Source organism: Nostoc sp. S13 (assembly GCF_029379315.1).
Taxonomy (GTDB): domain Bacteria; phylum Cyanobacteriota; class Cyanobacteriia; order Cyanobacteriales; family Nostocaceae; genus Nostoc.
This window is the reverse complement of sequence record NZ_JAQYWQ010000060.1, coordinates 1-41167: the sequence shown is the minus strand read 5'-3', so window position 1 is coordinate 41167 and position 41167 is coordinate 1. Positions and strand designations below refer to the sequence as shown.

Below are 41167 nucleotides of genomic sequence, written 5' to 3'. Positions count from 1 at the left end.
AAGGTATTTTCTCAAATCTAAACAACAGAATAATGCAATTGTCGGCTTTGAGGCTCTTTAGCTGATGACTAATTGTAACCACAAATACTGTTTGTAAATTAATTTCTCAGCGCAAGTAAATTGGCCAAATGTATGATATTCTTTATTTATAGGGAATCTAAATCGCTAAAGCACAAAGGATCTCCAAGCACTTGCGCTCTAGTGAAGAAGTCAAATCCCATAAGTTAACCAATGATTTGATGAACTGATGGTCTTGCTCCACAAGTCTCTGGAGGATTGGGGAAGTAGTTGATCGGTAGTAGTTCCAGAGTTCGGGGGGACTTTGGTCTACTTGCAGTTCATCAATCTCTTTTGGGATAAACCCTTTATTCTTTACAGATAGTTTTTTCTTAAATCCTTACAAAGAATTGAAGAATCGAAGTTTTGGCGAATGAAAGAATAGAACAAGCAATCGATAACTGTGTTTGCGATTCAAGCAACTGGATAAAACAAACTCAACTCAATATATATGTGGATGAAATACCCTGTCTTTAAAAGAAATCAAAACATGGTTAAGGGTGTTTTTCAATTTCCAATTCTTGTTAGTGAACAATAAGATACCCGATTTCTTGGAGAAGTCGGGTATCTCAGCCTTGAGATTTTTACAGATTAACAGGACTTACGCAAAACATAACGAAAGTAGCGGTGATTCATGAATTATCGCTATGCAAGAATAATATTTTTGGACATATCTTGTGTGAGTACTGATTAAATAGGAATGCTATGTTTTGGAAACGTAAAAGCCTAAAAAAATATGAAATATTTGACACGTTTACACCCTAACTTCAAAAAGCGAGTAAAGCATCAGGTTTAAAAAATCGTGAAATTGGGAAAATATTTGTCAATATTATTGACGAAGTATTTAAGATTTACACATTATTTAAGGATGTGATCTAAATGACTAAACCAAAAACAACCCGTAAATCTGTTCACGATCGCATCCTAAGTACAGCATCAGGCTTATTTTACCGAGAGGGAATTCGCAACGTCGGTATTGACAGAATCGTTGCGGAATCTGGCGTTGCTAAAATGTCGCTCTACAATAATTTTAAGTCAAAGGATGCATTGATTGAAGCGTGGCTGCGACAACAGGATGAACAATGGTGTGAATGGCTCAAAACAGCGATTGAGCAACGAGCTTCTAATCCATCCCAACAACTATTGGCAATATTTGATGCGTTACGGGAATGGTTTGAGGGCCCAGATTTCCGAGGTTGTGCATTCATTAATGCATCAGTGGAACTAGCCAATGCTGACCATCCTGGACATCGAGTGGCATTAGAGCATCAACAATCAATCTACCACTATATCAAGAGCCTGGCTCAAGCCGCAGAAGTTTCATCACCGGAACAGTTAGCCAGGCAACTGCTTCTTCTTGTGCAAGGTGCGATCGTGGTTGCGATGATGGAAGGAAGTTGGTCAACCGCTTCACAGGCAAAAAAAGTGGCGGCAATCTTAATCCAGACTGCATCAAAATCCAGTGCTACATGAAGTCTATTATATGATTTAATGTAAAAAATCACACTGCAACTAAGTTCGGAGCAGTCAGAGATGAGAATTCATTACTTACAACATGTGCCATTTGAAGGACTTGCTAGTATTGAACAGTGGTTGACAAAGAAAAATCATATTCTCTCTGCAACCAAGTTTTATAACGGTGATACTTTACCATCTGTTGATGACCTAGATTGGGTGATAGTAATGGGTGGACCGATGAATATTTACGAGGATGATAAATATCCTTGGTTGATTTGGGAAAAACATTTTATTCAAGAAGCAATCAATAAAAATAAAATAGTTATTGGCATTTGTCTTGGTTCGCAGATAATCGCTGATGTTTTAGGTTCCAAGGTTTACAAAGGTCAGGAAAAAGAAATAGGTTGGTATCCGATTAAAGTGACAATAGAAGCACAAAATTATCCTGTTTTTGCATCATTCCCTGCGTCTTTTACTGTGTTTCATTGGCATGGTGATACTTTTGACCTACCACGGGGTGCTGTACAACTAGCCTATAGTGAAGTATGTGCAAATCAAGCTTTCATTTATGCAGATAGAGTATTAGGTTTACAATTTCACCTAGAATCAACTCAAGACAGCGTTAGGCAAATTATTGAAAATTGCGCCTCTGAATTAGTTACAGGTAAATATATTCAGAAACCCGAAGAAATGCTTGCACGGGATGACGATTTTAGTAAAATAAACACTGCCATGTATAAAATTTTAGAGTATTTTGCTACTTTGACAAGATAAATTATTATTTATTACGTAATAAAGCTGCCCATATTTAAAGGAGCGATCGCCCTACCTGCCACTTCGTTTTTCTTACTTTCATGCCGTTGTAGAGACGCGAAATTTCGCGTCTCTACATTCTTTTTCGGAGATGTCTACTATACTGCGATCGCGTTAGCGCAGCCAACCATCGTTGTGAGTACTGCCAAGCTCCTGAAGTCGTTTTCAATTTTCCGTTTGAGGTGGAGCATATTATTCCAATTTCTCGGCAATGACTATCATCGTCCGACGCTAGTATTTAGAGAATTCGCTACACCTCTGAATTCGTGTGATGTTCGTAATAAGGACGAGCGATCACTTACAATAGCGATTTTGATCTAGTGTGTGTAGGCGTAGCCCGTCGTAGACATCGCCCAACTCATGAGCGGAATTGACCGAGATATCACCCCAGATCCCCGACTAAGCCTAATTGATCGCCATTTGCCTAATAGCTCTCAAGTCCAACGACTGCTGCACAGAGAAGGCAGAGCGCATGTATTTAATGATTACGAAACCCTAGAACGAGTCACACAAGCTATTATTGGAGGGGGAGAGCGAACTGGAATAGATGATGAAGACGACGATTACGAACGATATGGACTCTACTTTTCAGAGCCGATCGGTTACATAATTAAAGCAGATGGGAGCCAAATCCCACTTTACTACGGTGAGATCAAAATCGTAAAGACGACAGGTGAGTATCATGCAATCCCACGCACCAGGCCTCGCAGAACAAGCTAAAACCTGGAAATTTCTAGAACTCTGGGTTGATCCAGTTCTTTTTCCACCTAAGATTCTCATGTTAGTTGGCGATCAAGATGGCACTTGTCGTATTTTTAACCCTGCATCTGACTATAAACTTATAGTCACTCACTCTAATTATCAAGCTGCCCAAGAATGGCTTCTTGAAGATGAATATGAACGAGTTAAGGGGCTACTTTTGGCTGAAGAAGTTCTTTAATCGTGACAACTCTCCCGCTAACCGCAAGCAGTGTAGCGGGAGCATCTCAGATTCACAAACGATATTAGATATCTTTTATTGCAGGATTAAAATAGAGCCATCATTGGTAGGATACTCAATGCCCCTAAGTTAAGTTCTTTTGGTGCCCCAGCTAATTTAATTAGTTTGTTTAATAGAAGACTAGCTGCTATTAAAGGTATACACCAACCATTACTTAACCACATTAATACAATAAAGGTAGCTATAATTATTCCTTTATTTAAGAAATTAGGTACTAAGTTATGTACATTGATATACCAGATCATTATATTATTAAACATTAAGTATCCTATCAGTGAGAGTGAGAAAGAAGTAAGAATGATTCCGATACTTTCTAAATCATTGAAATCAATATTTAGGTTGCTTCTATTTGAAGTTACTGCACTTTTAGACCCTTTTATAGCTAATAAGATGGTTAAACCTAAAGCTGAAGATACTGCTGGAACTAACAGAACATATGTTACTCAGTGTAGCTGCAAAGTATGGCAAGAATAGCGATGAGTACAAAATGGCAGGAGGCGTTCGTCGAAGCGATCGCAAACGTCCGGTGCGTCAGCCTAAACAAGGGGCTGTTGCTTGATAAATTTGAGTTTTACCCCACCCTAATCCTCCCCGATGGATTAGGGAAGAAACTGGATTTCCTGTTTCCCACCAATGAACGGGGGATTAAGGGGGGTAATAATAGCAAAATAATATGACAAATAGCAAAAGTGAAAAAATGGGTAAAGTAACTACCACAATCACTATTACTAACCAAATTGACCAAACTCTCGCAGAAAGAGGATTTATTCCCACACAACAAATACGCTCAATTACTTTACATGATGTTTTAGTTGACACAGGTGCAACAAGGCTGTGCTTGCCTAAAAATATTATTCTTGATTTGGGATTGCCTCTGCAAGGAGAAGTAGATGTAAAAATAGCTACAGGAGTACAAAAAGCTCGGGTTTTTAAAATGTTAAATCTTTCAGTTGAGGGAAGAGAAGGGACATTCAATTGTATTGAATTACCAGAAGGTTCAGATCCGTTATTGGGATTAATACCTTTAGAAGATTTAGGATTAGAACCCAATTTACAAAATCAGAAATTGCGAGTTTTGCCAGTGGAAGGAAAAGATACTTATTTAATGGTTTTGTAGGTGAATTTGGGACACCACGAAGAAGCAGTTGCATCTTACGACTAAGCCTGTAAATCAACCATACTAGTAAAATTAAGTAATGCTTCGCTCAAATCTTTGATGTTTCAGTACATTAGACATCTTCAGAAATTAAATATGCGTTATCTAGAACCCTTATAAAGACGCGGAATTTCGCGTCTCTACATTCTTTTTCGGAGATGTCTATTAGAGTAACAGAGAGTAAGAGTTGAGAATAGCTGATTTTTAAATTCTGTATCTCAATTCAGCAACGCAATTTTTTCTAAACAAAATGTGCATCTGCCGCATTAAATGCTAGTTTAATCATTTGATGGGGATATACATTGCCGGATATATGATTCCGAGGCACTCTGGCGATTAAAGTTTGTTCTCCCACCTTAACCCAAATACTACAAATCCCAATACCATTTAAAACCCGTTCTATTAGCCCTTCAATAATTACTGACCAAGGTTTATGCAATATTGAAGAATTTACATCGTAAAGATTGAAAGTATCGCCAGATAAACAACATGAAGTAATTGGCTTGGTGATTTCCCCAGGATATAAAAACTCTATCCCGTTTGCAAATTTGATAAAACTTCCACGGTTACTGCGTTCTACTCGACACGGAATAATATTATCTATCCCTACCAGTCTGGCCAACTGCTCGTTAGCTGGTCGGCGGATGATGGTTTCCAATTTATCATCCTGTACAATATATCCGTCAAATAATGCGATCGCTCGATCAGCAAAATGCAATATATCTGTAAAATTATGACTGACTAATATGACTGCTGATCCCCTCGCTTGCGCCCATTGTCTAATTTTCTCGATCATCTGGGGACGTATTCCCACATCTAAAGAGGCAGAAGGTTCATCCAAAAGCAGTAATTCGGAATCAGCAACTAAACCGCAGGCAATACAAACCCGCTTTGCTTCACCACCAGAGAGAGAACGAGCTGACTGATTTGCCAGGTGTTCACAGCCAAAAGTTGCAAGTGCAGTATGTACCGTTTGCTTAATCTTGTGTGTTGGTGTTCCGCGAAACTTTAATACCTTGGCAACATTATTAAAAACAGTGTCATCCAGTAGTAATGTTTCCTGAAATACCAAAGCCGAACGACGACGCAACAATGTTTTATTGGTATTGCGAACATCCAGTCCAAATAATTGCATCTCACCACGGTAAGGTTGCAAAAGATTGATTGTTCTTAACAAAGTGCTTTTACCCGCGCCATTGGGGCCAAGTACAGCGATTAGTTCCCCTGGACGGACTGCAAAATTTTCAATTGACAGGATATTTTTACGTGTTTTGCTATCGACGCTCACCTGCCGCATCTTTAGGACATACTCATTAGTACTCATAGAATTTTCCTGTCATGCTGTAGGATAGTCAGCAATACGATCACAGTGTATGTGATGATCAGAAGAATGTATGCGATCGCCATTGCAACATCATAATTTCCTTTCCCTACTTCCAAAACTATCGCTGTAGTCAGGACTCTAGTCTGTCCTTTGATATTGCCGCCCACCATCATCGATGCACCAACTTCCGAGATGACGCGACCAAAACCAGCCATGATTGCAGCCATTAACCCTAACCGTGCTTCCTTGATTAGCAAGCAGTTGACTTGCCACTGTGTCGCCCCCATTGATAACAGTCGCCAGCGTAGTTTCGGATTAATACTGATAATTGCTGTAAAACTGAAGCCAGCTACAATTGGAAAAGCAATGATCGCTTCGGCTATAATCATCGCTGTGGGCGTGTACATCAAATCAAGATTTCCTAACGGGCCAGACCGCCACAAAAACACACTGACAAATAAACCAACTACAACTGGCGGTAATCCCATACCAAAGTTAATCAAACTAGTCAGAGTCTGCTTGCCGACGAAATCCACTAATGCTAGCCACAGTCCTAACGGTAGTCCCAGTAAAACGCTAATGGCTGTAGCTATTCCAGATACGAACAATGTCATCGTCATGACTTGGAAAACGTCACTATCGCCACTGGTTAATAGCTCAAGAGCTTTCACAGCCCCTTCGATGATTGTATTCACCTAAAAACCTCGCAAGAATGTGGAAGCCGCGCACCTTTAGGTCGCAGAGGAAACAAGACTCGGCTATTTAAAAATAGCCATCACCTGTGATATAACTTATCTTATGGAACAAGTACTGACACTAGTTTGCAAGCTTAACCACACTCCTGAACAAGTTGCCCAAATAGAGGCAACTTTGAAGGCGTTTGCGGATGCTTGCAACTATGCCAATCAGCAAGTTAAACCTCAAATAACAAGCAAGACAACCATTCAAAACATGGTCTATCAAGACTTGCGTTCGTTGTTTGGGTTGTCTGCTAATTTGGCTGTTAGGGCTTGTGCCAGAGTAGGGGCGAACCGCAAAACAGCAAAGCAGCAAAGTAAACCAGTCAAAGACTTTAAGCCTACTAGCGCCGACTACGACGCTAGAATTTTTGCATTTAGGGAGAAAGACTGGAGTGTTAGCCTGACTTTGCTGGATAGTAGGGAGCATATCAAGATTGATGTCGGCAATTACCAAAGAGGAAAGCTCAAAGGTAGTTCCCCGACATCGGCGCAGTTGTGTAAACATCGTAATAATTCTTACTACATTCATATTCAAATCAAAGATGAAGCACCCCAACCACTTAAACCAAACAACGTTATTGGTGTGGATTTTGGGCGTAGAGATATCGCCGTAACCAGTAACGGCGACAAATGGGACGGGAAACAAATCAATGATGTTAGAGACAAGTTCTCTAGGGTAAGGACTTCTCTCCAACATATTGCGTCGAAAGGCACAAGATCTACTCGCCGTCGAGCGAGACAGATTTTGCAACGGCTGTCGGGGCGTGAGAGAAGATTTCAGCAATGGCTCAACCATCAAATCAGCTACCGAATTATTCAGCAAGCGAAATCCACCAAAGCAATTGTTGCTATTGAAAACCTGACAGGGATTAGGGAGCGCACCAATCAGCAACCTAGAAACAAGGTTGAGCGCAGACGCTCTAATTCTTGGTCGTTTTATCAATTGCGGTACTTCCTTGAGTACAAGGGCATTAAGGAAGGAGTGGAAGTAGTTGCAGTGCCACCAGCCTACACTAGCCAAACCTGCCACCAGTGCTTGTACATTGGGTTGAGGTCGGATAAGCGTTTCAAGTGTGGTAACTGTTCTTGGCATGGTGACGCTGATTTGAATGGTGCAAAAATGATTTCTCTTTTGGGGCAGTCTGTAAGCCTGCCTGGAGGTTCGGGTTATTTGTGCTGTGAACTCAGTACCGATAGCTCAGGGCTACTGAAAGCCCGGTGTCTTTAGACCGGGGTAAGCTTACAAATACAAATCTCTTAAAAAATTGGGAAAGAATACTCAAATATGCAGTCAAGCAACCCTTAACGATCTGATGCTCAAGTTTTTCTAAAAGCCGTAATCTTTCTCTGTTTTACCTGCATCAACATAAAATAGCGGTTGTTTGAACTCTTTTTTCCCGTGGGCTGCAATCAGTGTCTGTCCTTCAGGAGATAAGACATAATTAATAAATGCTTTAGCTCCTGCACTGTTCACTTTGGGGAATTTCTGAGAATTTACTTCCATGACATGGTACAGATTTAACAGTTTCTTATCTCCTTGCACCAGTATTGGCAAAGACAGGTTTTTCTTTTGAAATATATAGGTTGCTCGATCTGCTAAGGTATATCCTAGTTTTTGATTAGCGACTTGCAAAGTTTGCGCCATTCCTGAACCTGTTTGCTGATACCAACTGCCTGATGGTGTGACTTTTGCCTGTTGCCATAAATCTTTTTCTAGTTTGTTAGTACCTGAGTCATCACCCCGCGATACAAACAATGCTTGATTTTTGGCAATCAGGGAGAATGCTTCTACAGCATTCTTTTTCCCTCGGATCTTTGCCTTGTCTGCATCTGGGCCAACAATTACAAAGTCATTGTGCATTACCAAGTGTCGATTAATTACTGCTCCACCTGCCAAAACTTTGCGTTCGGCTTTAGGTGAATTGACAAATAGCGCGTCAACCTCACCTTTTTGAGCCAGAGCCAAAGCTTGTCCGGTGCCGACTGCAACCTTTTTCAGTGTATATCCTGTTTTCTTTTCAATCGCCGGAACTAAATCATCTAACAGCCCACTGTCCTCAATGCTGGTTGTCATCGCCACAATCACATTTTTATTAGTTGACGACTGTGCAATAGCTGGCTTTTGCTTGACCAGTATATCACTAGCTTCACCACTCAGAATCACCAAGCAACACGCCAAACATGCAATGAAAATTCTCCGAATCATAGAACCTCTAAAAATATATGATTTACGCATTGACACAGTAATAAGCTGTTACACAAAATCATTAAAGATTTGCTACAACTTCCCCAGTCTTACTGATGTCATAACCACCGAGAATTTGTAATTGCGATCGCACTAGCCGATTTCCTAAGATATTGAGAAACTGCTGTACTGGTGATTCTTGCAAATATTCCTTAAAAATCACCAAATCGTATCGCGCACTATGAAGGGGAATAAATCCCAAACCAAAGGTAGCAGCTATAGATGCCGTACTGATACCTGCATCAGCGATTCCTGAAGCTACAGATAAAGCAACATCTTGATGGTTGTGAGCGATTTGGTCAAATCTTTTCATAGCCTCCAATGGCACTCCTTCTTCTTGCAGTTTCCGTTCTAAAAGCATCCGATTGCCAGAACCCACTTCATGGGTGACAACAGTTGCTCCAAATTCTACTAAGTCGGAAACTGTTTTAACTCCCATTGGGTTTCCTGGTGGGACTAATAATCCCTCTTGCCAAACTCCAAGGGTAATTAAAACTGCACTCCTACCAGCTAAAGCTTCTCGCACAAAGGGAATGTTATGTTCCTCAGTTTCGGGATCATATAAGTGCATCCCTGCAATGTGAACTTCACCTCGGCATAGACTACGCAATGCAGGCTTGCTATGAGTCAAACGATAATGAACTCGCAGTTGCGGATACCAGCGTTGAGTTGCTCTTGCTAAGAGGGAAAGCACAGGTGTACAACCAGCAATCACAACTGTGTTGTGCAATTTGTCCATATTATCCAGAAGCCGAACCAGGACTTTATTTGTACCTGTCTGGTTCTGTGCTTCACCCTCCACCTGAAGCTCGTTCTTTGCTAACACTGACGGTAATGGCAGTTTGCTTATATTGGGGAACCCGTCCACCCCTACAGGTGATGCTCCTACGGACGCTCGTTCGCCTTTGGCATCTCCCCTTGGGAGAAGACTCGCTACCGATTCGCTTGCGCTAACACCACTCCCGACAATGGCGTGGCTGACTGCAACTATCTCACCCTCCGGGTTCAGCAGTTTGTTTATGCCTCTTAACCCGTCCACCGCAACTACTTCACCATCAGATGGAATCATTTCGATGCAAAAAGCATCTCTGCCTAATAGGGGATAAGCTATCCATCGATCCCCAATCCGCGCTACAATAACTTGTGATTGCTGTAGGTTAGGGGACGAATCGGCAAGAATCGCCTCAATTTTCGGTAAATCCTCCTCTGTTAGCCAGAATAAGTCCTCAACTTGGCAACCAAGTGCCTTAGCTAAACGCAAAGAAATAGTAACAGAAGGCGCACATTGTCCCGTTTCCACAGCACCAATAGTCTGACGGGTTACGCCAGCTATATTAGCTAACTCTTGCTGACTCATCCCCAGACGATTCCTAATTGCCTTCAGGTTATTGCAAATATTCATATCCTGTTTTATGAAGCTGTATCTCTCCGTTAGAAAAAGCCGTAGCGGACATATCTCATTTAATCTGACTTGAAAAAGGGTGTAGGGGAAAGCCGATTTTCATAACTGATGGTGAAATTTTTCATGATTGACTGCCTAAGTAATAGCAAGGTTTTCTATAGGACTTCTATTTTATTTTTGAAAAAACTCAGTACACCTTTATTATTTCTTCACCGTTCCCTATCTCTATGAGTGATTCACCAAATAAAATCGGATTGCTATAGTGTGTGCCTTTTCTGCTGGAAGTCGTGTTAATGCTTTTGTAATTTTATATACATCTTGTCATAATACTTGCCAAATTTTTGTTTTTGCGGGAAGTCAAGTAATTTCTAGACTTTTTGTTAGTTTATTACTATTTTTTATCCCTTCGTAGCAAGCATATCATACACCTAGCCAAAATAATTGCTAAAATAATAAAAAGTTTCCCTGGTATTTTCTTATGAAAAGTGTATTTATAGCTACAGAATTTGTCCTGATTTTGTCGGAATGATGAAGGATTTTAAGCCGAAATATTTTCGTTCAACCTACCTGTGTCCATATGTCAACCATCAGATTTTTATTAGTGATGGCTCCGCTTGCCACAGCAAAAAGTCGGAGCGGCGGGCTACGCCAACGGCGGAAGCCGCCGCAGGCATCTGAAATTTTCAAGACAGGCATTGCATTTCAAAAATTGATTACTGAGCACATGCTACAGACTAAATACCTAGTTGTAGGTAAAGGACACATTGGTTTAGCGACAGCTGCCTATTTGAGTAATCAAGGACATACTGTTTACCTTTTCTCTCGCCGTTCTTCCATTGTTGCCCAGACAAAAACCATTCACTCAATTGGATCAGTTTGTCCCGGAAGTTATTTAGTTGCAGCTTGTTCTAATAACATTTATGAGTTGGCTGCACTAAATGGTGGTAAACTTCCACTCAACGTCCTGATCTGTTGTCGGGGTCAAGACATCGAACCCTACGCCAGGATTCTAGCTGAATATGTCAATCCTCAAATGAACGTTCTGGTTTTCTGTGCTAGTCGCTTTGCAGGTCGGGTTTTTTGTAAGGTACTCCAGAGACTGGGAATAGCTAAAGAACAGTTGCCTGCTGTGGGTGATGTCAACAATACTCCTTTCGTCAGTCGCGGTAATACGGAGGATAAAATTAGGATTAGCACACTTACCAACAAATTCTTTGTGGCGGCTCAGAACCGAAGTATGACAAATCGAATTGTGAGCGCTTACCAAGCTGTGTTTAGTAATTTATGGGCTGCTGCTTCGGTTTTAGAAATTAATCTTAATAAAGTTAATGACATTATCCACCTTCCCCTGCTTCTGGTTTCATTAGCTAGATGGGAATCTGGTGAGGATTACAATCTCTATGATAACCTTGGTTCGCGTACTGTTGGACTAATTGACCACCTCGATCGCGATCGTATGACAGTAGGTGAAGCACTGGGAGTCCTCAACTTAATTGATATCAAAAGCCACTATCAAATCGCATATGGAACCACCGGATCATCGCTTTATGAACATATGCAGCAGGTTGGAGCCTACTCCAATACGACGCTGTGTAACCCTCATCACCGCTATTTAGTTGAGGATCTGCCTTATGGCTGTTTTCCCCTACAAGTTTTAGCTCGCCTAACTGGAGTAGAAACACCATTTCTGGACAGTTGCATCACAATCGGAAATAAGTTCCTTGACATACCTCTAGAGTGGAACGCTGAGTTTCTGGAATTGGATCGGCATCAGCTTAGTCAACAACTTTAATGGTATTACCATCTTTAACTGCCCTGCTATTCCCCAAAGTTGAATTTGATTGAGATTTTGTGGCAGTCTATTAAATATAAACGTATTGATAAAATGCTTACTCTAGTTGGAAAACTTTTATCGCATATGTTGAAAAATTTCTTTGATAATTTGGAAAAAATTATATAATTAATTTTGTCTAACTACTTCAATCATCTGGGTTGTGACAATTATAAAATAGCTCTTAGTCAAGTGATTAAGGCAAGGAGATTATTGAGGAAATACAGCTATAAACTTATGAAATTTTCTCCTTAAAAATAAATTCTATCTACAATTTGCTATTTTATAAATCAGGATATAATTAATTTATTAATAAAATATTATCTTAGTTATATGTACGTTAATAAGTGGTTTATATTTATTATTAGAATGGTGCAATTTATTCGTTAGAGAGTTAGCTAATGACACAAACAACTCAATACGCACACTATATGCAGGCTGACCAACGCCCTAGTATCAAGGAGCCAATAGAACTATCACCTTTAGTAGGTAATTGGGTCAATACTAAATCGGATACTAATTATTTGGTGCGGGTGGTTCTGACTGAAAAAGATGGTCGCCTTGTGTTTCAGGGTTATGGAGCCAACGAACCCTCACCAATTGATTGGGGTGAGACTGAGGCAGTGGCTTACGCTGTCGGAAACTCACTTATAGCAGGAGGATTCCACGCTTTTTACAAGCTAGACGGCATTGAGACACATCTGGTGGCAAACCAAAAATTGGGAATCTTGGTAATTCAGTCCTATACCCGCTACGTAGATAGTAGTGGTCGAACTGATCATTTTGCTCGTGAGTTTTTTCATCGCTAGTAAGAAGAGGAAGATTTCAAGATGGAACGAAACGAAATTTACGGAAACCAGCCCAAAGACACCGTGATTGATTTCACGCCTTATTTAGGAACCTGGATAAACTCCAACACCAAGACTACATGGATCGAGAAATTTACCCTAACCAAGCATAATGAGCAAATTATTATGCACGCTTATGGTGCCGAGTCCCTCAAAGATTGGGGTGAAACTGAGGTGACACCGTTTGTAGATAATATTAATGAGAAGGCTTTCTGTGCAAGATACGATCACGATTCAGTGGAATCTTTGTTGGCAGCGAACATGAACAAAGATTTGTGGGTTATTGCTGCGTTTCACAAGTTCAAGGATGGCAGCCAACCTAATTTTCTGTGTCGGGAGTTTTACTATCGGCCGGACTAAGAGGAATAATAATCATTGTAGAGGGTAAGGAGTCAGGACTGCGATCGCAGTCCTGACTCCCGTTTTTGTAATAAGTTCAATTATATATAGTTCAAGTTTTTGAGTATCTAAACAATGCTCCGCAAAATTAAACTATATTATGGCACTCGACCTAACAGTTTCAGAGGTAACGGCGGAAACTTTTACAATGTGGCTCGAATCAAAAAAGGCTGAAGTCATTGTGGCTGTATAAGAATAGCGTATTCTAGCCTCAAAATTCAACATCCGAAAGAACAATAAAGACCTTGTTTTTTGCTCCTAGCTGTAATAGATAGTCGAAAAGTCTCACAGGAGCAATATAAAAAGTGGCTCACTAATAAGGCCGTGGCATACGGTATTGAGCCAAGAGCCTTCCTCGATCGTAGTTACTGCCCATGCTACAACTTGGCCTATTGCCCTGAATACAGAAATGGGACTCAGTACCATCAACCCAACGGTTCTTATGGTAGGAAAAAACCTGGGTCTAGATGGTTTCAGACTGATTCGAGAAATTATGCTCCCTGCTGCATTGCCTCACATCTTAACAGGCTTGAGAACTGCTTGGGCTTTTGGTTGGCGCACCGTGATTGCATCTGAGTTAGTGTTTAGTTCGGGGGGTGCTACTAGCGGTTTGGGATGGCAGATTAATAATAGTCGCAACTTTCTGCAAACTGATCGCGTATTTGCCGCATTAGTGGTAATTGCAATTTTGGGTTTAGCTGTCGATTATATTTTTCGATTAATTGAAATCAAAACAGTGCAAAAATGGGGTATGAAACGTAGTTAAACTATCACCGAACAAGGCAAAATAACTTTAAAAACAGTATTTGTAGTTAGAATTAGTCATTAGATAGAGAGTCTCAAAAACCAATAAATGCACTTTTTGTGTTGTTTTTATTTGAGCAATTATCGCCGATTTTTCAAAAAAAAACATCCATAATCAACGGAGAATTTAAATTATTCATCTCCTCATACACAGTTAGAATAGTCTGTCTATTACCATTACTAATAATAAAACTTTTAGTATAATAATTATAGCTTTAAATCTAGACAGAACTGTCTATTTGTAACTGCTTTTATGCTTAATATTGCAATATAAATTCACATATTTGTTATGATTTTTACTATTATTAATTACAGTTTTTGTTAGGATTCTTAAGTCAAGAAACTCAAATAATTTTTATTCTAAGAATACAAAGCCTCGAAGAATATTTATTGTGTCGCTTAACAAATTAAATGACCATTTGCCAAATTAGTCTCAACCTAAAGCTAAAAAACGATCATCTTTGCGTTCGTGCTGTTAGTAGCAAAAACTGTACTTGTTGAGATACATACGTGCTACTCGGATTAAAGATTTCGGCTATTGCTTATCTAGAGTACATTTTAGGCTAATAAATAAAGCTAACAAATAATTTGGCAAGGGACATTGCGCCTTGTAACTCCTAAATCTTGACTCTTTTGTATTAATCTTCAGTACGAGGAAAGCCATGAAAAATACTCAAGTAACAATCAACGAAACAGCTTGCAAACATAACCAAAAAAAATTGGGTGACAAGAAAAAACTAACTTGCACAAAACCACCACAACCAGGTGCAAACCAAGGGAATTGTCCTTTAGATGGAGCGATGGTTTCTGTGGGAGCTATTACTGATGTTGTTCATTTAGTACATGGTGCTGTTGCTTGTACTCATAATCCTTGGGCGACTCATGGTAGCCTCTCATCAGGCTCTCAATTATACCAAACTGGTTTTACTACTGATTTTGGTGAGAATAATGTCGTTTTTGGTGGTGAAAAGAAACTGTACAAAGCTATTCTCGATGTTGCTCAAGGCTATAATCCTGCGGCTATTTTTGTCTACGCTACTTGTATTACCGCTTTGATTGGTGATGATATTGATAGTGTCTGTAAAATGGCTGCACAGAAAATTGATATTCCGGTTGTCTATATAAATTCGCCTGGATTTCTTGGTAGTAAAAATTTAGGTAATCGCATCGGTAATGAGACTTTATTGAAATATGTAATCGGAACGGCAGAACCAGAATTTACTACCCCTTTCGATATCAATATTGTTGGTGAGTACAACGTTGCTGGTGATTTGTGGAATGTTTTACCACTATTCAAGAGATTGGGTATACGCGTTCTCTCCAAAATTACGGGTGATGCTCGCTATAAAGAAGTTTGCTATGCTCATCGTGCCAAGTTGAATGTAGTCATTTGCTCAAATGTAGTGCTGCCAATGGCGCAAACAATGAAAGAACTTTATGGAATTCCTTATATTGAAGAATCTTTCTTCGGTGTGGAAAACTTAAACCATTGCTTGCGAAATATTGCAGCAACATTAGGGGATAAATATCTTCAAGAACGTACAGAATCGTTGATAAGAGAAGAAAACGCAGCCCTAGATATTGCCCTAGCTCCCTACCGTGCCCAGTTGAAAGGCAAGCGGATTATTCTTTGTACTGGTGGTGTAAAAATTTGGTCGATTATTTTAGCCGCTAAAGATTTGGGAATGGAAGTGATTGCTACCACTAACGCCAAGACTACAGAAGAGGAGAAAGCCAAAATTAAACAATATCTTGGTCAAGATGGCATTGTTTTACACGAAGCAACACCGCAAGGATTACTACAAGTTTTAAAGGATACAAAAGCTGATGTGCTGATTACTGGAACTGGCAATAAATATACAGCACTCAAAGCACAAATTCCTTTTTTGGATGTTAACCATGAACGCCATCATGCCTACGCTGGTTATATAGGGCTGGTGGAACTGGCACGAGAATTGTATAAAGCCCTGTATAGTCCTGTGTGGGAGCAAGTCAGCAAACCTGCTCCTTGGGATGAAAAAATTAACCATGATGTCGCTTGAGAAATTATTTGTCAAGCTAAGACTAGCCCTTTCAAGGTGGGTAAAATTTTTGGATAATAATTCCTCTTTTCTCTGTGTTCTCTGCGCCCCTGTGGTTCAATAAATAACTTTTAAACCGCGTTACCTTGAAAGGGCTAGTCCTGTAAGCGACAGAATCACACGACCGATATTTTTTACCACAAATTGCCTCAATCTTTATGGTGTATTTTATATTATAAAACTTTTACTCCGTAAGGTCTTCTTGGCGAGTTGGGTGGGTGTTGAAATAGGCACGATCAAAGGATTGCCCCAGAATTTCCTGACCAATTGAAGACAAAACGCGATCGCAATTATCGTGTAATACGTAAAAGGATAAATCTCGCAATATTCGCTCCACGGGACTCGGTTTAATCAAGGAGCGAGATCCACAAGCATGTATGCAGTCGTTCACCGTTTCCAAAGCCAGTTGTTCAGTTATGTAACGGGCGCGATTGCCTGCTTGTTTTGCCCCTAAGACCTGGCCTGTTTCCCAAAGAGTGGCTACCTGCCGCAGCCATAAATGCATAGTATCTATATTAATTGCTGCCTTAGCAATTCGGTGTTGTACGTAGGGGTCGTGTCCTTTTTCCTGTTTGTTGATGTATGCTAAAGCATAATCGTAGGCTCCTTCAGCAGCTCCGAGAAAAGCAGCACCATACAGAGGTGTAAACCGCGTCTGCCACTCCTGTTGAATATACTGTCCTGGATAGCCAATCAAATTTTCTTTGGGAATGAAAGTACCTTCAAAGCGAACTAAGTAACTTACTGTACCTCTCATCCCAATTGGTTGCCACCAACTATCATCAAAGCTAATACTGGGGTCGGATAAGTTGCAGGCTAGTAACAACACTGATGTTGGTGCCCATTACGATGACGCGCTCCCCCAGGCCCTGCTGTATTCACCAAGAGAATTGCCCACTGTGCTTCTGGGGCACTGGTCGCGAATACCTTTGTACCATCAATGATATATCCCTCATCTACCACTTGAACACTTGTGCCAAAGCTGGCTTTTTGACCTGGAATCTGAGACTGGGGTTCTCCACTCCAAGCCGCCCATTTCTCGCCACGTTGGACAATACCCTCAAACCAGCACTTTTTCTGAGACTCATTAGCCATAGCCGCTAGTAAAACTTGGGCATTTGCATGTCCTTCCCAGCAACGGGCTAGGGATAAATCCACTTTTGCCAGTTCCTTAGTCATCATCCACAGGGTAAAGATATCGCTATCATGTCCTAACCCTAGACCACCGTATTCAGTTGGCACAACAGGTGCATTCAGACCTGCTTGAAAAAGGTCTTCAAAATCTTCTTTTGGGAAGCTAGCATTGTGGTCATAACCAGCGGCGCGAGAGGCGAACTTATCGCGTGCAAGTTGGCTAATGCGCTCAATCAGAGTTTGCTTATTGAGAGTTAGATTAAATATCATTTAATAGAGGTAATCGACTTGTTTTTAGTTGCTAATCTTATATCTTGCACTAGTTGATTTATGGCAATTTTTGGAAGTAGGTTATTTTAATGCGGTATGAAGAATAATTATGTTGGCAAATAAAAGTAGTATGGGAATAAGCATAAATAAAAACATAATTACATACTGTTTGCCTTTTCTCATGTAGAGTTGAGACTGACAACTCGAAAATTAACCATAAATAAAAATGATGTTACGCTTTTGCACACTTTATTCATTTATTATTAGTTGCTTCCAGTGGGTGCAAAATATAAGTAAATAAATCATTAATAACTCGATTAGCTGATAGATAGCTACCAGTGAGCCAATAAAAATCATCAACTACATAAACTTTACGTTGCCTAACTACATTAAGCTTTGACCACAGAGGTTCTGCCATGAGTTGATTGACAGCTATCTTTGACTGTGCAGGGTCTTTGAAGCCGTAGCGCACTATAAATAGGATATCACCATCTATCTGGGTAAGGACTTCTGGAGAGATATTGTAGCCAACGGGGTTGCCTGCTTTCTTTTTAGTTGCTTTAGCATCCAGATTTTGCCAAGGAGGACGCATTAGACCAGCATCCTCTATAATTACTCCAGAGAATGCACCTTTGGTTAACGGGTTAATCGTCTCTGGGATGAGGCGCACAACGGAAACTAAAGTTTTTTTGAGTCGGGAACCCATCTTTTGTTTGAATTCGCCTAAACGTATGTTGTAATCGTCCATCAAACGTTTTGCTGTCTCGGTTTTCCCCAGAGCTTTTGCTGCTGGCATAAACGGTTGTTTCCAGTCTCCATTGCTTTGCACCTTCAGCAAAACGGTGGGTGCAATGTGAGACCATAAACTGTAAGTATCCCGGTTGCGCGTCGTACCTAAGATCAAGTCCGGCTTGAGAGTTATAACCTTCTCCATGTTCGGCGGTGTCAGAACCGCACCAATGTTTTCAACGCCTGGGTGCTTATCCTCTAACCCTAGCCCTTGGAGAGTTTTAGCTGGATCTGGAGCGCCTATTAAGTTGACTCCTAGAGCTAGAGGTATTTCCACTAGCCACGGATCTATGACGACGACTCGTTGAGGATGGACGGGAACTTGAGTCTGACCCATTGCGTGTTTGACTACATGGACGGGCGGTGATGTTTGAGTTGAAGGAACGACGGCTATATTGCGGGTCGGTAATTGACGACTAAAGGAACTGCAAGCAGAAATCACCAACAGCGTGAGCAGCAGAAAAAAGCAGAACTTAGGCATATTGACAAAGTGAAGAAGATAGAGATTATGGTAGAGCGATCGCGTCTTGACTGTGCAAGAGGTTGTATTGCAATTAGGAGATAGCTCTACCTCAAAACCCGTGTGATCATTTCTTTTTTAGAGGTAAACACAAAGGAGTTCCTACTACTGGGTCTGGTATAATTCGACAAGCTAATCCAAACACCTCCTGCACCATTTCTTCTGTCATGACATCTGCTGGAGTTCCATGAGCCATAACAGCGCCATCACGTAAAGCTACTAGCTGATGAGCATAACGACACGCCTGATTCAAATCGTGCAACACCATGACAATTGTTCGCCCCTCAAGTTGATTCAAATCCCACAGCAACTCTAGTACTTCCACTTGATGAGCTAAATCTAAGAAAGTTGTCGGTTCATCCAATAGTAGAATCTGCGTATCTTGCGCTAAAGTCATGGCTATCCAAGCACGTTGCTTCTGTCCGCCAGAAAGTGTATCTACGGCTCTATGGGCTAATTCGTTGAGGTCTGTAGTTGTTAGTGCTTTGCGGACTTGACGTTCATCTTCAGTTGTCCAAGATTGCAGCCAACTTTTTTGATATGGATAACGACCTTGTGCTACCAAATCTCGCACAGTCAATCCTTCTGGTGCAACTGGCCCTTGAGGAAGAATACCGAGTTGTTGTGCAACTTTGGTCGTTGACTGTCGAAAAATATCAGCACCATTAAGATATACAGCACCAATATGAGGTTTGAGTAATCTGGCTAAACCTTGCAGTAGAGTAGATTTACCGCAGCCATTCGGGCCAACTAGAGCAGTAATTTGTCCAGTGGGAATTAACAGGTTAAGACCGGATATGATGGGTTTGCGATCGTAAGCCAGACTCAGATGTTGGGTTTCAAGGACTGTGTTGTCCATAAGACTTTCTGATTGCAAGGATAAGTGGTCTGAAAGTGCGTAGCTGCAAAGCGGCTGATGATGGCAGATCACACTGCCGCGTAGTGCCTTGTTACGAACGCTTTTGAATCCAACGAATGATTCTTGGCAGGGGAATGACCAAAATCCAATTGATCAAGCTAGTCAAAATGCTTGAGCAGAGCATCTTGTGAAAATCTGGTCATCAGAAACCAAATATTCCCCTAAAGTTAGCGATCGCCTTTCAGGATAGATATTTAGATCATATTACGATAATATTACCAATAATGTTGGTTATTTAGTCCTGCACTTGGTAAAAATACCTGACATCAGATTCTTCTTTCCTACTCATGTTTGCCGCCTTTGATACAGTAAATAGATAAAATAAGGCGTTCCTAAGGCAGCAGTTAGCAAACCACATGGCAATTCTATCGGAGAAAATAAAGTCCTACCCAAAAAATCTGCTGCTGCTACCAACAATCCTCCGATTAAGGCGGCAACTGGCAGTAAGTTTTTATGTATTGGCCCCACAAGTCTACGTGCCAAATGGGGAGCCATTAATCCAACGAAGCCAATTGTACCGGCGATCGCCACACTTGACCCAGCCAGCGCCACACTCACTAATAATAATTTGCTTCTTTGCCATGTGACTCGGCTACCGAGTCCTTTAGCTATTGCATCACCCAGTTGCAAAGTATCAAGTTCTCGTGTCAGCAGTAAAGCAAAGGGAAGGAAGATAACTATCCAAGGTAGCAGTTGCCAGACTTGCTCCCAACTTTTACCAGCCACACTACCCGCCAACCAGACTAATGCTCTAGTAACGTCGGTGATTTGACCGAAAGTCAACATTAATGTCGTGAAAGCTCCCATAATTGCTGCAAGTGCTACTCCTACTAAAACTAAACGCAGAGGTGATTTTTCTCCCGTGCCAGCTAGTAAGTAGATCAGACAGCCGACAACAAAAGCACCACCAAAGGCAGCTAGGGGCAAATACATAGTGGATACTGCCGGAAATAATACAATCAAAGTCACCGCCGCTAAGGCTGCACCGGCATTTACCCCAACGATGCCAGGGTCAGCTAAAGGATTACGTGTCAATCCTTGTAAAATTGCACCCGCAGTTCCCAAGCCGACTCCTACCAACCAGGAGATTAACACTCTCGGTAAACGCAGGGTAACAACAACAAAGGCAGATTCTGAGTCTTGAGTTGGTAAACCAAGAACAGCTTTCACTATATCTGCTGGCGGCACCGGATAAGCTCCCAAACTGAGGCTGATCCCCAAGACAGCGACGGTGAATAATAGCAATAGTAACAATACTCTAGTTACAGGCAAATTGCCGAGTATTGAATTTGGAATTTGGAATCTGGAATTTGGAATTGTTGTCATCCTCTGTTCACCCGCCAACGCACTAAATACAACAAAAAGGGCGCACCCAAAAGGGCTGTCATCACGCCAACAGGCAATTCTTGGGGTCTAATTAACCAACGCGCTGCTAAATCTGCCCATACTAGTAAACCTGCACCAAACACAGCTGCACAAGGCAATACCCAACGATAATCAACACCCATTAGTCCCCGCGCTAGATGGGGAACTACCAGACCGACAAAGCCTATAGGCCCTGCTAATGCGACAGCGCTCCCTGCCAATATTACAACGCTCGATGCTGTTGCCAACTTGATCCAACCTGTTTGCTGACCTAAGCTTGTGGCTACCGATTCTCCTAAACTGAGGACGTTGATTTGTCTACTCAAGGCAAAAGCTGTTAATAATCCTACTATCATCCAGGGCAACACAGTTAGAAATAGATTGAAGTCTCGTCCAGCCAGAGAACCTGCTAACCAGAAGCGGATTTCTTCAAGAGTGCGATCGCTTAAAATCAGTACGCCTGTGGTAATTGAAGATAGTAAGGCAGTTAAAGCTGCACCAGCAATAGTCAGATTCAATGGTGTTGAGCCTCCTTGTCCAAGAGAACCAAGGGAGTAAACAGTTAAGGCTGCTATTAAGGCTCCGAGAAATGCTACAAGGGTAATCAGGGCTGGTGAAGATGTACCCAAGCCAAAAACCACTGTCACCACTGCTAAGGCTGCACCTGCATTGCTCCCCAAGATTCCTGGTGCGGCTAAGGGATTTTGAGTCAGTCCTTGCATTAATGCCCCAGCTATAGCCAAACTAGCACCGACCATACTTGCAATTAGTGTACGCGGTAGGCGCATCGACCGGATAATTATGTGTTCGGTAGAGTCATCATAGTTAGTGAATGCAGTAAGTATTTTGGCAATGGGAATGTCAGCTGCACCGTAAGAAATGCTGGCGAAAATACCTAACAACACCACTAAGATACCTATACCTAAGCTGAAAATGCGAATGTAGTATTTTTCAGGGTGAGAAATATTTGTGTTCATGGATTTGTGACAAGAGTTAACTTCGGATCTCTGCTTTTCCTAACTTTTAAGCATAATTACTAATTTAGGACTTACGCAATAACTCTCTGAAAGCTTATTTCTTTGTGTCCTTTGCGTCCTTCTCTAACGAGACGCTGCGCGAATGCGGTTCGTTTTTTCATAATTTTGCGTAAGTTCTGTAATTGACAAAAGTAAGCTGATTTTAATTTCTCACGGATAACTAAAGACTCGTGCGATCAAGCCAAAAGTAATGAGGTTATGCTTTTGCAGGCTTTATTCCTTTACTCCTGGTTTCTTCTAGTGGGTGCAAAATGTAAGTAAATAAATCATCAAGAACTCGATTGGCTGATATAGGACTGATATTTGATTTTTGAAATATACGTAGGGTGCGTTACGCCAAAGGCTAACGCACCACCTCTGATTCCAGGTGCGTTACGCTACGCGATAACACACCCTACATATACTTAGATTTTTTCAAAAATCAAATCGGATTGCTATATATAACTACTACCTTGCCAATAAAATCAAACATCAAAATTTGGAAATAATCAATTTTTCAAGCGTGTCATTCCACATTGTGCTCTGTCACAACTCCCAACTTACTGTTCCCTCCACAATAAATGGGTCTTCAGGATAAACAAGGTTAATAGTTCGCGGGGTGAAGTACTGAACATCGGACAGATTCTTGAGGTTAAGCGCGAAGCTAAGGCGATTTATTCGATAGTAGACAGCAGCATCAAGGCGTAAATAACTGGGTACACTGAACGAGTTTGTCAGATCCCCCTGCCGTTCGCCGACATAGAACAAACCTAGTCCAAACCCTAACCCTTGCAAATTCCCCTTGGCAAAGGTGTAAGTCGTCCACAAACTCGCGCTATTCTCAGGGACGTTCACCAGTCGATTGCCAATGTATCGTTCGTCCTTTGTCACCTGTCCATCCGTGTAAGCATAGGAGGCAATCACATTCCAGCCTGGCAATATCTCCCCTGTGACATTGAGTTCAATACCTCGGCTCCGTTGTTCACCCGTTTGGATATTAAATGTGGGACGATTAGGGTTAGGATCAGGCGTCAAAACATTGGATAAAGTCAGTTGATACAAGGCAAAGGTTGAAGATAGCCTGCCGCTGAAGAAATCAGCCTTGACTCCCACTTCGTATTGAGTGCCAGTACTGGGTTGAAATAAACTACCCCCAAATGTGGTTCCAACATTTTGGGAGAAGGATTCACTGTAGCTGGCATAGAGTGAGACGGGTTGGATAGGTTTATAGACAAGACCTACACGAGGACTAAATGCAAAGTCTGATTGACTTTGATTGGCACTTGTATTTAAAAAGTTGGTAACTTTATTATCAACAAAATCTCCACGTCCGCCGAAAACCAAGTTAACGTTATTAGTAAGTGTGACTATATCTTGAACATAAAAGCCGAGCTGATCATTTTTAGTTTTTTGATTCATTCTAGAACGAAGACCACCGACAGGCTGACCATAGACGGGGTTGAACACATCTATAGAACCAATAACCCGCATTGTCTGATCGAACTGACTAATATCTCTGTACAAATCAAAGCCAGCAACTAATTCATGCTGAAGGCTGCCAGTTTTAAATTTGCCTACCACATGGTTGTCTAGAGCATACTCTTCATCGGCAGCAGGCGCTCCTATATAGTTTTGCTGTGTGCGATTTAGAGTCCGACCATCAAGTTGTAGAGAGCCAGAATTGGCACTATCTGTTCTATATCTTATAGACCTAACATGAAAAGCATTCACCAAAGACCAATTATCACTAAAGTGATGTTCAAAGTTATAGCCCAATAGAATGGAACGACGGTTGTTTCTGGCATCTTCATCTAATGTGTTAAGACTGAGCGGAATCTCTCCATTTGGGTTAGGCAAGACAGTTCCGACAGCAGGTAGCCCCGTTCTGGGATACTGCTGCTGGTCTCGAAACTCGCCTTCAAAACTCAGCTTCGTATTTTTACTTATTTGCCAACTCAGAGCGGGTGCAATTAGATAGCGCTGATTGTAAAAAAAGTCAACAAAACTTTCTGTGCTGATGTAAGAAGCATTTAAACGATAAAGGAGCGTTTTGTCAGAATTGAGAGGACCAGAGATATCTAAAGTTGGTTGATAGAAATTATAACTGCCAAAAGTCATACTGGTAGCGAAGTAAGGCTCACTCAGCGGCTGCTTCGTCACAAAGTTAATCGTGCCACCCGGATTGCCTTGACCGTAAAGGACAGAGGCTGGCCCCCTCAGAACCTCTAACCTTTCAATGTTGGCGAGTTGTGTTTGTCCTGATATAGCTCCTGCTGTATAGTCCTTAAGACCGTTGCGAAGGATGTTGCTCGTCTGAAAACCCCTAATGGTGAAGACATCACCATTGGTCGGCGAATTGAAAGCCTGGATAACACCGACGCTTCTTAAGGCATCAATAGCGTTAACGGCTCCTTGATCCTCCCAACTCTGCCGGGGAACCACCTGAATCGACTGAGGAATATCCTGTATCCGCCTATTAGTCCGAGTCCCCACAATCGCATCAGGAACCTGATATCTTGTGTCTGGAGTACCAGTTACTACTAGTTCTATTGGCTCTTGGTTGTCTTCAGGCGTAGTTATTGGCTGCCGTGCAGTAGAAGTTGTCGTACTCACCTTAAACACTAAACCTTCAGTCTGACTATCAAATAACTGTACCTGTGGCGCACCCTGCTTTCCCACAATTGTCAATCGTAAGGTGTTGTCAGCAGTATTTGTAACTATTACTTCAGTAATACCTGCTACTGGCTTTGCTTGTCGAAAACTCTCCCCACCGGCAAGCTGTAACTTAGCATTGGGAATATCTACAATGTAGGAGTTACCCTCTGTCTTTGGTGAAACTTGCAATTTCTGGGAGTTAGCCGTAACTAAAATTAACTCTATCCCCTGATCAGTGCTATTTACCTTCACGTTTGTAACTGATACTACATCTGTTTGCGGTTGACTTAGTTGAGCGATAAAGTTCTTTACTCTGTTGACCTTCAATACATATGATGTGCTGTTGAATGGAGGTTCTATAGAATTGAGTTGGCGAACTTCTGATATGAGTGTTTGCTCCCGCTTCGCTTTCGATTTTGTGACTAAAGCAGATTGAACAGAGGTTTTTCTGACTACCGATGCGTAGGCGTAGCCCGCCGCAGGCATCGCTTCTTTATTCACTAGGGACTGTGCAAGAGCTGGCTCTTGCTTGACTAAGTTACTACCAAAACCGACGCAAACACTCGTTACCAAACTTAGCAAACACCCATTGCACACACCCCGATGATTGATCATTCCACTTTCCTACCAATCTATGTGCCAATATTCTTTACCATCGCAAGTAAAATTTACATTGCGAAGTATAAGCAAGATTGAGTAGGAAATCAACCATTTATCTTGTTTTCCAGACAATTATGATGATGATAAAGATTATTGACAAGATGTTGACATCTGAGTTTTTACACAGTGTGGCGTTACTTTAGAGGAACTTGACGTCATAGAACAAATGTCCTGGTATGGCTTTAGATCGCTTGGTTTGAGTCGTTGTGACGTAGTTTAGAGATACTTGCTAGAATGCGATCGCAGTTGATCAAAGACTGCGATCGCAACAGGTTCGTGTGTCCACGATGGATTTAAGAATAGCAACTGTCAGCATCCAGGCAGCCCTAGATATTAAAGGAGGCTATTCTCCTGGCATTAGTAAGCGGTAAAGAAAGTTTTTACTTACTTGGTTTTGTCTAGCCATTTCGAGAAGGAGTATCTCTCCATTTTTGAGGAGGACGAAAAAGCATTGAGCATCGAGGTAATCCTCGTTGCGTAATCCTTCATCAGCTACTTTTGTTTCCTCTATCTCTTCATAGTTCAAGTAATGCTCTTTATCCTCAGCATCTATGACATTAAATACGATTGGCATTGGCTTTTAAGGTACAAGACTACATTGTCGAGCATAAATCGTATAGTTGCTTCAAGTCTGTTGGTTTAGTTGCAAAATACAACCCTCCTGGGATGTCCTAAGAGGGTTCGTAATTTCATTATTCCAAGGGCATCTAATGCGCCTTTGGTATTTTAATTAAGTTATTAATTAAGCAACTTGGAACAAATCAATACAACCAATTTCTCAGGTGCTTGGCACTCATGACTTAATCAATTGTGCGCGGACGAATGCTAATATGATTCGTAGATATAGCAATCCTATCTGATTTGTGAAAATTCGCAGTGTCCAGATCCCCGACTTCTTAAAGAAGTCGGGGATCTAATTTTTCACGAATGATTTAGGATTGCTATATGCTCTGCTATTAGAGATTATTCATGGTTTGGCAACGGCTCCTGTTTTATCAAACAGAATAAAGGTGCCATTCGCCAGAATTCACTTGGGTATTTTGTGCGACTGGTGGATGAATAAACGGCGTTTAAGACCCCCACAAAACAAGAAAATTTGGTGGTCAACTTTCGTAGTGGCGGGTCTGAATTCCCCACTGATTGCATTCTGACGAATCTATTCTGACGAATGTATTCTTCTTCAATATTTAATGCTGGAGCGATCGCACTTGATCAAGTTTTTATTAACACAAGTTAGCGTTTGAAGTTTCTCCAAGAGCAAAATGAAGAGTGTTGCACAACCAGCAGCCCAATAAGTGGCTAACAACAGAGTGTCATTGCCAGATATAAATCAGGACAAACAAAACAATCCAGATGACATCAACAAAGTGCCAGAAAATAGAAGTGGCATTTACACCAAAATGACCTGTATCGTAGTTATCAGGAATGAAAGAGCGACCAAAAACAAGTATCTGCAACAAAATGCCAGTAAGAACGTGCAAACCGTGGAAGCCTGTCAGTAAGTAGAACATTCCACCAAAAACACCTGTGGTAAAGCCAAAAGAAAGATGGCTCCACTCGATCGCTTGTCCAACTAAAAAGTAAGATCCCATTGCGATCGAAAGCATTAGAAACTGCCGAAATTTCAACAAGTCATGGCGTGCAAGGGCGCGTTCTGCCAAGTAGATAACAAAGCTACTAGAAACAAGAATTACCGTATTAATTGCCGGATCTCTAACTTCCAGTCCAGAAACACCAGCTGGTAGCCAGTCAGGATTTGCTGTTTTATAGACAATATATGCTGTAAAAAAACCGAGGAAAATGAAAGTCTCTGACAGCAAGAAGACAATGAAGCCAAACATCTTGCTGCCTTCTTCATCATGGGTATGCTCGTGTGAGGGATGATCTGATTCTTCTGAAATTATGGAACTGTCCATTGCTTGAAACTCCTATATATTTATCTCACGCAGAGGTACAGAGAAAGAAAAGAGAGCAAAGTAGTAGTTTGCGATCGCGTAATACCTGATCTCAAACTCTCTGTGTGAACCTCTGCGCTCCTACCCTACGGGAAGGCGTTTACGTAGCATCTCGTAGAGAAGTGCCTATGCGTTTAAAAATCAAATCAAACATTTGGACTGCTCTCTAATGCTCGGCCACTAATGGTTCAGATTTACCGTAGCCGTAGGGTTCACTTATAACAACTGGAATTTCCTCAAAATTCTCGACAGGAGGTGGTGAAGAAACTAACCACTCCAGTCCAATTGCTCGCCAAGGATTCTTCGGTGCTTGCTTGTCATGTATCCAAGAACCAATAATATTCAGAATGAAGGGCAAAGTGGATACACCTAGCAAAAATCCGCCGAGACTGGCGATAATATTCCAAAATTCATATTCTGGGGCATAAGAAGAAACTCGACGCAACATTCCCTGTAATCCTAATGGGTGCATTGGAAAAAAGTTGAGGTTAGTGCCAATGAATGCCAGCCAGAAGTGCAACTTGCCCAAGCCTTCGTAATACATACGTCCAGTCATCTTGGGGAACCAGAAGTAAATAGCAGCAAACATCCCCATCGTGACTGTGCCATATAGAACATAGTGGAAGTGACCCACTACATAATAGGTGTTGTTGACATGGACATCAACGGGAACAGAGGAAAGGGTGATGCCAGTGATACCTGCAAACACAAACAATATTAATGCACCAAAGGCAAATAGCATTGGTGTATCAAATCGCAGCTTGCCACCCCAAATCGTTGCAGTCCAGGCAAACACCTTAATGCCAGTGGGGACAGAAACGAACATTGTTGTCAGCATGAAAAACAGCCGCATCCAGCCTGGAGTACCACTGACGTATAAATGGTGTACCCAGACTATACCGCTAACTCCAGCGATCAGAAGAGATGAAATGGCGACAATTTTATAGCCAAACAGAGGTTTACGGGCAAAAACAGGGAATATCTCTGAAAAGACTCCAAAGACCGGCAGAATGATTACATAAACAGCAGGGTGTGAGTAGAACCAGAAAAAGTGCTGAAATAGAACCGGGTCGCCTCCCTTGGCGGGGTCAAAAAAGCTAGTTCCAACTGTTAAGTCGAGTAAAAGCATGACTGCACCTGCTGTTAAAACAGGTAGTCCAAACAGTTGGATAATCTGGGCACTGAATACATTCCAAACAAAGATGGGTGTACGGAAGGGTGTCATACCAGGTGCACGCATCTTCACAATCGTAGTGACAAAGTTAATCGCCCCCATAATTGAGGAAACACCTGATATTGCTACTGCTAGAAGCCAGATAACTTCACCATTGATTAAGTTTCCTGTCGGGTTTTGCAAGCTAACGGGAGGATATGACCACCAACCGGCTTGCGCTGGCCCACCGGGTACAAAGAAACTGCCCATCAATAAGATAGCAGCGATCGGTATCATCCAGAACGCAACAGCATTTAGTCTGGGAAACGCCATATCTCGCGCCCCAATCATCAGAGGTACAAGATAGTTAGCAAAACCTGTAAGTATGGGGAATGTCCATCCAAATAGCATCACAGTGCCGTGCATGGTGAACATTGCATTATAGACACTACGGTCAACGAGGTCTGATTCTGGGGTAATCAATTCCCCACGAATAATCATTGCAAATATGCCACCAACTAAAAAGAGAATGAAAGCGGTAACAATATACTGAATACCGATAACTTTGTGGTCTGTGCTAAAGCTAAAGTATTGCTTCCAGTTTACTCTCGGTTCCTGTTCAGGTGCATCACCTGTAATGTCTTCAACGGAAATATTTGTCATTGTCTTTTATCCTTTATTCTTTTTAATTTGTCATTTTTCCAAAACTAATGACCATTGTGGAGACGCGATTAATCGCGTCTCTACGACTAATTGCTGTAATTAACTACAGGGGCTTGTGCGGGTGCTACCGTAACCCAGCCTTTGATTAATTCTTTTGATTCTTGGGCATATTCAGAAGCTGCTTGATTATTTGCAGTACATGGTTTACGATTTGCTGCTTGGTGCAGCCACTTCTTATAATCTTCAGAGGACTCGACAACAACATTTGCCCGCATGGTTGCAAAGTAAGTACCGCTAAATTCGGAATCAGTCAATTGATATTTGCCAATACGGATGGGAGTGAATTCAAAGTCAATGTTGCGGTTGGGAATAATGTCTTGCTTGACTCGGAAAGCCGGAATATAAAAGCCGTGGAGAACATCCTCGGACTGCATAGCTAGACGAATGCGATGATTGACGGGTAAATGTAGTTCGGTGCTGGTGATTCCTGTTTTTGGATAGCGGAAAACCCAAGCCCATTGTTTGGCATTAACTTCAATGTCTTCAAATGGGATTACATTTGATGTGGCATCAGTTGATACAGTTGAGAAAGTCGGGGAGGCGGAAACTATCCTGGCATCCCCGTTAATTGGTGCAGCAGATGCTGATTTCATCAAGACTGGAATATGCATATGCATAGCTTCCATTGGGCCTTGAATCCCCATTTGCTCGTAGATTTGGTAGCTATAGGTGGCAATCCAAAACACTAGCAATACAGGAATTGCAGTCCAGACAATTTCTAGTGGGATATTTCCTTCAATCGGGGGGCCATCGCTGGTATCATATTGCTCTGCTCGATGGAAAATCGCTGAGTAGATGAGTGTTCCTGTGACTCCAAGGAAGATAAATGCTCCCAGCGTGATTAAAAAACTAAACAACTTATCGACGAGCTGCGATTCTGCTGCGGCTTGAGGTGGCATCCAGGAATACGTCCACTGCCCTATCAAAAGACTAACAGCAGCTAAGGCGATCGCGATCGCACTCAAGATCAAAATATTTCGGATTTTCATACCCATAAAAGTCATTGGTCAATAGAGACGCGATTAATCGCGTCTGTACAATGGTCATATTTATACAAAGGACAAATGACTAACATTGATTACTTCAGCAGTAAGTTGGGGTCTTTGCCTAAGCGCAACAACATATCAGCAGTATTGTGAACTCCAAACTCAGTAGCTAACTGCGCTCCTAGCGTACCGTGGATGAACATGATGAACATGATGAACAGTCCAGAAACTAAATAAGTCCACTGCACTTGTTGACTGTCATCTTGACGCCAAATATAGCGCTGAAATCCTCTCCAAATAGCCATCCCAAGAATCAGCGCTAGTAGAAAAACACCACCCATACCATGCCAAAGCATTGTTTCCATAGCTTCCAATCCCCAGGCACTCTTTACCCCAGTGAGTGGTTCTGCCAACATGATTTCGTAAAAACCTGCTGCTACCGTAAAAATTGTGATGAGTGCCGAACCTAGCATATTGTACCAGCCAGCATCAAAGAAGCTGGAACGAGTAGCAGGAACTGCTAAAAACTTGAAGATTGGTTGTTGTAAAGGGAAGAACGCACCAATCAAATCAAAGGTAATACCAAGGATAAACAAACCTATAGTGAGATGAACTAAATTTGGGTGAATGGGTATAGTGTAGGGCAACCCATTTGCTCCCATCTGAGTCTTTAATTGCTCAATAACTTCAGGGTTCATTACAGTAAGCCCTCCTTTATGGCTTCAACAACTGGTACAGTGTGCAGCCCATATACCCAAACCAATTCATCTCCGAAATACACTTGTACGCCTACCAAAACAGTCAAAAGTAGACTTGCTGCTAGGTAATAAACTGATATCTTTTCTGGAGTGCGGCAATGAATCACGTAACGCCAAGCTGTAATGGCTGCCAGAATTCCTGCAAGTGCCCAGCCAAGAATCATATGTAAATTAAGTACTCGTTCAGATGCGTTATAAGGTTCTGCTAAACCTGCTTCAAATTGACCAAAAATAACAGCGACAAAGATGGAGATTGTCGCGAAAAACATATTCCACCAACTCACCTCGAAAAGACGGTAGTTGCTAGTAAAGTATCCAATGACATCACACAAGAAGGCAAACAAAACCATCGCAATCACAAAATGCACAACGATAGGATGTATCGTATCAGGATACGGTAAATTATGGTTATTCAGAAGATTCTCAAGCATAGTATTCTACTCATGTATTAGTTAGTGCTTAACAAGCAATACTTCACAATCTTTTGATTTCTACAACAACTTAGATTGCACTTAAAATCCTTCTAAATAAAAACAGCAATTATGATGAGGAGAATTCTTTCACAGATTAGCTTGATTCTGATAGGTAAAAGCTCGCTGGAATGAATATAGAATAGTAAGTGATCGAAAAAAGTTTTACTCGTTAGTAAATGCTGACGAACGAGTTACTACTTTCCATCTGTGAAGTCAAACAATGTTATGAAATAGAAACACAAGGATATTAAATCTCCGCAATATCGCTTGGAATCTAATACACCTGACTAAATAGGCTTTGGACATTATTATGCCCTAAGCTCATAATGAGAATTGCTGATTTTGGAGTGTACTTTATTTTTTTGAAGAATTTTGTACTTTTGATTCTCCATATATAAAGAATATCATACATCTGGCAAAATTACTTGCGATCGCTAATTAATTTTCAAACAGTATTTGTGGTTACAATTAATCAGAAGTTAGATGAGTTTCAGCCAATAATTGCGTTTTTCCTGTTGTTTCGGGGTGAGGAATTTTGACCTGTTCAAGAAAACGAGATATCCAAGGCAAAGCCACCATAATTCCTGTTAAAACCAATAAAAATACAGCTATTCCAAAAATTTGGTCACGGGGAATTTCCAGAACACCACGTAAAATTACCTCTCTTAAAGCAGAAACAATAGTAATTTCCACTGCTGCGGTTACGGATGTCCTCTGTTGTTGTATATGATCAATTAACAGGCGGAACAACTCTACTAAAATCAAAATGAACAGGATATCAGATGTTACTTGCCGCAAATCCAAGGGATGTAAAAAGGAGAAGAACATATCTCCTAGTCGGATGAGCATTACACAGAATAAACCCAGGCAAAGAGAAATAATAATAAAGTCTTGGAAAAATTCTAGGTTACGTACAATTGTATTTCTTTGTAACCAGTTATTAAACTTTAAATTTATCCCTTTTAGCATGATATTTCCTAACAGGCTAGATTCATTTATCTCCATAACTGAAATAGTGCTGAGTATCTATGGTTGATTACTCAGCACGGGTTAAACCCTAGCTATCCGCTAACGGAACTGTATTCAATCCCCATTATTTAGCTATGGGGTTCCATTCAGCCCTATTAAACTATTTTGAATTGTTGGCATCATGAGGTACGGGTTCTGCGGTTTTCATCTTGGATGCTGCGGTTGTTAAGCTATTCGTAGCCTTGATGATCTCTTGTAAGGTTTCGTTAATCAGTTTTTCATCAGGGGGAGCTTCTAATAAGTAAGTTTCTATGAAAATCTCCACTCGATTCATAATTATTTTGGCTTGAGAGCGTAGTCTGTTGAGGTCTTTAGTAGACAAATTATTCATTGTTTGAAGCTCCTTTCTATTTCGCTGGTTAATTCTACATTTTTGGTCAGCAATTCTCATGACAAAAGCGATTCTGACAGTTCAGCTCTTTTTGGAGAGATAAAGCTTGCTGGAATACCCATTAAATAGTTCGCCTATTGACTGCTTAAATGCCTTCAAATTCCCCAAATTAGTACAAAGGTTTAAAGCAGGAGAATTGCTGGATCTGGAGAGTTAGCGGGTCTATTTATTTCTTAGGACTTACGCACTGAAATTATCTTTTAAGACTGAGATGCACCTTTTGAGTCTTTAGTGAAGCGGTAACAAGTCTTTTAGCGTCAGAAGCTTTGGTGCAAACATCAGAAGTTATTCTTTAGTTCCTACTGCGCGTAGCTTGCTCTCTACTAGGTGTACGATAGATGCTTAGAGTTCCTGTCTCTTCTGGCTGCTAACTCCTTTCATAGCAACTTTAAGCCAAAGTTGTTGAGAGTTTCACGTAAGTTTTTGCATCCTTTTAAATAGTCTAAGGTTGCGATGCGCTCGGCTGAGTTTTGCGACCAATCAACAGCAGCATTCATTTTTTGTTCAACATAGAATTCTTTCATGATATCGTTGTAGTGAGCGATCGCTTCATCTTGTTCTGCCAATTTATAGGTTTCCCGATGCAGTACAGCTGACTGGGGTAAACGCGGCTTAATAGCAGGTTGTACCTCAGGATTGGGATAACCCACACACAATCCAAATACGGGGAACACAAAAGGTGGCAAATTTAGTAGTGTTGCTACCTCTTGCGTGTTATTGCGGATTGCACCAATATATACTGTTCCCAAACCAACAGATTCAGCAGCTAGAGTGGCATTTTGCGCTGCCACCGAGGCATCGACTATTGCTTTAACCAACAGTTCTATGTAATCCAGAGCCACATGAGGTAGTCCGCGACTGTCAGCAATATGAGCCATACGACCTAAATCTGCTAACCAAACCAAAAATACAGGAGCCTGGTTAACCCATACTTGGTTATTAGACAGCTTGCATAATTCTGCTTTGCGCTCTGGCTCTTCAACCGCTACTACACTCCAAGTTTGCAAATTAGCTGAACTAGCAGCAGATTGAGCAGCTGCAACTAGCCATTCCAGGGTTCCTGGTGGTAACGGGTCAGATAGATAAGACCGAACTGAACGGTGAGATAGTAGTGTTTCTAGAGAGTCATTCCAGTCAATTTCGTAATTGAAGGGAATCTCACCGTAGCGCGATCGCAAGAGTTCTGTAGGATTAGTCATAGTCAACTTTTGAACCTGAATACTTTTTTACGATTTCAGAGGGATTACTAACGACAAGAAACAACGAGGAAAAGGAAGAATCAGAAAATCAGGACGCTGATTTTCTGACAAAAGTAGAGAGAAAATACTTGACCGTGCCAATTTGAGATTTTGCGAAAAGTTTGATCGGAGGTTTCCTCCGATCAAAGCTTTTCAAGACGGATTTTGGATTAAAAAAGTTTTTTGGCCAAGTACCCTTGTGGTCTCTTTTAATCCAAAATTGCAAATCGTTCGACTGAGCGTAGTCGAAGTAACCGAAGTAGCCGAAGTCTAAAATCCAAAATTGTTTGACTGCTAGGCAGCTAACTGGGTTTCTCCGAAATCTGAAGTTAGGCGACCATTCCGAAAAAAAGCAACTCGTAAGGCTAGCCGACACTCAGATACAGGGCAAGTAAGCGGAGTTACCATATGCCAAGAATTGTCAGAACGTGCGATCGCAACTGAGGAATCACTAAGGGGTAGAATATCTTGGAAGACAGATTCCGGCTGTGAGTCTTTGAGAATTCGCAAACAGCCTCCCCAGTCTACAGACCATTGTTGATTGAAAAATAGCAGATGAGTTAAAACTTTGTTCGGCTCGTCTGTATGAGGATGATGCAGCTGTCCTAAGTTATATCGGCGAAATCCAATATCCATTAGACAGTCCTTTAGTTCCAACCCAGACATTTCGGCTATTGCTGCGCGGTAAGAATCTGTCCACAGTCCTTCTATCAACTGTCGCCAGACTTTACTGAGGTGTCTCAAGTCATAAGTAAGTCTGCCTTGCGCCATCCGCTCTCGCCAGCGATTATCGCTAGATTTCAGCATCAAAGAAATATCCTCGCTAGTGGCAAGCATCTTTCCCCAGGAGTATCCATATCCCTCTCCCTCCGACAGGCGAAACTCTTCGTGGGGAAAACTCGCAGTTAGTTCTAAGCTTGCTTCTGGTGAAAGCAGATTTTTGATCAAAGCCCAATTGTATGGGACTTTTTGCATTGCTGTGGCACGAATGGAATCAAAATTAAGCATGGTAGAAAAAAATGCTTTACTAAAATTAACCAATCCTGACTACCCTGGATATCAAGTGGCATTAGAGCATCAATAATCGATTTACCTCTGCATCAAGAAGTTTTGGTCAAGCCGCAGAAGTTTTAACACCGGAACGCTTGGAGAGTCATTCCAATCAATTTCGGAATTGATTGTAATTTCACTCGATCGCAATAATTTTGTAGGATTTGTCATAGTCAACTGTTGAACTTGAACGCTTTTTTACAATTTCAGAGGGATTACCAACCCCATTACAAATTTGTTTGGCTACAAGAAAACTGGCTTTACCGATAGCGGTTCTTCATTACTGCTCAAAGTAGGTCAAGATCAATCTCCCCAGAATCAAACTGCTTTCCCTCTTGTTTGAGTAATTTTGGTTGGAGACTACGCAACAGGGAGCGCAAAACATCAGTCTTAGTGCGTTGGAACTGCAAGCAATACTGCTCTAGAAGTTGCCGTTCTTCTGGAGACAATTGAAAAGTGATCCATCCTTGCTCTTTTCTCGGCATAGTTAATACCAACAATATTGGTATATTATACCAGTTGGTACAATAATTGGGATGCTGAAGGCGGGCTGCGCCTACGCTAACGGAGACAAAATTGTTATGCGTTCTTAACCAAGTTCACTTTTGATTTGTGATCAAACTGACTGAAAGCTTACAAGCTCATGTACTTACTAATTGGTAAAAGCACAATGCAACTTACAGGGCTTTTCAAGTAATTTAACTACACCACTCCCCACTCCCCAGTACAGACGCGATTAATTGCGTCTCTGCCCACTCCCCATCTCCCATTCCCCATTCCCCTGTAAGTTTACCTTTGGGGAACAAAACTCAGGAGTTCTTCAACCGTGAGACTGCGCTTAACTTTTACTGACTGATGCTTTACAGCATCCAGCACTGATTGAATTTCTGGCTGACTGAGGGTGATTCCATGTTCTTGCAGCACACTGAATATCAGATGCCGACCGGAATGTTTGCCTACTACCAAGCGACGTTCCCAACCCACATCTTCCGGCGCAAAAGGTTCGTAAGTACCGGGATTTTGCAACACACCGTGAGCATGAATCCCCGACTCATGTGCAAAAGTATTTTCACCCACGATCGCTTTCCAAGGAGGAACCGGCCAATTGGCAGCTTTAGCAACTAACCGTGACAGTTCCAGCAACCGTTTTGTATTAATACCTGTTGGGATGCCGTAGAGGTGTTTCAGTGCCATCACAATTTCTTCCAGTGCAGCATTGCCTGCGCGTTCGCCAATCCCATTTACCGTAGTGTTGACTGATAACGCCCCTGCTTCAATACCAGCCAGCGAGTTCGCCATTGCCAGTCCAAAATCATTGTGCGTATGCATTTCTATGGGAATGAATAGATGATGCACAAGGGAGCGAACTTTGCTGTAAGTGTTCAGAGGGTCGAGAATTCCTACAGTGTCACAAAAGCGAAACCGGAAAGCTCCCAACTCTTGAGCATAATACGCCACATCCAATAGAAAAGATGGATCAGCTCTAGAAGAATCTTCTCCGCCAACAGATACAGATAAACCGCGATCGCAGGCAAAATTAATCGCATCCCGCAGAAGATCCAGCATTACCTGCTGCTTACCCCCAAACTTGGCGGCAATCTGAATTTCTGAGACAGGAACGGAAATATGCACCCGTTCTAAACCACAATCTATAGATGCTTGAATATCGGACAATTTAGCACGGTTCCAACCAAGTAATTGAGCATTTAATCCCAGATTAGCGATCGCTCGGATCGACTCTGCTTCTTCTTGCCCCATTGCCGGAACGCCAATTTCCAATTCTGGAACACCAATGGCATCAAGAAAAGTGGCGATCGCAATTTTTTCTTCAACGTTAAAGGCTACACCTGCTGCTTGTTCCCCATCTCGCAAGGTTGTATCGTTAATCTGAACGGGATGTTTGTTCATAGTGAAGTGATGATTCATTTTGCGGCTAACTTGTTGGGTAATTTTGATTTGCTTGAGGAATTCATAATTAAAAGACAGAGCAACTAACTTGAGTTGTGGAAACTAAAAGACATATTCCTTAGCCCTGGGGTAATAATTACGAATTACGTTAGCGTAGCGGTAGCGAGTCCGTGAGCGTCATTACTAAATATTTGCTACAATTTCCCCAATATTGCTGATGTCATAGCCACCGAGAATCTCTAATTGCGATTGGACTAGCCGATCTCCCAACGTACTGAGCAATTGCTGTACTGGTTCTTCTTGCAAGTATTCTTTGAGAATCACCAAGTCATATCGCGATCGATGTAGGGGGATAAATCCCAATCCAAAGGCAGCAGCTACGGATGCCGTACTCACACCTGCATCAGCAATTCCTGAGACTACAGATAGAGCGACATCTTGATGGCTGTATACGATATGGTCAAATCCTTTAATTGTGTGGAATGGGATCTGTTTTTCTTGAAGTTTGCGTTCCAAAAGCATACGACTACCGCAACCTAATTCACGGTTGACAACAGTTGTTCCTAATTCCACCAAATCGCTGACTGTTTTGATTTCCTTTGGATTTCCTGATGGAACTAAGAGTCCTTCTTCCCAAACCCCAAGGGTGATTAAAACTGCACTCTTACCAGCTAAAGCTTCCTGCACAAAGGGAACGTTATGTTCTCCAGTTTCCGGATCGTACAGGTGCATCCCAGCAATATGAATTTCACCTCGGCATAGACTACGCAATGCTCCCATACTGTTGGCGAGAATATGATGAACTCGCAGTTGTGGATGCCAACGTTCAGCGCTTCTTGCCCAGAGGGAAATCATCGGCGTACAACCAGCAATCACAACTGTATTTTGCAATTTATCGATATCATTAAGCAGCCGAACCAGAACTTTGTTTGTACCTGTCTGGTTCTGTGCTTCACCCTCCGGGAATCCTGTGGAAACTCCACCAGAAAACGGCAGTGTACTTATACCTCTTAATCCTCTCGCGAGTTCCTCAACAGGGGAAACCCTCGAAAGTTCTGAATTTAAACTTCCTTTGCTCAGACTTTTCTTTGCAACGCTCAGACAGTCTTTTGGGCAGCTTTGCCGACTTGTTCCTTGCGTGTCTTTAAAAGGAGAAAGAACTGCGGTAGAAACCTCTGCAACGTGGTGGCTCATCGCAACTGCTTCACCCTGCGGGTTCGACAGTTTGTTTATGCCGGGGAACCCTTTCGGCAGTTCCTCCTGGGGGAAACCCCCAGACGCTCGCGGACTCGCTAACGCTGCGCTATCGCCCTTGGCGTCTCCCCTTGGGAGAAGATCGGACTGCCTCACCACCGCAACTGTCTCACCATCAGCCGGAATCATTTCGATGCGAAAAGCATTGTTCCCAACCAGAGGATAAGCTATCCATTGATCACCAACCCGCGCTAGACTAACTGGCAATTGCTGTCCGTTCTTGACTGGTTTGGTAAGAACTGCCTCAACTTCTGGTAAATCTTCCTCAAACCAGAATAAGTCCTCGACTTGGCAGCCAAGCGCCTTGGCTAAACGCAGTGACATTGCAACTGAAGGAGCATATTGTGCTGATTCCACACCAGCGATACTCTGACGGGTTACACCAGCCATATTAGCTAAATCCTGCTGACTCATGCCTAAGCGAGTTCTAATTGACTTCAGGTTGTTGCTAAGATTCACGTCCAGTTTCATAAGGCTGTATCTCTTTGTTAGAAAAAGCCGCAACGGACAAACTTAATCTGTTGGGGCAATCGCAAGGTTTTCTAGTGTTTGCCGTTTTTGTTGTCAGACATGTTGATATTTTGACAATTTCGCTTATTTGCTGCAAGCATAACATACGTCTCGCTAGAATACTTGCATTTTTGGATACTGTTTAGCTACCTCACCAAAAGAAAACTTAGTCCGAGTGCGGTAAATCCTGATCTAGATGCCAATTGCCTTTTTTAGTTGGTACTGCCACCCACTGGAGTTCCAACCATAGGATCGGGTTCTTTTCCTTCAACCTTGAGGTGCGATCGCGGATAATGCGTGTGGCATTTATGCAAATAGCCTCACATATCCCCAAATCTTGGGCAACGCCTCTGAAAACGTCTTTGTAGGCATTGACTGAAGCAGACAGCATGTTAGGATAATAAACAACAAAATGTTGTATCAGTTTTGGGGGGTAGCCCCAGTAAGAGTTTACGAGTTCGACGTGGCAGTACTGGAGCAACTCACCAAGTTTGGGACAGCGCCCTTGAGCTATGGTGATAAATTTTTGGACTAAAACCTCTTCGGTCAACATAATGAGTTCTACTCCTTCAACGAGGTAGACGAATTTTAGCGTGGTTCAGAACGCTGATTTCTCAAATGGTGGTAAGAAGTTTACGCAGTTTTTTCTGCTTTTTCCAGTAAGAGATTGCCAATTGCTCCAGACACTTTGTATGAGGGATAAACCCTACTGCATCGTCCTAGTCAAACAACCCAAACTTTACCAGCAGTTCCTCTAGCTGATCGTTAGACATAGATTTCGGAGTGACAAAATCTGTATTCTGGTCAATTGCCATTGCCAGGTTGCGATAGTGCTGCGCCTGTTCACACTCAGGAGCATACTCAATCACCGTCTTACGGTGGAACTCTGCCCGTTGCACCATGTTGTCTCTGGGTATGGAGTAGATCATTTGAGTCCCCAGTTTCTCTGCCAGAGCCTCGATTAGATCGTTTTCCTGATCGATTTTGCGAGAGTTGCAGATCAATCCTCCCAGACGTATACCGCCTATAGCAGCATACTTTTGAATGCTTCGGCAGATGTTGTTGACGGTATACATTGCCATAATTTCCCCAGAAGTGACAATGTAAATTTCTTGAGCTTTGCGCTCACGAATGGGCATGACAAATCCACCGCATACTACGTCACCCAGACCATCATAAAATGTATAATCAAGTCTAACTGCATCATCATAAGCACCTAATTGTTCTAGCAACCCAATTGATGTCAGAATGCCTCGACCAGTACATCCCACACCAGGTTCCGGCCCACCAGATTCTACACACAGCGTCTTCCCCCATCCCTCCTGACGGAAGTCTTCTAGATTCACATCATCTTCTTCTTTACGCAACGTATCAAGTACAATTTTCTGGTGGAATCCCCCCAAGAGGAGCCGGGTGGAGTCTGCTTTCGAGTCACACCCTACAACCATTACCTTACGACCTATATCAGTCAGTCCAGCCACTACATTTTGAGTCGTTGTAGACTTGCCAACTCCCCCTCTTCCATAAATAGCGATTTTCCGCATAAAAACCTCAGTAATGGCGCAGACTTATTGATTCGGCTCCAAGATTATGGTGTAATCAAGTAGAGTGTTGAATTAAATTGAAGTTGTAGTTTTTGAAAGAGTTCACTGCCCAGGTTGTGACAGCATCAACCTAGTTAGATAGTGGACATCAGCCGTCTATCCAGCACTATAAATATTGCAGTTATCTGCTAGAAGTTAAACAGCTTTTTACAGATATGGCAGTAAATATTAGTGGGATGCGAGATACAACAAGAGTGCTAAAAATTAGTTCCAATCTTGTCACCAAGAATTCAAAAAACTTCCACAGATACGGCAGATGAGTAAGAAATTTTTGCTTCATCACAGGAAGACAAGTATTATTTTACCTGGAAGTAACATATATAAAAAAATCAGTCCAGCCTACTTTATGGCAACAGCTTCGCCAAACGAAAAACCGATTTTTGGGCGGTTTTGCTCCACTTCGATTAACGTTATGCTATCACCAACAAATCATGAGGCTGGTCTGATACTCACTTCAAAGGAATCTAACGGAGTTTTCGTCCTTATATTTAGATTCCCTATAAATAAAGAATATCATACATCTAGCCAATTTACTTGCGCTGAGGAATTAATTTACAAACAGTATTCGTGGTTACAATTAGTCATCAGCTATAAAGCCTCAAAGCCGACAATTGCATTATTCTGTTGTTTAGATTTGAGAAAATACCTT

39 protein-coding genes and 3 pseudogenes are annotated in these 41167 nt (G+C 41.8%); 14 read left to right on the top strand and 28 right to left on the bottom strand.

The genetic code is table 11. The features are described from left to right. Window positions 1–936: 936 nt before the first annotated feature. The 6 genes from PUQ00_RS18770 to PUQ00_RS18745 all read left to right on the top strand — a co-directional run bounded on the left by PUQ00_RS18770 (window position 937) and on the right by PUQ00_RS18745 (window position 4445). Complete coding sequence (locus PUQ00_RS18770; protein WP_300419353.1) at window positions 937–1530, top strand: TetR/AcrR family transcriptional regulator; 594 nt, start codon at window positions 937–939, stop codon at window positions 1528–1530. Between the two features lie 60 nt (window positions 1531–1590). Further along, window positions 1591–2289, top strand: coding sequence for a type 1 glutamine amidotransferase (locus PUQ00_RS18765; RefSeq protein ID WP_300419352.1), 699 nt, complete (start codon window positions 1591–1593; stop codon window positions 2287–2289). A 399-nt stretch (window positions 2290–2688) separates the two neighbouring features. After that, window positions 2689–3048 (top strand): hypothetical protein, encoded by a 360-nt coding sequence (locus tag PUQ00_RS18760; RefSeq protein WP_300419351.1) that lies wholly within the window; start codon window positions 2689–2691, stop codon window positions 3046–3048. Continuing rightward, window positions 3011–3268, top strand: a complete 258-nt coding sequence (locus PUQ00_RS18755; protein WP_300419350.1) for a hypothetical protein — start codon at window positions 3011–3013, stop codon at window positions 3266–3268. Before PUQ00_RS18760 ends, PUQ00_RS18755 begins: the two co-directional genes overlap by 38 nt. 496 nt (window positions 3269–3764) lie before the next feature. Continuing rightward, complete coding sequence (locus tag PUQ00_RS18750; protein WP_300419348.1) at window positions 3765–3887, top strand: hypothetical protein; 123 nt, start codon at window positions 3765–3767, stop codon at window positions 3885–3887. A gap of 114 nt (window positions 3888–4001) precedes the next feature. After that, window positions 4002–4445: a retroviral-like aspartic protease family protein gene (locus tag PUQ00_RS18745; protein ID WP_300419346.1), complete on the top strand. Its 444-nt coding sequence runs from the start codon at window positions 4002–4004 to the stop codon at window positions 4443–4445. A 280-nt stretch (window positions 4446–4725) separates the two neighbouring features. On the opposite strand, the gene PUQ00_RS18740 is transcribed toward PUQ00_RS18745, so the two are convergent. Continuing rightward, a complete protein-coding gene (locus PUQ00_RS18740; RefSeq protein WP_300419344.1) occupies window positions 4726–5808 on the bottom strand; it encodes an ABC transporter ATP-binding protein in 1083 nt (360 codons plus the stop codon). Then, window positions 5805–6503, bottom strand: a complete 699-nt coding sequence (locus PUQ00_RS18735; RefSeq protein ID WP_300419342.1) for an ABC transporter permease — start codon at window positions 6501–6503, stop codon at window positions 5805–5807. The genes PUQ00_RS18740 and PUQ00_RS18735 overlap by 4 nt, the downstream gene beginning before the upstream one ends. 103 nt (window positions 6504–6606) lie before the next feature. Between PUQ00_RS18735 and PUQ00_RS18730 the strand changes: the two genes are divergently transcribed. Beyond that, entirely contained in the window at window positions 6607–7776 is a 1170-nt protein-coding gene (locus PUQ00_RS18730) for a transposase (RefSeq protein WP_300419340.1), read from the top strand. A 99-nt stretch (window positions 7777–7875) separates the two neighbouring features. On the opposite strand, the gene PUQ00_RS18725 is transcribed toward PUQ00_RS18730, so the two are convergent. Both PUQ00_RS18725 and PUQ00_RS18720 read right to left on the bottom strand, forming a co-directional pair. Further along, window positions 7876–8754, bottom strand: a complete 879-nt coding sequence (locus PUQ00_RS18725) for a substrate-binding domain-containing protein (protein WP_300419338.1) — start codon at window positions 8752–8754, stop codon at window positions 7876–7878. 61 nt (window positions 8755–8815) lie between these two features. Next, window positions 8816–10207 (bottom strand): substrate-binding domain-containing protein, encoded by a 1392-nt coding sequence (locus tag PUQ00_RS18720; protein WP_300419355.1) that lies wholly within the window; start codon window positions 10205–10207, stop codon window positions 8816–8818. A 565-nt stretch (window positions 10208–10772) separates the two neighbouring features. Here PUQ00_RS18720 and PUQ00_RS18715 point away from each other — a divergent pair. From PUQ00_RS18715 to nifE, 5 genes are all read left to right on the top strand, one after another. Further along, complete coding sequence (locus tag PUQ00_RS18715; RefSeq protein ID WP_300419336.1) at window positions 10773–11987, top strand: NAD/NADP octopine/nopaline dehydrogenase family protein; 1215 nt, start codon at window positions 10773–10775, stop codon at window positions 11985–11987. A gap of 440 nt (window positions 11988–12427) precedes the next feature. Beyond that, complete coding sequence (locus PUQ00_RS18710; protein WP_300419335.1) at window positions 12428–12835, top strand: hypothetical protein; 408 nt, start codon at window positions 12428–12430, stop codon at window positions 12833–12835. Window positions 12836–12856: 21 nt separating this feature from the next. Then, on the top strand, window positions 12857–13234 hold the full coding sequence (locus tag PUQ00_RS18705) for a hypothetical protein (protein ID WP_292769143.1): 378 nt from the start codon (window positions 12857–12859) through the stop codon (window positions 13232–13234). 376 nt (window positions 13235–13610) lie between these two features. Further along, window positions 13611–14039 carry an ABC transporter permease subunit gene (locus PUQ00_RS18700; RefSeq protein WP_300419331.1) on the top strand — a complete coding sequence of 143 codons (429 nt, stop codon included), beginning with the start codon at window positions 13611–13613 and terminating at the stop codon, window positions 14037–14039. Between the two features lie 700 nt (window positions 14040–14739). Beyond that, the gene (nifE, locus tag PUQ00_RS18695) at window positions 14740–16119 is read left to right on the top strand and encodes a nitrogenase iron-molybdenum cofactor biosynthesis protein NifE (RefSeq protein WP_300419329.1); all 1380 of its coding nucleotides are present in this window, start codon (window positions 14740–14742) and stop codon (window positions 16117–16119) included. 223 nt (window positions 16120–16342) lie between these two features. Here nifE and PUQ00_RS18690 read toward each other — a convergent pair whose 3' ends face one another. The 24 genes and pseudogenes from PUQ00_RS18690 to nifH form a co-directional block, all read right to left on the bottom strand. Then, complete coding sequence (locus tag PUQ00_RS18690) at window positions 16343–16984, bottom strand: acyl-CoA dehydrogenase family protein (RefSeq protein WP_300419327.1); 642 nt, start codon at window positions 16982–16984, stop codon at window positions 16343–16345. Then, the gene (locus PUQ00_RS18685) at window positions 16975–17562 is read right to left on the bottom strand and encodes an acyl-CoA dehydrogenase family protein (protein ID WP_300419325.1); all 588 of its coding nucleotides are present in this window, start codon (window positions 17560–17562) and stop codon (window positions 16975–16977) included. The genes PUQ00_RS18690 and PUQ00_RS18685 overlap by 10 nt, the downstream gene beginning before the upstream one ends. 253 nt (window positions 17563–17815) lie before the next feature. Beyond that, window positions 17816–18832, bottom strand: coding sequence for an iron-siderophore ABC transporter substrate-binding protein (locus PUQ00_RS18680; protein WP_300419323.1), 1017 nt, complete (start codon window positions 18830–18832; stop codon window positions 17816–17818). Window positions 18833–18938: 106 nt separating this feature from the next. Beyond that, window positions 18939–19730 carry an ABC transporter ATP-binding protein gene (locus PUQ00_RS18675; protein ID WP_300419321.1) on the bottom strand — a complete coding sequence of 264 codons (792 nt, stop codon included), beginning with the start codon at window positions 19728–19730 and terminating at the stop codon, window positions 18939–18941. A 345-nt stretch (window positions 19731–20075) separates the two neighbouring features. Further along, a complete protein-coding gene (locus PUQ00_RS18670; RefSeq protein WP_300419319.1) occupies window positions 20076–21116 on the bottom strand; it encodes an iron ABC transporter permease in 1041 nt (346 codons plus the stop codon). Further along, window positions 21113–22132, bottom strand: a complete 1020-nt coding sequence (locus PUQ00_RS18665) for an iron ABC transporter permease (protein ID WP_300419317.1) — start codon at window positions 22130–22132, stop codon at window positions 21113–21115. The genes PUQ00_RS18670 and PUQ00_RS18665 overlap by 4 nt, the downstream gene beginning before the upstream one ends. 585 nt (window positions 22133–22717) lie before the next feature. Beyond that, window positions 22718–25441: a TonB-dependent siderophore receptor gene (locus PUQ00_RS18660; protein WP_300419316.1), complete on the bottom strand. Its 2724-nt coding sequence runs from the start codon at window positions 25439–25441 to the stop codon at window positions 22718–22720. Window positions 25442–25829: 388 nt separating this feature from the next. After that, window positions 25830–26060 (bottom strand): hypothetical protein, encoded by a 231-nt coding sequence (locus tag PUQ00_RS18655; protein WP_300419314.1) that lies wholly within the window; start codon window positions 26058–26060, stop codon window positions 25830–25832. A gap of 739 nt (window positions 26061–26799) precedes the next feature. Then, on the bottom strand, window positions 26800–27402 hold the full coding sequence (locus PUQ00_RS18650; protein WP_300419312.1) for a heme-copper oxidase subunit III: 603 nt from the start codon (window positions 27400–27402) through the stop codon (window positions 26800–26802). Between the two features lie 205 nt (window positions 27403–27607). Then, on the bottom strand, window positions 27608–29257 hold the full coding sequence (ctaD, locus tag PUQ00_RS18645; RefSeq protein WP_300419310.1) for a cytochrome c oxidase subunit I: 1650 nt from the start codon (window positions 29255–29257) through the stop codon (window positions 27608–27610). A gap of 86 nt (window positions 29258–29343) precedes the next feature. Next, complete coding sequence (locus PUQ00_RS18640) at window positions 29344–30306, bottom strand: cytochrome c oxidase subunit II (protein WP_300419354.1); 963 nt, start codon at window positions 30304–30306, stop codon at window positions 29344–29346. 89 nt (window positions 30307–30395) lie between these two features. Continuing rightward, window positions 30396–31001 carry a DUF2231 domain-containing protein gene (locus tag PUQ00_RS18635; protein WP_300419309.1) on the bottom strand — a complete coding sequence of 202 codons (606 nt, stop codon included), beginning with the start codon at window positions 30999–31001 and terminating at the stop codon, window positions 30396–30398. Next, a complete protein-coding gene (locus tag PUQ00_RS18630; protein WP_300419307.1) occupies window positions 31001–31492 on the bottom strand; it encodes a DUF2231 domain-containing protein in 492 nt (163 codons plus the stop codon). Before PUQ00_RS18630 ends, PUQ00_RS18635 begins: the two co-directional genes overlap by 1 nt. A gap of 510 nt (window positions 31493–32002) precedes the next feature. Further along, complete coding sequence (locus tag PUQ00_RS18625; protein WP_300419306.1) at window positions 32003–32503, bottom strand: phosphate-starvation-inducible PsiE family protein; 501 nt, start codon at window positions 32501–32503, stop codon at window positions 32003–32005. 160 nt (window positions 32504–32663) lie between these two features. Beyond that, window positions 32664–32894 (bottom strand): hypothetical protein, encoded by a 231-nt coding sequence (locus PUQ00_RS18620; protein ID WP_300419304.1) that lies wholly within the window; start codon window positions 32892–32894, stop codon window positions 32664–32666. A 437-nt stretch (window positions 32895–33331) separates the two neighbouring features. Beyond that, window positions 33332–34153: an NADPH-dependent oxidoreductase gene (locus PUQ00_RS18615; RefSeq protein WP_300419302.1), complete on the bottom strand. Its 822-nt coding sequence runs from the start codon at window positions 34151–34153 to the stop codon at window positions 33332–33334. Window positions 34154–34486: 333 nt separating this feature from the next. Next, window positions 34487–35200, bottom strand: coding sequence for a 2OG-Fe(II) oxygenase (locus PUQ00_RS18610; RefSeq protein WP_300419301.1), 714 nt, complete (start codon window positions 35198–35200; stop codon window positions 34487–34489). Window positions 35201–35281: 81 nt separating this feature from the next. Beyond that, a complete protein-coding gene (locus tag PUQ00_RS18605; RefSeq protein ID WP_300419300.1) occupies window positions 35282–35413 on the bottom strand; it encodes a hypothetical protein in 132 nt (43 codons plus the stop codon). Between the two features lie 185 nt (window positions 35414–35598). Next, window positions 35599–35727 (bottom strand): annotated as a pseudogene (locus PUQ00_RS18600) (CopG family transcriptional regulator); the annotation flags it as partial. 304 nt (window positions 35728–36031) lie between these two features. Further along, window positions 36032–37150 (bottom strand): homocitrate synthase, encoded by a 1119-nt coding sequence (nifV, locus tag PUQ00_RS18595; RefSeq protein WP_300419299.1) that lies wholly within the window; start codon window positions 37148–37150, stop codon window positions 36032–36034. Between the two features lie 183 nt (window positions 37151–37333). After that, window positions 37334–38110: pseudogene (locus PUQ00_RS18590) on the bottom strand (substrate-binding domain-containing protein); the annotation flags it as partial. 402 nt (window positions 38111–38512) lie between these two features. After that, window positions 38513–38875 (bottom strand): annotated as a pseudogene (locus PUQ00_RS18585) (helix-turn-helix domain-containing protein); the annotation flags it as partial. Between the two features lie 205 nt (window positions 38876–39080). After that, window positions 39081–39467 carry a hypothetical protein gene (locus PUQ00_RS18580; RefSeq protein WP_300419298.1) on the bottom strand — a complete coding sequence of 129 codons (387 nt, stop codon included), beginning with the start codon at window positions 39465–39467 and terminating at the stop codon, window positions 39081–39083. A gap of 166 nt (window positions 39468–39633) precedes the next feature. After that, window positions 39634–40458: a nitrogenase iron protein gene (gene nifH, locus PUQ00_RS18575; RefSeq protein ID WP_300419296.1), complete on the bottom strand. Its 825-nt coding sequence runs from the start codon at window positions 40456–40458 to the stop codon at window positions 39634–39636. 158 nt (window positions 40459–40616) lie between these two features. Here nifH and PUQ00_RS32855 point away from each other — a divergent pair, with 158 nt between their 5' ends. Together PUQ00_RS32855 and PUQ00_RS18570 are read left to right on the top strand one after the other, a co-directional pair. Then, window positions 40617–40778 carry an IS1-like element transposase gene (locus PUQ00_RS32855; RefSeq protein ID WP_366145965.1) on the top strand — a complete coding sequence of 54 codons (162 nt, stop codon included), beginning with the start codon at window positions 40617–40619 and terminating at the stop codon, window positions 40776–40778. Continuing rightward, a partial coding sequence (locus tag PUQ00_RS18570) for a hypothetical protein (RefSeq protein WP_300419294.1) occupies window positions 40775–41167 on the top strand: 393 nt, incomplete at its 3' end. The genes PUQ00_RS32855 and PUQ00_RS18570, both read left to right, overlap by 4 nt.

What these genes read in the sequence shown, in the direction of transcription:
- PUQ00_RS18620 (WP_300419304.1), bottom strand. Translation starts at nt 32,894, where the DNA reads ATGAATAATTTGTCTACTAAAGACCTCAACAGACTACGCTCTCAAGCC.
- PUQ00_RS18745 (WP_300419346.1), top strand. Translation starts at nt 4,002, where the DNA reads ATGACAAATAGCAAAAGTGAAAAAATGGGTAAAGTAACTACCACAATC.
- PUQ00_RS18755 (WP_300419350.1), top strand. Translation starts at nt 3,011, where the DNA reads ATGCAATCCCACGCACCAGGCCTCGCAGAACAAGCTAAAACCTGGAAA.
- PUQ00_RS18760 (WP_300419351.1), top strand. Translation starts at nt 2,689, where the DNA reads ATGAGCGGAATTGACCGAGATATCACCCCAGATCCCCGACTAAGCCTA.
- PUQ00_RS18605 (WP_300419300.1), bottom strand. Translation starts at nt 35,413, where the DNA reads ATGACAAATCCTACAAAATTATTGCGATCGAGTGAAATTACAATCAAT.
- PUQ00_RS18670 (WP_300419319.1), bottom strand. Translation starts at nt 21,116, where the DNA reads ATGACAACAATTCCAAATTCCAGATTCCAAATTCCAAATTCAATACTC.
- PUQ00_RS18770 (WP_300419353.1), top strand. Translation starts at nt 937, where the DNA reads ATGACTAAACCAAAAACAACCCGTAAATCTGTTCACGATCGCATCCTA.
- PUQ00_RS18680 (WP_300419323.1), bottom strand. Translation starts at nt 18,832, where the DNA reads ATGCCTAAGTTCTGCTTTTTTCTGCTGCTCACGCTGTTGGTGATTTCT.
- PUQ00_RS18630 (WP_300419307.1), bottom strand. Translation starts at nt 31,492, where the DNA reads ATGCTTGAGAATCTTCTGAATAACCATAATTTACCGTATCCTGATACG.
- PUQ00_RS18615 (WP_300419302.1), bottom strand. Translation starts at nt 34,153, where the DNA reads ATGACTAATCCTACAGAACTCTTGCGATCGCGCTACGGTGAGATTCCC.
- PUQ00_RS18675 (WP_300419321.1), bottom strand. Translation starts at nt 19,730, where the DNA reads ATGGACAACACAGTCCTTGAAACCCAACATCTGAGTCTGGCTTACGAT.
- PUQ00_RS18610 (WP_300419301.1), bottom strand. Translation starts at nt 35,200, where the DNA reads ATGCTTAATTTTGATTCCATTCGTGCCACAGCAATGCAAAAAGTCCCA.
- PUQ00_RS18685 (WP_300419325.1), bottom strand. Translation starts at nt 17,562, where the DNA reads ATGATATTTAATCTAACTCTCAATAAGCAAACTCTGATTGAGCGCATT.
- PUQ00_RS18625 (WP_300419306.1), bottom strand. Translation starts at nt 32,503, where the DNA reads ATGCTAAAAGGGATAAATTTAAAGTTTAATAACTGGTTACAAAGAAAT.
- PUQ00_RS18710 (WP_300419335.1), top strand. Translation starts at nt 12,428, where the DNA reads ATGACACAAACAACTCAATACGCACACTATATGCAGGCTGACCAACGC.
- PUQ00_RS18665 (WP_300419317.1), bottom strand. Translation starts at nt 22,132, where the DNA reads ATGAACACAAATATTTCTCACCCTGAAAAATACTACATTCGCATTTTC.
- PUQ00_RS18660 (WP_300419316.1), bottom strand. Translation starts at nt 25,441, where the DNA reads ATGATCAATCATCGGGGTGTGTGCAATGGGTGTTTGCTAAGTTTGGTA.
- PUQ00_RS18650 (WP_300419312.1), bottom strand. Translation starts at nt 27,402, where the DNA reads ATGGACAGTTCCATAATTTCAGAAGAATCAGATCATCCCTCACACGAG.
- nifV (WP_300419299.1), bottom strand. Translation starts at nt 37,150, where the DNA reads ATGAACAAACATCCCGTTCAGATTAACGATACAACCTTGCGAGATGGG.
- nifH (WP_300419296.1), bottom strand. Translation starts at nt 40,458, where the DNA reads ATGCGGAAAATCGCTATTTATGGAAGAGGGGGAGTTGGCAAGTCTACA.
- PUQ00_RS18750 (WP_300419348.1), top strand. Translation starts at nt 3,765, where the DNA reads ATGTTACTCAGTGTAGCTGCAAAGTATGGCAAGAATAGCGATGAGTAC.
- PUQ00_RS18655 (WP_300419314.1), bottom strand. Translation starts at nt 26,060, where the DNA reads ATGCCAATCGTATTTAATGTCATAGATGCTGAGGATAAAGAGCATTAC.
- PUQ00_RS18640 (WP_300419354.1), bottom strand. Translation starts at nt 30,306, where the DNA reads ATGAAAATCCGAAATATTTTGATCTTGAGTGCGATCGCGATCGCCTTA.
- PUQ00_RS18730 (WP_300419340.1), top strand. Translation starts at nt 6,607, where the DNA reads ATGGAACAAGTACTGACACTAGTTTGCAAGCTTAACCACACTCCTGAA.
- PUQ00_RS18580 (WP_300419298.1), bottom strand. Translation starts at nt 39,467, where the DNA reads ATGTTGACCGAAGAGGTTTTAGTCCAAAAATTTATCACCATAGCTCAA.
- PUQ00_RS18635 (WP_300419309.1), bottom strand. Translation starts at nt 31,001, where the DNA reads ATGAACCCTGAAGTTATTGAGCAATTAAAGACTCAGATGGGAGCAAAT.
- ctaD (WP_300419310.1), bottom strand. Translation starts at nt 29,257, where the DNA reads ATGACAAATATTTCCGTTGAAGACATTACAGGTGATGCACCTGAACAG.
- PUQ00_RS18740 (WP_300419344.1), bottom strand. Translation starts at nt 5,808, where the DNA reads ATGAGTACTAATGAGTATGTCCTAAAGATGCGGCAGGTGAGCGTCGAT.
- PUQ00_RS18725 (WP_300419338.1), bottom strand. Translation starts at nt 8,754, where the DNA reads ATGATTCGGAGAATTTTCATTGCATGTTTGGCGTGTTGCTTGGTGATT.
- PUQ00_RS18705 (WP_292769143.1), top strand. Translation starts at nt 12,857, where the DNA reads ATGGAACGAAACGAAATTTACGGAAACCAGCCCAAAGACACCGTGATT.
- nifE (WP_300419329.1), top strand. Translation starts at nt 14,740, where the DNA reads ATGAAAAATACTCAAGTAACAATCAACGAAACAGCTTGCAAACATAAC.
- PUQ00_RS18765 (WP_300419352.1), top strand. Translation starts at nt 1,591, where the DNA reads ATGAGAATTCATTACTTACAACATGTGCCATTTGAAGGACTTGCTAGT.
- PUQ00_RS18715 (WP_300419336.1), top strand. Translation starts at nt 10,773, where the DNA reads ATGTCAACCATCAGATTTTTATTAGTGATGGCTCCGCTTGCCACAGCA.